The organism is Trichococcus ilyis, from assembly GCF_900109135.1.
Lineage (GTDB): Bacteria > Bacillota > Bacilli > Lactobacillales > Aerococcaceae > Trichococcus > Trichococcus ilyis.
Genome location: NZ_FNYT01000001.1, coordinates 1 through 57671, shown reverse-complemented (window position 1 = coordinate 57671; position 57671 = coordinate 1). Strand labels below are relative to the sequence as shown.

General features: G+C 49.1%; 53 protein-coding genes (1 of these 53 running past the window's edge). 8 read left to right on the top strand and 45 right to left on the bottom strand.

The genetic code is table 11. The annotated features are described in order from the left end of the window. From BMX58_RS00260 to dnaE, 4 genes are all read right to left on the bottom strand, one after another. Positions 1 to 304, bottom strand: partial view of a CvfB family protein gene (locus BMX58_RS00260; RefSeq protein ID WP_068620680.1) — the 5' portion only. It extends 563 nt beyond the left edge of the window; 304 of the gene's 867 nt are visible here — the first part of the coding sequence; it begins with the start codon at positions 302 to 304; its stop codon lies beyond the left edge, outside the window. Between the two features lie 210 nt (positions 305 to 514). After that, positions 515 to 2272, bottom strand: coding sequence for a pyruvate kinase (pyk, locus tag BMX58_RS00255; protein ID WP_068620682.1), 1758 nt, complete (start codon positions 2270 to 2272; stop codon positions 515 to 517). Positions 2273 to 2323: 51 nt separating this feature from the next. Then, on the bottom strand, positions 2324 to 3286 hold the full coding sequence (gene pfkA / locus BMX58_RS00250; RefSeq protein ID WP_068620684.1) for a 6-phosphofructokinase: 963 nt from the start codon (positions 3284 to 3286) through the stop codon (positions 2324 to 2326). Between the two features lie 322 nt (positions 3287 to 3608). Beyond that, positions 3609 to 6947 (bottom strand): DNA polymerase III subunit alpha, encoded by a 3339-nt coding sequence (dnaE, locus tag BMX58_RS00245; RefSeq protein ID WP_068620686.1) that lies wholly within the window; start codon positions 6945 to 6947, stop codon positions 3609 to 3611. Positions 6948 to 7089: 142 nt separating this feature from the next. Between dnaE and BMX58_RS00240 the strand changes: the two genes are divergently transcribed. Then, a complete protein-coding gene (locus tag BMX58_RS00240) occupies positions 7090 to 7269 on the top strand; it encodes a YjzD family protein (protein ID WP_068620688.1) in 180 nt (59 codons plus the stop codon). 151 nt (positions 7270 to 7420) lie between these two features. Here BMX58_RS00240 and queA read toward each other — a convergent pair whose 3' ends face one another. The 24 genes from queA to BMX58_RS00125 all read right to left on the bottom strand — a co-directional run bounded on the left by queA (position 7421) and on the right by BMX58_RS00125 (position 34948). Beyond that, positions 7421 to 8449 (bottom strand): tRNA preQ1(34) S-adenosylmethionine ribosyltransferase-isomerase QueA, encoded by a 1029-nt coding sequence (gene queA / locus BMX58_RS00235; protein WP_068620690.1) that lies wholly within the window; start codon positions 8447 to 8449, stop codon positions 7421 to 7423. A 20-nt stretch (positions 8450 to 8469) separates the two neighbouring features. Beyond that, complete coding sequence (ruvB, locus tag BMX58_RS00230; protein ID WP_068620692.1) at positions 8470 to 9480, bottom strand: Holliday junction branch migration DNA helicase RuvB; 1011 nt, start codon at positions 9478 to 9480, stop codon at positions 8470 to 8472. Between the two features lie 5 nt (positions 9481 to 9485). Then, entirely contained in the window at positions 9486 to 10097 is a 612-nt protein-coding gene (gene ruvA / locus BMX58_RS00225; RefSeq protein ID WP_068620694.1) for a Holliday junction branch migration protein RuvA, read from the bottom strand. Positions 10098 to 10264: 167 nt separating this feature from the next. Next, entirely contained in the window at positions 10265 to 10690 is a 426-nt protein-coding gene (gene msrB / locus BMX58_RS00220; protein WP_068620696.1) for a peptide-methionine (R)-S-oxide reductase MsrB, read from the bottom strand. A gap of 106 nt (positions 10691 to 10796) precedes the next feature. Continuing rightward, complete coding sequence (locus tag BMX58_RS00215) at positions 10797 to 11402, bottom strand: DUF937 domain-containing protein (RefSeq protein WP_162268591.1); 606 nt, start codon at positions 11400 to 11402, stop codon at positions 10797 to 10799. Positions 11403 to 11476: 74 nt separating this feature from the next. After that, complete coding sequence (gene mutL / locus BMX58_RS00210) at positions 11477 to 13507, bottom strand: DNA mismatch repair endonuclease MutL (RefSeq protein ID WP_068620700.1); 2031 nt, start codon at positions 13505 to 13507, stop codon at positions 11477 to 11479. A gap of 9 nt (positions 13508 to 13516) precedes the next feature. After that, the gene (gene mutS / locus BMX58_RS00205) at positions 13517 to 16108 is read right to left on the bottom strand and encodes a DNA mismatch repair protein MutS (protein ID WP_068620702.1); all 2592 of its coding nucleotides are present in this window, start codon (positions 16106 to 16108) and stop codon (positions 13517 to 13519) included. A 28-nt stretch (positions 16109 to 16136) separates the two neighbouring features. After that, a complete protein-coding gene (locus tag BMX58_RS00200) occupies positions 16137 to 16517 on the bottom strand; it encodes a YlbF family regulator (RefSeq protein ID WP_162268592.1) in 381 nt (126 codons plus the stop codon). Then, a complete protein-coding gene (locus BMX58_RS00195) occupies positions 16514 to 17320 on the bottom strand; it encodes a TIGR00282 family metallophosphoesterase (protein ID WP_068620704.1) in 807 nt (268 codons plus the stop codon). The genes BMX58_RS00200 and BMX58_RS00195 overlap by 4 nt, the downstream gene beginning before the upstream one ends. Then, positions 17298 to 17474: a hypothetical protein gene (locus BMX58_RS14615; protein WP_162268593.1), complete on the bottom strand. Its 177-nt coding sequence runs from the start codon at positions 17472 to 17474 to the stop codon at positions 17298 to 17300. The genes BMX58_RS00195 and BMX58_RS14615 overlap by 23 nt, the downstream gene beginning before the upstream one ends. After that, positions 17464 to 19023, bottom strand: a complete 1560-nt coding sequence (gene rny / locus BMX58_RS00190) for a ribonuclease Y (protein ID WP_068620706.1) — start codon at positions 19021 to 19023, stop codon at positions 17464 to 17466. The genes BMX58_RS14615 and rny overlap by 11 nt, the downstream gene beginning before the upstream one ends. A gap of 244 nt (positions 19024 to 19267) precedes the next feature. Continuing rightward, on the bottom strand, positions 19268 to 20338 hold the full coding sequence (gene recA / locus BMX58_RS00185; protein ID WP_239420492.1) for a recombinase RecA: 1071 nt from the start codon (positions 20336 to 20338) through the stop codon (positions 19268 to 19270). Between the two features lie 104 nt (positions 20339 to 20442). Then, positions 20443 to 21699, bottom strand: coding sequence for a competence/damage-inducible protein A (locus tag BMX58_RS00180; protein WP_068620708.1), 1257 nt, complete (start codon positions 21697 to 21699; stop codon positions 20443 to 20445). 147 nt (positions 21700 to 21846) lie between these two features. Continuing rightward, positions 21847 to 22425 carry a CDP-diacylglycerol--glycerol-3-phosphate 3-phosphatidyltransferase gene (gene pgsA / locus BMX58_RS00175; protein ID WP_068620710.1) on the bottom strand — a complete coding sequence of 193 codons (579 nt, stop codon included), beginning with the start codon at positions 22423 to 22425 and terminating at the stop codon, positions 21847 to 21849. A 30-nt stretch (positions 22426 to 22455) separates the two neighbouring features. Next, positions 22456 to 23331 carry a helix-turn-helix domain-containing protein gene (locus BMX58_RS00170; RefSeq protein ID WP_068620712.1) on the bottom strand — a complete coding sequence of 292 codons (876 nt, stop codon included), beginning with the start codon at positions 23329 to 23331 and terminating at the stop codon, positions 22456 to 22458. A gap of 86 nt (positions 23332 to 23417) precedes the next feature. After that, positions 23418 to 24143 (bottom strand): elongation factor P 5-aminopentanone reductase, encoded by a 726-nt coding sequence (gene ymfI, locus BMX58_RS00165; RefSeq protein WP_068620714.1) that lies wholly within the window; start codon positions 24141 to 24143, stop codon positions 23418 to 23420. After that, entirely contained in the window at positions 24140 to 25441 is a 1302-nt protein-coding gene (gene yfmH, locus BMX58_RS00160; RefSeq protein WP_068620716.1) for an EF-P 5-aminopentanol modification-associated protein YfmH, read from the bottom strand. Before yfmH ends, ymfI begins: the two co-directional genes overlap by 4 nt. Further along, positions 25434 to 26702, bottom strand: a complete 1269-nt coding sequence (gene yfmF / locus BMX58_RS00155; protein WP_068620718.1) for an EF-P 5-aminopentanol modification-associated protein YfmF — start codon at positions 26700 to 26702, stop codon at positions 25434 to 25436. The genes yfmH and yfmF overlap by 8 nt, the downstream gene beginning before the upstream one ends. Positions 26703 to 26867: 165 nt before the next feature. After that, positions 26868 to 27827 carry an ABC transporter permease gene (locus BMX58_RS00150; protein WP_068620720.1) on the bottom strand — a complete coding sequence of 320 codons (960 nt, stop codon included), beginning with the start codon at positions 27825 to 27827 and terminating at the stop codon, positions 26868 to 26870. 1 nt (position 27828) lies between these two features. Then, positions 27829 to 28902: an ABC transporter permease gene (locus tag BMX58_RS00145; protein WP_068620722.1), complete on the bottom strand. Its 1074-nt coding sequence runs from the start codon at positions 28900 to 28902 to the stop codon at positions 27829 to 27831. After that, positions 28895 to 30469 carry an ABC transporter ATP-binding protein gene (locus BMX58_RS00140; protein ID WP_068620724.1) on the bottom strand — a complete coding sequence of 525 codons (1575 nt, stop codon included), beginning with the start codon at positions 30467 to 30469 and terminating at the stop codon, positions 28895 to 28897. Before BMX58_RS00140 ends, BMX58_RS00145 begins: the two co-directional genes overlap by 8 nt. A gap of 273 nt (positions 30470 to 30742) precedes the next feature. After that, positions 30743 to 31831, bottom strand: coding sequence for a BMP family lipoprotein (locus tag BMX58_RS00135; RefSeq protein ID WP_068620788.1), 1089 nt, complete (start codon positions 31829 to 31831; stop codon positions 30743 to 30745). Between the two features lie 156 nt (positions 31832 to 31987). Continuing rightward, on the bottom strand, positions 31988 to 34435 hold the full coding sequence (locus BMX58_RS00130) for a DNA translocase FtsK (RefSeq protein ID WP_068620726.1): 2448 nt from the start codon (positions 34433 to 34435) through the stop codon (positions 31988 to 31990). A 216-nt stretch (positions 34436 to 34651) separates the two neighbouring features. Further along, positions 34652 to 34948 carry a DUF1033 family protein gene (locus BMX58_RS00125; protein ID WP_068620728.1) on the bottom strand — a complete coding sequence of 99 codons (297 nt, stop codon included), beginning with the start codon at positions 34946 to 34948 and terminating at the stop codon, positions 34652 to 34654. 148 nt (positions 34949 to 35096) lie between these two features. Here BMX58_RS00125 and BMX58_RS00120 point away from each other — a divergent pair, with 148 nt between their 5' ends. Further along, a complete protein-coding gene (locus BMX58_RS00120) occupies positions 35097 to 35372 on the top strand; it encodes an acylphosphatase (RefSeq protein WP_068620730.1) in 276 nt (91 codons plus the stop codon). Between the two features lie 59 nt (positions 35373 to 35431). Continuing rightward, positions 35432 to 36367 (top strand): membrane protein insertase YidC, encoded by a 936-nt coding sequence (gene yidC, locus BMX58_RS00115; protein ID WP_239420493.1) that lies wholly within the window; start codon positions 35432 to 35434, stop codon positions 36365 to 36367. Between the two features lie 46 nt (positions 36368 to 36413). Here yidC and BMX58_RS00110 read toward each other — a convergent pair whose 3' ends face one another. From BMX58_RS00110 to gndA, 3 genes are all read right to left on the bottom strand, one after another. After that, a complete protein-coding gene (locus BMX58_RS00110; RefSeq protein WP_162268594.1) occupies positions 36414 to 37895 on the bottom strand; it encodes a HAMP domain-containing sensor histidine kinase in 1482 nt (493 codons plus the stop codon). Between the two features lie 22 nt (positions 37896 to 37917). Next, positions 37918 to 38619: a response regulator transcription factor gene (locus BMX58_RS00105; RefSeq protein WP_068560548.1), complete on the bottom strand. Its 702-nt coding sequence runs from the start codon at positions 38617 to 38619 to the stop codon at positions 37918 to 37920. Between the two features lie 172 nt (positions 38620 to 38791). Further along, positions 38792 to 40228 (bottom strand): NADP-dependent phosphogluconate dehydrogenase, encoded by a 1437-nt coding sequence (gndA, locus tag BMX58_RS00100; protein WP_068620734.1) that lies wholly within the window; start codon positions 40226 to 40228, stop codon positions 38792 to 38794. Between the two features lie 184 nt (positions 40229 to 40412). Here gndA and BMX58_RS00095 point away from each other — a divergent pair, with 184 nt between their 5' ends. Continuing rightward, positions 40413 to 40547 (top strand): DUF4044 domain-containing protein, encoded by a 135-nt coding sequence (locus BMX58_RS00095; RefSeq protein ID WP_113649400.1) that lies wholly within the window; start codon positions 40413 to 40415, stop codon positions 40545 to 40547. Positions 40548 to 40612: 65 nt separating this feature from the next. Here BMX58_RS00095 and BMX58_RS00090 read toward each other — a convergent pair whose 3' ends face one another. The 6 genes from BMX58_RS00090 to rpmG form a co-directional block, all read right to left on the bottom strand. Further along, positions 40613 to 41047 (bottom strand): rhodanese-like domain-containing protein, encoded by a 435-nt coding sequence (locus BMX58_RS00090; RefSeq protein ID WP_068620736.1) that lies wholly within the window; start codon positions 41045 to 41047, stop codon positions 40613 to 40615. Positions 41048 to 41095: 48 nt separating this feature from the next. Next, complete coding sequence (locus tag BMX58_RS00085; protein WP_068620738.1) at positions 41096 to 42181, bottom strand: YqgU-like beta propeller domain-containing protein; 1086 nt, start codon at positions 42179 to 42181, stop codon at positions 41096 to 41098. A gap of 67 nt (positions 42182 to 42248) precedes the next feature. Further along, positions 42249 to 43217 carry an ROK family glucokinase gene (locus BMX58_RS00080; protein ID WP_068620740.1) on the bottom strand — a complete coding sequence of 323 codons (969 nt, stop codon included), beginning with the start codon at positions 43215 to 43217 and terminating at the stop codon, positions 42249 to 42251. A gap of 29 nt (positions 43218 to 43246) precedes the next feature. Further along, positions 43247 to 43945 (bottom strand): rhomboid family intramembrane serine protease, encoded by a 699-nt coding sequence (locus tag BMX58_RS00075; RefSeq protein ID WP_068620741.1) that lies wholly within the window; start codon positions 43943 to 43945, stop codon positions 43247 to 43249. A 36-nt stretch (positions 43946 to 43981) separates the two neighbouring features. Continuing rightward, on the bottom strand, positions 43982 to 44527 hold the full coding sequence (locus BMX58_RS00070) for a 5-formyltetrahydrofolate cyclo-ligase (protein ID WP_162268595.1): 546 nt from the start codon (positions 44525 to 44527) through the stop codon (positions 43982 to 43984). 116 nt (positions 44528 to 44643) lie between these two features. Beyond that, positions 44644 to 44793 carry a 50S ribosomal protein L33 gene (gene rpmG / locus BMX58_RS00065; RefSeq protein ID WP_068620794.1) on the bottom strand — a complete coding sequence of 50 codons (150 nt, stop codon included), beginning with the start codon at positions 44791 to 44793 and terminating at the stop codon, positions 44644 to 44646. Positions 44794 to 45014: 221 nt separating this feature from the next. On the opposite strand from rpmG, the gene BMX58_RS00060 reads away from it, so the two are divergent. Next, entirely contained in the window at positions 45015 to 45380 is a 366-nt protein-coding gene (locus BMX58_RS00060) for a DUF6115 domain-containing protein (protein ID WP_068620743.1), read from the top strand. Between the two features lie 13 nt (positions 45381 to 45393). Beyond that, positions 45394 to 45882, top strand: a complete 489-nt coding sequence (locus tag BMX58_RS00055; RefSeq protein ID WP_068620745.1) for an MltG/YceG/YrrL family protein — start codon at positions 45394 to 45396, stop codon at positions 45880 to 45882. Between the two features lie 121 nt (positions 45883 to 46003). Here BMX58_RS00055 and BMX58_RS00050 read toward each other — a convergent pair whose 3' ends face one another. Continuing rightward, complete coding sequence (locus BMX58_RS00050; RefSeq protein WP_068620747.1) at positions 46004 to 48052, bottom strand: peptidoglycan D,D-transpeptidase FtsI family protein; 2049 nt, start codon at positions 48050 to 48052, stop codon at positions 46004 to 46006. Positions 48053 to 48320: 268 nt separating this feature from the next. Here BMX58_RS00050 and BMX58_RS00045 point away from each other — a divergent pair, with 268 nt between their 5' ends. After that, on the top strand, positions 48321 to 50996 hold the full coding sequence (locus tag BMX58_RS00045) for a YfhO family protein (protein WP_084253735.1): 2676 nt from the start codon (positions 48321 to 48323) through the stop codon (positions 50994 to 50996). 31 nt (positions 50997 to 51027) lie between these two features. On the opposite strand, the gene BMX58_RS00040 is transcribed toward BMX58_RS00045, so the two are convergent. The 7 genes from BMX58_RS00040 to BMX58_RS00010 form a co-directional block, all read right to left on the bottom strand. Then, positions 51028 to 51795: a DUF1295 domain-containing protein gene (locus BMX58_RS00040; protein ID WP_068620749.1), complete on the bottom strand. Its 768-nt coding sequence runs from the start codon at positions 51793 to 51795 to the stop codon at positions 51028 to 51030. 1 nt (position 51796) lies between these two features. Further along, on the bottom strand, positions 51797 to 53590 hold the full coding sequence (locus BMX58_RS00035) for a DAK2 domain-containing protein (protein WP_068620751.1): 1794 nt from the start codon (positions 53588 to 53590) through the stop codon (positions 51797 to 51799). A gap of 39 nt (positions 53591 to 53629) precedes the next feature. Then, positions 53630 to 54052 carry a DUF2177 family protein gene (locus BMX58_RS00030; RefSeq protein ID WP_239420495.1) on the bottom strand — a complete coding sequence of 141 codons (423 nt, stop codon included), beginning with the start codon at positions 54050 to 54052 and terminating at the stop codon, positions 53630 to 53632. Between the two features lie 12 nt (positions 54053 to 54064). Further along, entirely contained in the window at positions 54065 to 54742 is a 678-nt protein-coding gene (locus BMX58_RS00025) for an ABC transporter ATP-binding protein (RefSeq protein WP_068620753.1), read from the bottom strand. A gap of 12 nt (positions 54743 to 54754) precedes the next feature. Then, positions 54755 to 55846, bottom strand: coding sequence for an ABC transporter permease (locus BMX58_RS00020; RefSeq protein WP_068620755.1), 1092 nt, complete (start codon positions 55844 to 55846; stop codon positions 54755 to 54757). Positions 55847 to 55934: 88 nt separating this feature from the next. Further along, positions 55935 to 56309 (bottom strand): MarR family winged helix-turn-helix transcriptional regulator, encoded by a 375-nt coding sequence (locus tag BMX58_RS00015; protein ID WP_420855193.1) that lies wholly within the window; start codon positions 56307 to 56309, stop codon positions 55935 to 55937. Positions 56310 to 56631: 322 nt separating this feature from the next. Continuing rightward, positions 56632 to 57240 (bottom strand): superoxide dismutase, encoded by a 609-nt coding sequence (locus BMX58_RS00010; RefSeq protein ID WP_068620759.1) that lies wholly within the window; start codon positions 57238 to 57240, stop codon positions 56632 to 56634. A gap of 264 nt (positions 57241 to 57504) precedes the next feature. Here BMX58_RS00010 and BMX58_RS00005 point away from each other — a divergent pair. After that, the coding region (locus tag BMX58_RS00005) for a helix-turn-helix domain-containing protein (RefSeq protein ID WP_131814011.1) at positions 57505 to 57671 on the top strand (167 nt) is incomplete at its 3' end.

Genomic DNA, 57671 nt, shown 5'->3' with positions numbered 1-57671 from the left:
ATGAAACCACGATTTCTTTATCCTTAAGGCCGATATCAACGAACACGCCCAGATCCTTGCGCACAGCCACTACTGTTCCCCAGCCATAGCGACCCACTTGACTGGCCGGCTCTTTTAAAGTCATGCGCAGTTGTTTGTTCATCCCTTCATACACAAAACCTTTGACTGTATCCCCAAGCTGCAATGGAGCTTCTGACTCTTCCTTATCCAATCGATATGTGATGCCGTCTTTTTGAACGAAGACGCTCTTCTCGTTCTCGTCCACGATCACACCTGTGATGATTGTACCTAATCGTTTACTCATATTTCTCCTCCAGACGGTCTTTCCGTCGCTGTATTTCTTTCATTTTACCATATACCAATTTGATTTCCAAAACGTCGGTGACTTATGCAAGCCGATATTCGGATTATTTGCCCTTGCCGTCTGCGGCGACTGCCCCATCCAGATCATCAGGAAAGCAAATGGGCCCGAGACTCTTGTCCCAGACCCATTTGCTCTCTAATTTATTTAAGCTTAGATGGTAGTTGTTGCGCCACGGTAAATGATGCCGCGGCGAGAATCGATCGTGATCAATTCGTTGTCTTGCACCAATGCAGTCGCATTTTCAGCCCCAACGATCACCGGAATGCCGCTTGCGATTCCGACGACAGCAGCATGACTTGTCAAGCCGCCAGCTTCAACGATTACAGCTGCAGCTTTTTCGAATGCAGGCGTGTAATCTTTATCGGAGTTCTTCAACACCAAAATGCAATCTTCCGTCGCTTTAGCGATTGCTTCTTCAGCCGAAAGCGCCACTACCGCTTTACCGATGACGGATTTGTCGCCGATACCTTGGCCTGAAGTCAATTTTGTTCCGATCAATTGGATCTTCATCAAGTTGGTAGTGCCGCGTTCGCCTACCGGTACGCCGGCAGTGATGATGATCAAGTCGCCTTCTTTAGCAAAGTTTTGTTCTTTGGCAACTTTTGCAGCCAATTCCATCATCTCATCAGTCGAATCCGGTTTTTCGGTTACGAAAGGATAGACGCCCCATGAAAGTGCCAATCCACGTCTTTGACGTTCCGAGAATGTGACCGCAACGATGTGTGATTTCGGACGGTATTTAGAGATCATGCGCGCTGTATGTCCAGACTCGGTAGCCGCAACGATTGTTTGGATGTTAAGATTGCGCGCTGTGTGTCCAACCGATTGACCGATTGCTTCAGCCATATCCGTGTTGCTGTATGCTTTCAAAGCAAATGCATCCTGACCGACAATCGCTTCTTCCGTACGGATGGCGATTGTTGCCATTGTCGTAACAGCTTCAACCGGGTAATCCCCAGCGGCCGTTTCTCCGGACAGCATGACTGCATCTGTTCCGTCAAAGATAGCGTTGGCTACGTCCCCTGCTTCAGCACGGGTAGGACGCGGGTTGCGTTGCATGGAATCCAACATTTGTGTTGCTGTGATGACTGGTTTGCCTAATGCGTTACATTTTTTGATCAACATTTTTTGTGCGATCGGAACTTCCTCAGTCGGGATTTCCACACCTAAGTCACCACGGGCAACCATCAAACCTTGAGAAACTTTCAGGATTTCGTCGATGTTGTCGAGACCTTCTTGGTTTTCGATTTTAGGGATGATTTGGATGTGGGTTGCATTGTGTTTTTCCAAAATTTCAGTGATCGCCAATACGTCACTTGCGCGACGCACGAAGCTGGCCGCGATGAAATCGACATCATTTTCGATACCGAAGATGATATCTTCAGTATCTTTTTGTGTGATGCCCGGGAAGTTAGTTTTGATTCCTGGAAGATTGACACCTTTTTTGTTTTTTAGGATGCCTGAGTTTTTGACCAAAGTAACAATTTCATTGTTCGCTTTGTCGATTTCAGTCACTTCCAAGTCGATCAAACCGTCATCCAATAGGATATGGTTTCCAACTACGACGTCATTGATCAGTTCAGGATAAGTGATGGAGAATTTATCTTTCGTGCCTTCAACTTCTGTCATGGAGATTCTGACTGTTTCGCCGGCGATCAAAGAAACGATGCCGTCCTTCATGTTGTTTGTACGGATTTCAGGCCCTTTTGTATCCAAAAGGATTGCACACATTTTGCCGGTGATTTTTGATGCTTCGCGAATGTTGACGATACGTGCGCCATGTTCTTCAAAGTCTCCGTGCGAGAAATTCAAGCGGGCGACATTCATACCGGCGTTTATCAATTTGACGAGTGTTTCCACTGATTCACTGGCAGGTCCGATCGTACATACAATTTTTGTCTTTTTCATAGAAAATAAGCACCTCATTTTATATTTTGTAAAACGTGAGTAAACTTTTCGTTAGAAAGAAATTTCCTTGTTGATCTGGTACAACGACAATAAAGGCATGTGTTTTTGGTTCTCGAGCGTGTCAATGATGTCATTGAAGACAACTTCATCGCCCTTGACGCCAACGCAGATACCGCCTTTGCCTTCTTCCAGCATTTTGACGGCGTTGTAGCCGAAGATGCTTCCCAACACGCGGTCTTTAGCTGATGGGGATCCGCCGCGTTGAACGTGGCCCAAAACGGTGACACGTGTATGGAATTCTTCAAATTCGGAAAGTTTCGCAGCAAACTCAGTCCCTGACATGACGCCTTCAGCCAACATGATGATCGTATGTTTTTTGCCGCGTGCTCTGCCTTCCTGAATTTCAGCAACTACTTCTTCCATAGTGAATTCTTTTTCGGGAATGACGATGGATTCCGCGCCGCTGCCGATGCCTGTCCATAGGGCGATGTCTCCGGCGTTTCTGCCCATAACTTCAACAACGAAAGTACGGATGTGGCTTGTTGCGGTGTCTCTGATTTTGTCCACCGATTCCAATACTGTATTGATCGCAGTATCAAATCCTAGCGTGTAATCTGTTCCTGGAATATCATTATCGATTGTTCCTGGGATACCGATGGTCGGGAAACCTAGTTTAGTAAGAGCGGCTCCTCCACGATAAGATCCGTCTCCCCCGATTACGATCAGGCCATCGATGCCGAATTTCTTCAATTGCTCGATCCCTTTACGTTGTCCTTCAATTTTGGCGAACTCAGGGTAGCGCGCAGAATATAAAATTGTGCCTCCGCGGCTGATTGTGTCACCGACGTCATCAATCGTCAGACGACGGAAATCTCCGGCTACCATGCCTGCATAGCCATAATTGATGCCATATACTTCCAAACCGTCATAAATCCCTTTGCGCACAACTGCGCGGATGGCCGCGTTCATTCCTGGCGCGTCTCCACCACTAGTCAAGACTGCAATACGTTTCATTCGACTTCACCTCATCAATAAAGTTAAAAAATCTCAATTTTCAAAAAAATTCATGCGTTAAATATTTTTTGAATTTGTCCTTCACTATCTTATCATCTTTTTATGAAAATGTCTTTTAATTTCACGTTTTTTTGATTGTTAAAAAGGAAACAATGAAAAATAATCGCTTCTTGTCCGGAATATCGCCACATTTTGGCAAATTGTTATTACTACCGCTCAGCTCAAGCAAATTTGTTGCCGACAGCCCGGTCAGAATTGTCCCGGCTTGTGTGTGCAGCTTTTGCTTTTATGAAAACAGTATCCGGATATCAACTTTTCGTTTTCATTTCACGGCAACATTTCCGCTCCCGAAAATTTCTTTCAGCGCATCCAGCAGGGCGGGCGAAATCGAAACCCAGCTTTCCGCCGCCAAGCGGATGGTTTGCTTGGTCGCCTCATTGTAAAGGATGACCGGGTGGGCACCCTTTTGCTTGTTCAGTATCTGATACATTTTTCCGAACAATTCCGGAGTGTTGTTTTCCGCCGTCAATCGGATGAAGACATTCTCTCTTTTTTGATCCAACAGTTCCTGATAGGCGCCGGCTTCCCAGATATGCGTAACCAAAAAATTGACTTTGTCGGATTGTTTCGAGCGTTCCAGCTTGCCCTCAACGACAAGCAGTTGGTTTGCCTTGAGCAATTTCATGAACCGGATATAGTACTCCGGGAAAATCGTGAGGCTGATTTCGCCTGTACTGTCGGTCAAGTTCGCGAAAGCCATCGGGTCGCCTTTTTTCGTCTGGATTCTCCGGATGTCTTTGATCAGCCCCATTGTGCGCATCTTTTTGTCGTGGGCCAGTTCAGAAGCGTACACGACTGAGCCGCTGCTGTATAATTTTCCGAATTGATCGATAGGGTGACCTTTCAGCGAATGGCCCAGTGCCGCTTCCTCCAAATCCAACAGTTCCAACAGGGGCAGTTCTTTCGTTTCGACATATTTCGGTTCCAGCACCGAAAACAGGTCGATGTTGTTTCCGCTGTAATCGATGCTGTTCAGCATTCCCGGCAACGATTGCAGCAGCGTAGCGCGGGAATGCCCAAAACTGTCGAACGCCCCACTGTAAATGAGCGGTGTGATATTTTCCTTTTTGAGCCATTTGGCGTGGATCCGCCGCAAAAATTGGACAAAATCCTGATACTGCCCGTGTGCTTGCCGTTCTTTGATGATTTCCTGGATGAAATCCCGCCGCAGCCCTTTGATCCCGCCCAAACCGAACTGGATCGCCTGCTGATGCAGCGTGAATTTCCAGTTGCTCGTGTTGATGTCCGGGTAGGAGACGCTGATGTTGCGCCTTTTCAGTTCGATGAAGTATTCCTTCATCTTATCCGAATGTTGGTTGACGGAATTCAGCAGCGCCGCGAAAAAGGCTTCCGGAAAGTGCGCCTTCATGTAGGCGAGTTGGTAGGCTATGAATGAGTAGGCAAACGAATGCGAACGGTTGAATCCGTAATTGGCGAACCGTTCGATGTAATCGTAAACCTGTTCGGCCGTCTGCTCGGAATAACCTTGCTGCAGCGAACCTTCGATGAAGTGCCTTCTTTCTTCGTCGATGGACGCTTTTTGCTTTTTGCCGATCGCTCTCCTGAGGATGTCCGCTTCCCCCAAGCTGAATCCTGCCATTTTGGATGCCACTTGCATGACCTGTTCCTGATAAACCATCACGCCATAAGTGACCTCAAGGATCGGCTGCAGATCCGGATGGGGATATTCGATTCTTGCCTGCCCTTTTTTGCGCGAAACGAAGAGATCGATTTGTTCCATCGGGCCTGGCCGATAGAGCGCATTGACAGCGGCGATATCCTCGATCGACTCGGGCCCGAGTTTGCGCAAGACATTTTTGATGCCGGGCGATTCGAACTGAAAGACCCCATTCGTATCCGCTCTTCGGAATATATCGAGCGTCCGCTCATCGTCCAGCGGTATCTCCCAAATATTGATGCTTGCTTTGTGCGCTTCGCTGGCCAGTTGCACCGCATCGTTCAGTATCGTCAGATTTTTCAGCCCGAGGAAGTCCATTTTCAGCAAGCCGATTTCTTCGATGTTGCCCATCGTGTACTGCGTCAGGTACAGCTCGCTGTTTTTCTTCTGCAAAGGCACAATGCCCCTTAACGGTTGGTCGCTGATGACGACCCCTGCCGCGTGCGTGGAAACATGCCGCGGAACGCCTTCGATTTTTTCGGCGGTTTCGTACAACAGGCGATTCACTGCAGTCGCACTGATCAGGCCCTGCAAGTCTTTCGATTTCTGCCTTGCCTCCGCCAGGGTGATGCCCAATTGATTCGGGATCGCATTCGACCATGCTTGGGACTCCGCGACTGTGAGTCCGAATACCCGGGCCGTATCGCGCAAGGACATTTTTGCGGCCAGCGTCCCGAATGTGGCGATTTGGGCGACATGGTCCGAACCGTATTTATCCCGGACGTAATGCAGGACATCATCCCTGCGGTTGTCCGGAAAATCCAAATCGATATCCGGCATGTTGTAGCGTTCTCTGTTCAAAAACCGCTCAAACAACAGGTTGTATTTGATAGGATCGACATGGGTGATCCGCAGAACATATGACACAAGCGAACCGGCCGCAGAGCCGCGTCCGGCCCCCGGCATGATCTTCGCCTTTCTCGCGTATGCCATCACGTCCCAAACAATCAGGAAGTAATCCTCGAAGCCCATTTCATGGATGACTTCCAATTCGTACGCCAAGCGTTTTTCGTACTCCGGCGCGGGCGCGGCAATCCGCTGGCGCAAGCCTTCCTCGCAGAGTCTCCGGAGGTAAGCCTGGGGAGTCGTCCCGGCAGGCACCGGATAGCGCGGCAGCAACGATTGATGCAGCGGCAGCTCGATTTGGATCTCGTTGGCAATTTTCTGGGTCATCTCAGCGGAATCCGCCAAATCGGCTTCCTGAAATTTCCGTTCGATTTCTTGGCAAGAAGGCAAATAATACATTCCATCCAGCGCTTCCGATTGCAGATCCACTTTTTCGTTCGCTTCGATCGCCTTCAGGACCCGGCAACTGAAATTGTCGCTCGGCTCCAGATATCTGACGTCATGCAGCGCTGTGATCGGGGTGTTCGTTTCCTGCGACAGACGCTTCAATCCTGGGATGATCGGTTTCATTTTTTCGTGGAGCTGAACTCCTAGATAAAAATTCCCGGAGTTGAAGATTCTTCCCCATGCCAAACAGGCAGCTTGGGCGTTCTGCGGATCGTTTCCCAGCAAAAAATTTTCGATTTCGCCCTTTTCTCCCGGCGTGATCGCGATGATGCGGCTTGGGTCATTCTCCAACAGAGCGAGCAATTCTTTATTTTCAGCATCCTGATTCCTCACGGTCGACAAAACCATCAGCTTTTGGTAGCCCGCGAAGTCCTTCGCCAGCAATACCAGCGGAAAGGTGCGCTCTTTATTGATGATTCCGGGCAGATCCAGTTGGATCCCCAGAATGGGTTGGATCTCATATTTTTTGCAAAGCTTGAAAAAATCGACTTGACCGTAAAGAACATTTTGGTCCGTCAACGCGATGGCCTGATAGCCTTTTGTCTTGGCGCTGCGCACCAGATCCTCTATCCGGGTAGTCGTCTGCAACAGAGAATAGGCACTGATGACCTGCAAATGCACAAAAGACACGTCTGAGCCCTCCTTTTTTAATCATTACTTTCATTATAGCGTACCCGCACTGATCCAAGAAGCGAAAAAGTCGTTTGCCAAGTAATGCTTGTCATCTCCAAAAAAAGTGATAAAATGAATTGCGAGAAGAGGTGTAAACGACATGAAATATATTGCAATCATTTTTTGGGGATTTATCTTAGGGCAAGTATCTGTTTATCTGGGCAGCGCCCTATCCGGCGGCAGCTATGACTTTATGATCGCAACCATGACAGGTATCTTTACCGCGCTGATCGTAGTGCTTGTTTCTGCGTTGATGCCGAAGACAGCACCCCATAAATAACCGACAGTTCGTTTTGAGGACGGCACCCAACAAAAAACCTTCAGGAAATGGTTCCTGAAGGTTTTTTTGTACTAAAAAGTGCATCACCATAGGCGATTCGCAAGTTTACAAAATATTCCGGGCACCCCAAAATGATGTCCAGCTTTTCTGTCTATTTGATGAACATGGCGTCGCCGAAGCTGAAGAAGCGGTACTTTTCTTTGACGGCGTGCTCATAAGCGGCCAAGACATTGTCCCTGCCGGCAAAAGCGCTGACCAGCATGACCAAGGTCGATTTCGGCAAATGAAAATTGGTGATGATTCCCTGCACAACCTTGAAGGAGTAGCCCGGTGAAATGAAAATTTTCGTCCAGCCGCTGTCGGCCTTGATTTCGCCGTCAAATTTCGTGCCGATCGTTTCCAGCGTCCGCACGGAAGTCGTGCCAACCGCCACTATTTTGCCTCCGTTGGAACGGACGTCATTCAGCGTTTGCGCTGCCTCATCCGTCAGCTGGTAGAATTCGGAATGCATTTCATGGCTGGCGATGTCATCGACCGATACCGGCCGGAAAGTCCCCAAGCCCACATGCAACGTCAGGTAGACGATTTTGACACCCTTATTGGCTACCTCCTGAAGCAGTTCGGCTGTGAAATGCAGCCCTGCTGTCGGGGCAGCTGCCGATCCGACTTCTTTGGCGTAAACCGTCTGGTAGCGTTCCTGATCATCCAGCGTCTCCTTGATGTAGGGCGGCAAAGGCATTTCGCCCAGCGATTCCAGTATCTCCAAAAATACGCCATCATATTTGAAATTCAAAATGCGGCCCCCGTGTTCCAATGACTGCGTCACTTCCGCAGTCAAGCGTCCATCCCCGAAAGAGATGACTGTCCCGACTTTGACGCGTTTTCCCGGTTTGACAAGCGTCTCCCACTCATCCCCTTGGATATTGTTCAGAAGCAGGACTTCGATATGCCCGCCGGTATCCGGTTTGACGCCATGCAGTCGCGCCGGCAACACGCGTGTATTGTTCAGCACCAGCGCATCGCCTTCCTGAAGTTCCGCCACTATGTCGGTGAAATGTTTGTCCATGATTTCTCCGGTTTTGGAGTCCAGGGCAAGAAGCCGGGATGATGACCGATCCAACAGTGGTGTCTGCGCAATCAGTTCTTCCGGCAAATTAAAATCAAAATCGCTTGTCCTCATTAGATAAAATACCTCGCTTATTATTCTGTATCATACTTGATTCCCAAATGGTCATAAGCCATCGGGGTTGCTACCCGGCCGCGCGGTGTGCGTTGCAGGAAACCCAGCTGGAGCAGATAGGGTTCATACATGTCCTCTATCGTTTCCATTTCTTCCCCGATATTGGCGGCGATTGTCGAAAGACCGACGGGGCCGCCATTATAGAATTGGATCATCGTCGTCAATATTTGTCGATCCAAGTCATCAAGCCCCCTGTTGTCCACGCTCAAAATGGCTAAGGCTTTGTCGGCGATTTCCTTTGTGATCAGGCCATCGCGGTAAACTTGAGCGAAATCGCGCACACGCCGGAGCAGCCGGTTGGCAACACGCGGGGTTCCCCTGGATCTCAAGGCGATTTCGACAGCTCCTGACTCGTCGATTTTCGTCGATAAAACATCCGCAGAACGGTGGACGATTTGCCTGAGATCCTCCAGGCTGTAATATTCCATCCGCGAAACGATTCCGAACCGGTCACGCAAGGGGGCCGACAGACTGCCGGCCTTTGTCGTTGCTCCGACCAGCGTGAACGGAGGCAGCGTAAAGTGGACCGGGTGGGCTGTGGGACCTTGTCCGATGATGATGTCCACATAGTAATCCTCCATGGCAGAGTACAGCACTTCCTCCACAATCCGCGGCAAGCGATGGATCTCATCGATGAAGAGGACATCCCCCGCTTCCAGTTCATTGAGCAACACCATCAGATCGCCCGGCCGTTCGATAGCAGGCCCGCTTGTGCTGTGGATCCGGACATCCAACTCGTTGGCGATGACCATCGCCAATGTCGTTTTCCCCAATCCTGGCGGCCCGTACAGCAATACGTGATCTAGGGCTTCGCTGCGCGCTTTTGCGGCTTGGATATACACTTTCAGTTCATTTTTGACTTTGTCTTGCCCGATGTACTGCGCCATCATTTGCGGCCGCAATGTTTTTTCGATCAGATCTTCGGTCATGTTTTCCGTATTTCCGGAAACGATTCTGTTTTCAGCTGTCATCTATATCACCCTTTTAAAAGTAGCTTGAACGCCGTACGAAGCACCTCTTCTGTGCTGGCATAGTTTTCTTTTTCTAATGTCGGCAGTATTTTCTTCACTTCACGTTCCGAATAGCCCAAACCAGCCAGAGCCTCCAGGGCTTCCGTCAACACAGCGGGTTGTCCGTCTGCTGTTTCATGGGCGGGATGTTCTTCCATCCAATACGTATCGGGCAGCAGTTCCCCGAGTTTGCCTTTCAAGTCCAAAATGATCTGCGAGGCAGTCTTCTTGCCTACACCAGGGAATTTCACCAAATAGCCCACATTATCTGTTTCGATCGCTTGGATCAGGCCCAGGTGGTCATCGCTTGCCAAAATCGACAGGCCGCTCTTCGGCCCGATCCCGGAGACGCTGATCAGTTTCAGGTACAGCTGCTTTTCCGTGTAATCCTTGAAGCCGAACAGTGTGATTGCATCCTCCCGGACTGCCTGATAGATGTAAAGCGTAAGCTCCTGGTTCAGGCTTCCGGAAAAGCGGAAAGGATTGGCAACCTGCAACTGGTAGCCGATGCCGCCGTTCTCCAGCACCACATATAACGGTCCCACATGGACTAATTTACCTTTTATGTATTCGTACATCATTTTGCTCCTACTCTTGTTTTCCTGATTGTCATTCGTTCTCTATCATAACATAAAACAGATCGGAAATGACAGCCACTCAGCCAGATATGCGGGAACAATCGTTTGGTCTGCAAAAGCAGCAAAAAAATCCCAAAGCCGATAGCCACGGGATTTATCTTTGCTCCTTATTCGAATAATTGTTTATATTCAGAGTAACCTTCCGCATCCAAGCGATCGTAAGGGACAAAGCGCAGAGCTGCCGAATTGATGCAATAGCGCAGTCCGCCCAACTCTGCCGGGCCGTCCTCAAAAACATGCCCTAGGTGGGAGTCGGCTTGGGAGCTCCGGACTTCCGTGCGTTTGCGCATCAGCTTGCGGTCTTCCAATTCTTTCAGAGTGGAAATCGGTTTAGCAAAAGAAGGCCAGCCACAGCCTGCATCGTACTTGTCGGCAGAACTGAACAACGGCTCCCCGCTCACGACATCCACATAGATGCCTTTTTCGTAAAAATCATCATATTCGCCGGAAAAAGGTCTTTCCGTCGCTTCGTTCTGTGTCACTTCATATTGTAAAGGCGTCAAGCGCTTCAAACGTTCCTCTTTATTGTCCATCCTGATATCGGACCCCTTTCTTTTCATTTTTTCAGTATAGCAAAGAATCCAAAAAAGCAGAACAAAAAAGGCTTGTTCTGCTTCGATCGCTCCTGGTCAGGATGATTCAGAATAGATTCCCCAAAATGCTCCCCAGGATGCCCCCCAAGCCGCCCGTTGCCGATGGGGTCGCCGTTCCGGATTGCTTAGGGAAAAGATCGGTGATGTCGAAATTGTTCGTGGCGGTTTCTTCCGCCTGTTTCGAGAAGATGTCGGTCTGTTTGGCCACACCGTCGGCATCCAAGCCATCAGCATCCTTTTTGTCCGCCAGCATGCCCAGGATCATCGGCGCCATGGAAGCCAAAACTTTGGTAACCTCCGCTTTGCTGATGCCGGTTTGGGCAGCGATCTGATCCACGACCTTGTCCTTGTCGCCGAAGGCATGATCCAATATTTTATCACCATCATCCGTATCGACTTTCTTGACCACGTCTTCGATCGAGGATACATCTTTGGTCTTGCCTTTGTGTTTTTCCAATGCATCTGATAAGGAATCTTTTCCTGCTTTCGACTCTGCGTTTTTGCTTAATGCCCGAAGGATCAAAGGGATTGCAACGACAGCCAATTTCGGCAAAATGCTTGCATCAACGCCCGTTTTGCTGCCCAAGGCCTGAATCGAACTTTCTTTGTTCAGTTCGCCCATCATTTCGGAAATATCATTGATTTGCACCATTTCTTCCACTCCCATCTGCTATTTAACTATCCTGATTTTACAATAAATAAGCAGAAATAAGAAATGATACGCTCTCAGTGTGGGTCCTGGATCCGCTTGAATAGCTTCTCCATATCCTGGTTGGAGAATTGGATCAGCACCGGTCTGCCGTGCGGACAATTGTAGGGATTATCCGTTGCTGCCAGATCGGCCAACAACTGGCGCGCTTCTTTCTCGCTCAGGAAATGATTCGCCTTGATCGATCGCTTGCAGCTCATCATGATGGCAGTGGCTTCCCGAAGTTTTTTGATGGAGATGTCCCCTTCCGTCAAAAACATCTCCACCAGTTCCTTCAGGATCTCTTCCTCCTCACCCGGCGTGAACCAAGCGGGATGCTTTTCGACGATGAAACTGTTCTGGCCGAATGGCTCCAGGAAGAGCCCCATCGCTTCCAGCACCTCACGGTTCTCCTGGATCAGATGAAATTCATTCGCGGGGTAATCCAGCATGATCGGTATCAGCAACCCTTGGAGGTCGGCGGAAACCTTGCCGATCTCCTCACGATAATATTCATATTTGATGCGTTCCTGCGCAGCATGCTGATCGATGATGTACAGACCCTTTTCATTTTGAGCGAATAGGTAAGTACCGTGCATCTGGCCGAAATAATGCAAATCGGGAAACGGCCGGATGCCGGCCGCCCCCGCTTGGGTTTCCGCCTCAACCTTCTGGACGGTTCTCATGATCGGTTCTTCATGAGCCATCGGATTTTTTTGTTCGTCGGACAGGCAAACAGCGTTTGAGTCATTGCGGCCCTGTGCAGACTGGTCAGCAGGCCGAACAACGTCCGCTTCTTCCTCCATTTCCGAAGGAGAAAATTCTTCCGAAGGCGCGGGTCCCACAGAATCGGTAAGCTCCGGCAGGTTTTCTGCATCTTCATGGCGGTCCGGCCCGTTGTTCCGTGATGTTTCCAAGGATCGGAAATCCTCGTCATCGCTCGCCGCTGGCAGGTCCACTGGCGCTTCTTGCACAATTTCTTGATCGAACTGCTGGAAAGAGACGCTCAATTGCTCGGTTCGGACCGGCCCAACGGAGTTTTGTCGCTTGAACTTCAGATTTTCGATGCCGCTCGGGATGCGCTCTTCGGTCCGCAGAACAGCCGCGACTGCGCGTTGGATCAGCTCCCCGAGTTCCTTTTCTTTGCTGATCCTGACTTCTTTTTTCGAAGGATGCACATTCACATCCAAAAGCAATGAATCCGCCTCGATCACAATGACCGCGAGCGGGTAGCGCCCGACCATCAGTTTGGATCCATAACCATCGATGAGCGCTTTGTTCAAAGCATAATTTTTGATGAACCGGCCATTCAATATCAGCGTGATGTAGTTGCGGCTTGCGCGCGTCGTGTCCGGCAGGCTGATGTAGCCGCTGACTTTGAAGTCCAGGTTCTCATTCTCGATCAGTTTCATCTTCTTGGCCGTCATCGTTCCGTACACGCCGGCGATGGTCTGGCGCAGGTCGCCATTGCCGGCCGTCCGCAAAAGCTGGTTCCCCTCATGAAGCAACCGGAAAGCGATCTCCGGATGGCTCAGGGCAATCCGGTTCATGATGTCGGTGATGTTGGACAATTCGGTCTGCAGGGAGCGGATGTATTTCAGCCGGGCGGGCGTGTTGTAGAAAAGGTTTTCGACGATGATCGTAGTGCCCTTTCGGGATTTGTTCGGCCTTTCCTCGCCGATGACGCCGCCTTGTATGGTCAAGTAGGTGCCGCTCTGATCAGCGACGGCCGTTTCGATCGTAACTTTGGCGACCGAGGCGATACTGGGCAAAGCTTCCCCTCGGAATCCGAGCGAGTGGATGCGGAAAAGATCATCCTGCGTATAGATTTTGCTGGTCGCATGCCGCGTAAAAGCAAGTTTCACTTCGTCCGCCGCGATGCCGTCGCCATTGTCCGTGACCTGCACCTTCCTCAGGCCCGCCTCTTCGATGAAGACATCAATTTGCGTACTGTTCGCATCGATCGCATTTTCCACCAATTCCTTAACGACCGATGCCGGGCGTTCGATTACTTCTCCTGCAGCGATCTGGTTCGTCAATATTTGCGAAAGCTCCCTGATTTTGGCCATCTTTTCCACCTACTTTTTTTGTGATTTCAGCAACTTTTTCCAACCGTCCAGCAGCAGCATGGCTTGCATCGGCGTGCAATCCTCCAACGCCAGATCCGACAACTCGTCCAGAATGTGTTTTTCGTTCGGATGCATCGTGTTTTCCTGGAACAGCGCCAATTGTTCGACTGTATCCTCCAAAGCCGGCACGCTCAAGCCGGAATGCAGCTCGTGCTGTTCATTCAGTGAATTGAGGATGACTTGCGCTTCGGAAATCAGTTCATCCGGCATCCCGGCCAATTTGGCCACATGCAAGCCATAGCTTTTGTCTGCCGGTCCCGTCATCAGCTTGTGCAGGAACACCAATTCGCCGTCTTTTTCGATTGCCCCGACATGGACATTCTTCGTCCCCGCCAATTCGGCTTCGAGTTGGGTCAATTCGTGGTAATGCGTCGAAAACAGCGTCTTGCCTTTGATCGTGCGATCGATGTAGCGCAAGATCGCTTCGGCCAAGGCCATGCCGTCATAGGTGGCTGTCCCCCTGCCGATTTCGTCGAATAAAATCAAACTCTTGTCGGTGGCGAAGCGCAGCGCTTGGTTCGTTTCGACCATTTCGACCATGAAAGTGCTCTGCCCGGAATAGAGGTCGTCCGCTGCACCGATCCGGGTGAAGATTTGATCAAAAATCGGCAGACGGGCTTTCTCGGCCGGCACAAAGCAACCCATCTGGGCCAGGATGACAATCAGGGCTACCTGGCGCATGTAGGTGCTCTTTCCGGACATATTCGGCCCGGTGATCAGCAGGATATGATTGTCCTCATCCATGGAGATACTGTTGGGCACGAATTTGTCTTTGCCGATGACACGTTCCACAACCGGATGACGCCCTTCCTTGACGGTCAGATTCCGGTCGCTGTTGCTTAATTCCGGCTTGGTGAAATGGTAGGCTTCGCTGACGTGCGCGAACGCCTGCAGGACATCAATCTCCGCCACCAGTTTGGCCAATGCTTGGAGCTGGCGGCTGTATCCTTTGATTTCTTCCCGCAGGGCGATGAACAGCTCATGCTCCAACTGGACCGACTTCTCCTCCGCCTCCAAAATAAGCGTCTCTTTCTCTTTCAATGCAGGTGTGACGAAGCGTTCGGCGTTGGCGAGCGTTTGCTTGCGCTCGTATGTCCCTTCCGGAAGCGCGGCCAAGTTCGCTTTCGTCACTTCGATGTAATAGCCAAAAATGCGGTTGTAGCCGATTTTCAGCGTTTTGATTCCGGTCTTTTCTCTTTCCTCTTTTTGCAGCATCGCTATCCAAAGCTTCCCGTTGTTCATCGCATCGCGGTAGCGATCCAACTGCTCATCATAACCGTCGCGGATAAGGTTGCCTTCCGTAATTTGGATGGGCGGATTATCCGTGATCGCTCGCTCGATCAGTTCAGTGACATCGGGGTAAGCTTCCAATTTATCGATGACATCCTGCCAAATATCCGGTTCGTCGATTGCGGCGATTGCTTGAACCAATCCTGGAATCTGCCTCAAAGAGGTTTTCAGCTGAATCAGATCGCGGCCATTGACATTTCCGAGCGCCACTCTGGCGACCAAGCGCTCCAGATCGTATACCGATGTCAAAGCGTCATTGATATCCATCCGTTCAAAGTAATGGTTGACCAAAGACTCCACTTTCCGTTGCCTTGCGAGTATGTCACTCAGATTGATCAGCGGCTTTTCCAGCCATTGTTTCAGCATGCGCCCGCCCATGGCTGTTTTGGTCTCATCCAGCGTCCACAACAGGCTGCCTTTCTTTTGCTGCGTCCGGATCGATGTTGCCAACTCAAGGTTGCGCCGCGCATAGGTATCCATCTTCAGGAAGGCATCCGTTTGATAGGCGGCAGCTTTCTGAAGATGGGACAGGCTGCGTTTTTGGGTATCCGAAAGATAGCTCAGCAACAGAATAAGCACATCTTTTTCGGCCTGTTGCGGCAAATCCGCAACCAGATCGCGGAAGCTTGTTTCCTGAACCAGTTCTGTTTGGATGGAAACCAGAATGCCGAACTGTTTTTGCAATTTTTCCGTCAATCCATCAGCCGTTTTTGTATCCAAAACGATTTCCTTGAACGGCAAAGTTTGAAGCTCGTTGAAAACAGCGTCTTCGTTGGCCAGAAGGGTGACTTTCAGCTCTCCCGTTCCGATATCGACATATCCCAAGGCAAAACCGTCCGCTTCGATCCGGATGACGCTGGCCAAGTAATTATTTGTCTTGCTCTCGCTGCTGTTCTCGTTCAGGAATGTCCCAGGCGTGATGACCTGGACGACTTCCCTGCGTACCATTCCTTTTGTTTGCTTGGCATCCTCCATCTGTTCGCAGACGGCGACCTTGTGCCCCATCTCAACAAGCCTGCGGATGTAATCAGCGGCGGCGTGGAAAGGAACTCCACACATTGGAATTGGTTCATCGGCATTTTTGTTCCGGCTCGTCAGCGTGATTTCCAATAATTTCGCGGCCTTCATGGCATCATCATGGAACAATTCGTAGAAATCACCCAAACGGTAGAACAAAAACGCATCGGGATACTGTGCTTTTATGGCTAAATATTGCTCCATCATAGGCGTATGTTTCGTCTTCTGTGGCATTGTTTCACCTCAATCTATGTATCTATGTCTATCTCTGCGGCTCATCTTTTTCGATAGCGGCATCAACGCCTTGCTGGATGATGCCAATGATAGTTTCCAGCAAGGCGTTGGCATCCCATAAAGCTTCCCGATACTGCTGGACCGCTATACTCTCTTTTAACTGCCTATTGAGCTGCGCCAATTCGGCGGCTGTTTTTTCGGCGGCTGCCGGTTTGGCGTAATGCTCGAAGGCTGCAGCTTCTTTTTGCTTGCTTTTGATGGCTTCGACCAATTGTTCCAGCGAATGATTGTTTTTTACGTTTTTTTCGATTTCCTGGTAACGGGCGATCACTATGTTTTTTTTCAACAATTCGATCAGAGTTTCCAATTCTGCCTCTGCCGAATCTTTCAAAGGCTGTGCTTCGCTCAATAGAATTCCCCTCCAAATGGGCGGTCTTCATTGATCAGGATATTCTCGATTTTGACGCACTTCCCGGTCTGGTCATTGATTTCGATAAAGCAGCCGGAGAGCAACTTTCTGCCTTTTTCGGGCACTTCATGCCGAACCGGCATTTGCGTCAAAAATTTCTGGATGATGATCTCCTTCTCAACGCCCAAAATGCTGTCATAAGCGCCGGTCATTCCGGCATCCGTGAGATAGCCTGTCCCGGCAGGCAGGATGCGGGCATCATTTGTCTGCACATGAGTATGCGTTCCGACCACAGCGGAAACGCGTCCATCCAAATACCAGCCCATTGCCTGTTTTTCGCTGGTCGTTTCAGCATGGAAATCGACAAAGATGCAATTGGTTTCTTTCCGGACTTCCTCCAGGATGGCATCGGCCTTGCGGAACGGATCATCAAGGCTGTTCATGAAGACACGGCCATGCAGATTCAGCACAGCCAATTTAAGCTGGTTCACTTTTATGATCGTCCACCCGATGCCGGGAGTCCCTTCCGGGAAATTGGCCGGACGGATCATCTTGTTGGCGGTCCCGATGAATTCGAATATTTCGCGATTATCCCAGGTATGGTTTCCCATCGTGAGGACATCCACACCTGTCTGCAAAAATTCTTTGTAGATTTTTTCCGTGATCCCTCTGCCCCCTGCAGCATTCTCGCCATTCACAATGGTTACTTGCGGACGGTAATGCTTCTTTAACTGCGGGAGTGTATCCTGCAGCATCTGCCTGCCGATCGAACCTACAACATCACCAATAAACAATACTTTCATTTTCAGCCTCTTCTCTAAACTCTAGTCTTCTCATATTACCATATTTTGTCTGTTTCGATAAGCCGTTGCCCCGCTCCGGTCGGACCGAATGTCCTGAAACAGCAAAAAAACGGGACAATAGGCTGTCCCGTTCGGTTTTTTCATTATTTGGCATATTCAATTACTCTTGTTTCGCGTATAACCGTAACTTTGATGTGTCCCGGATAATCCAGTTCTTCTTCGATTTTCTTTCTAATCTCACGAGCTACACGAATAGCTTGAGAATCGTCAAGTTGGTCTGGTTTGACCATCACGCGGATTTCTCTCCCGGCTTGGATAGCAAAACTGCTTGCCACACCCTCAAAACTGTTTGCGATTCCTTCCAGTTTCTCCAAACGGCGGATGTAGTTTTCAAGCGATTCGCTTCTTGCTCCAGGACGAGCGGCGGATAAAGCATCAGCAGATGCGACCAATACGGATATGATTGAGTTTGCTTCAACATCACCGTGATGGGATGCAATCGCATTGATGACAACCGGATTTTCTTTGTATTTTTGGGCGACTTCTGCGCCGATTTCAACGTGTGAACCCTCAATTTCATGATCGAGAGCTTTTCCGATGTCATGCAGCAGACCTGCTCGTTTGGCCAAATTGATGTCTTCGCCAAGTTCACCAGCCATGACGCCGCAAAGTTTCGCGACTTCGATGCTGTGATTCAGGACATTTTGTCCGTAACTTGTGCGGAAATGCAGGCGTCCCAAAATTTTGATCAAATCAGGATGCAAAGAATGGATGCCAACTTCAAAAGTTGCTTGTTCACCGATTTCTCTTATGCGTTCATCCATATCTTTACGGGCTTTCTCAACTGCTTCCTCAATTCTCGCAGGATGGATGCGTCCATCTTGAATTAATTTCTCCAAAGCCATTTTCGCGATTTCTCTTCGGATAGGATCAAATCCGCTCAATACGACAGCTTCAGGCGTATCATCGATGATCAGATCAATACCTGTCAATGTCTCCAATGTCCGAATGTTTCTTCCTTCGCGGCCGATGATCCGGCCTTTCATATCGTCGTTAGGCAACGTGACAACCGATACCGTCGCTTCCGAAACCAAATCGGCGGCGCTTCTTTGAATCGCCTGCAGGATAATGTTTTTCGCATTACGATCTGCTTCATCTTTCGCTTTTTGGTCGGATTCTCTGATCATGACCGCAATTTCGTGCGAAAGCTGGTTTTCCGTTTCGTCCATGATGATGTTTCTTGCTTCATCGCGGGATAAGGTAGCGATTCTTTCCAGTTCGTGTTGTTGCTCTTCCACCAATGTTTGAATGCGATTTTCTTCAGAAACTAAAGCGTTCTGTCTTTTGACAAGATTATCCTCTTTTGATTCGATAGATTGCTCACGTTTTGATAGGCTGGCATCTTTCCTATCCAAATTTTCTTCTCTTTGGATTAAGCGATTTTCTTGTTTTTGAACCTCACTGCGTCGCTCGCGCAATTCTTCTTCTATTTCCGAGCGGTATTTGTGGTTCTCATCCTTCGCCTCTAACATAGCTTCTTTTTTCAGGGTTTCTGCTTCTTTGCGAGCATCATCAAGAATTTGGGAAGCGGTATTTTTGGCACCAGCTATTTCTTTTTCGTGATTCGATTTTCGATAGGAATATCCGATAACGACACCAACAATTAAAGCTATGATAGCGAAGGCTAAAGTCCATATATCCATAGTTTCACCTCCGTATCTATTTAATTTTGTTGTCAAAAAAAATGAATAAAAATTAGTTTTACAATGTGCAGAATGAAGCGATGCACATAATTTCATTCTAAACGTAGAATGCTGACATGTCAACGATAAAACGGTAACATAACCAAAATACATTTTTTCCTGTTTCGATATTGCCTTCTGTGCCGATGCTGAAAATAACGAAAGAGGCCGGATTTTTATTCCTGGCCCCTTTGGATGCTCGCTTTTATTCGTCCAGCAGATCGATCGGTTCGATCTGCTCGTCTTTTTCATCCGCCTTTATTTCGGCGGCATTTTCGTCGCCTATCCCGTATTCGTTCCGGACAAGCTTCTCGATCTCGGCTCTCATTTCCGGATGCTCGATCAGGAATTTTTTGGCATTTTCACGCCCCTGACCGATGCGTTCCCCTTTGTAGGAATACCATGCACCACTCTTGTTGACGATATCCTTTTCTGAAGCCATATCGATGATTTCGCCGACTTGGGAAATGCCTTCGCCGTACATAATGTCCACTTCAGCTGTCCTGAACGGCGGAGCGACTTTGTTTTTGACTACCTTGATTTTGGTGCGGTTACCCATGATATCGGTTCCGCTTTTGATTTGTTCCGCTCTTCTGACTTCCAGTCGGATAGTGGCGTAAAATTTAAGCGCTCTTCCCCCTGGCGTCGTTTCCGGATTTCCGAACATGATGCCGATTTTCTCGCGCACTTGGTTAATGAAGATTGCGATCGTTTTTGTTTTGTTGATGGATCCGGATAGTTTCCGCAACGCTTGGGACATCAGGCGCGCTTGCAGACCCATGTGTGAGTCTCCCATCTCGCCTTCGATTTCAGCGCGAGGGACCAATGCGGCTACAGAGTCGACCACCACGATATCGATTGCTCCGGAAGACACCAAAGCATCAGCGATTTCCAGCGCTTGTTCGCCTGTATCGGGCTGCGAAAGCAACAACTCATCGATGTTGACGCCCAACGCAGCGGCATATTTGGGATCCAAAGCATGCTCGGCATCGATAAATGCGGCAACTCCGCCTTGCTTTTGCACTTCTGCAATCGCATGCAGCGCAACCGTCGTCTTACCTGATGATTCAGGACCGTACACTTCAATGATGCGGCCACGCGGATAACCGCCCACTCCCAAGGCGACATCCAGAGCCAGCGACCCGCTGGGTACAGTGGATATTTTAGTGTCCACTTTTTCGCCAAGCTTCATGACAGACCCTTTGCCGAAATTTCTTTCTATCTTCTTCAGAGCCTCATCCAAGGCTTTTTGTCTGTTCTCATTCAAATTAGCCATCTATTGTTTCCTCCAAGCTTTCATTTGCATACATTAACGCCACAACGTAATACTATCCTTTTCTGGATAAAAAAGCAAGAATAAAGTGAACAGATGTTCGTTTTTTATTCCGCGGATCCAGAATCCTGTAAATTCCGCCTGATCATGTCAAATCCCTGCATCACCGCCTGCTCCCTGTTCCCGAGGCGGTCTCTTAAAAAAAGGAATCCTTGAACTGCCGTTGGGCCGTTTTTTCGGCTCAATGCGATCCACACCGTTCCGGCCGGCTTGCCCTCCAGGCGGTCGGGTCCTGCAACACCCGTGAAAGCAATGCCCAAATCAGTGTCGAAAAGTTCCCGTGCCCGTTCCGCCATCGCAACCGCACATTCCGGGCTGACCATTCCGTACGCCTCGAGAATGTGCTCCGGAACGCCCAGGACATGCTGTTTGGCGCCTTCCTGATAAGAAACTATGCCTCCCGCGAAGACTTCGCTTATCCCCGGAACCTTGACCAGCTCCGCTTGAAAAAGCCCGCCGGTCAGACTTTCCGCTGCACTGATGGAGCATTTTTGAGCCAACAGTCTGTTGCCCACCACCTCGGCAAGACTGGACTCGGCCCCATCGCCATAATGATAGTCGCCGACAATCGCCAAAATCTCCGCTTTTTTCTCCTCCAAAAGCTCCCTGCAGATCGCTTCTGTTGCAGCATTTGCAGTGAGTCTCAAGGTCACTTCGTATTTTCCGGCGTACGGAGCTATCGTCGGGTTGGTCTGGTTGCGGATCAGATCGTCAAGCATGGTTGTCAGTGCGGATTCGCCGATTCCGAAAAAGCGGAGTGTCGTTGACGAGATCACTTGCTGATCTTCGTACTTTCCCGAAAGGAACGGCTTCACAAACTGCAGGAACATCTGCTCAAGTTCCCGCGGCGGGCCCGGCAACAACAAATAGCCGATCCCGTTCTTTTCGATGTAGCTACCCAACGCTTGACCGACGGGATTCGCAAAGGCGATTCCGTTCTTGAACACTAAGGCTTGAAGCTCATTATTTTTCGTCATATCCCTTCCCGAGCGTTCGAACCAGCGGCGGATTCGCGCCAAGCCTGCCTCATCCATGACGAGCGCTTCCTCGAGGTGATCCGCCACAGTCTGTTTGGTCAGGTCGTCATGGGTAGGTCCGAGGCCTCCTGTGAAAATCAGCAGATCGCTTCGCGATTCAGCTATTTTGATCACTTCTGTTATTTTCCCCGGATTATCGCCGACAACCGTCTGAAAATAGGAATCGATGCCCAAACCGGTCAACTCCTTGGCAATGAATGCCGCATCCGAATTCACTATTTGTCCCATCAGCAATTCCGTTCCGACTGAAATGATTTCTGCGTTCATCGTTAATCCCTCACATCCATAGTATTCGCTTAAATTTGACAATACCTTCTTCTCGAAAAAAAAAAGAAAAAGAAGGGTACAAAAGAATCACTTTCCTTTTGTTCGGGTTGCATCCTGATGCAACCCAGCCCTCCTTATTTATGAAAACTACATGGATCCCACAAAGACATGTTTATTCTTGACGAAATAATCCGCACCTGAGTAGATGGTGAAAATCAGGCAGAGATACAGCATGATGTCCGCAACCGGGATGCCGGTCGCCTGAAAAGGATAATTGTCCAAGAACAACAGAATGATGGCGACCATTTGCGTAGCCGTTTTGATTTTTCCCGGCCATGCCGCTGCCATGACTTCGCCTTCCTTCACAAGCAGCAGGCGCAATCCGGTAACCGCCAACTCGCGGCTGATGATGATGCTGACGACCCATGATGGAGCCAATCCTTGACCGACAAGCACAATCATGGCTGTGGCGACAAGCATCTTGTCCGCCAATGGATCAGCAAACTTGCCAAAGTTCGTCACCAACGCGTCCCTTCTGGCAATGTATCCATCCAGCCAATCCGTAAAGCTGGCGATGCCAAAAATGACGGCCCCGACCAACTGGTTGACGGCAATCTGTGATTCGGCGATCGCAAGGGTCCCCCAATCGAATGGGACCAAGGTAATGATCATGAACAGCGGAATCATAACGATCCGCAGAACGGTCAATTTATTAGGTAAATTCAACTTTTGCAACTCCTTTGATGTGGCCTCGCCTTATTCGACACTTTTAACGGTAAAGGATAAGGTTTGGGTCTGAATCTCTTGATAGTCGGCTGGCATGGCAACGACTGTGCCGTCCAGCTCGATGGTCGTTGCCGGCATCACGCCGACAATCACTTCAATCTCGCTTGTGTTCAACGGCAGCGCGACCGTCAGCGGATTTTCGCTGGTTACGGTTCCGGAAGGCTCTTGGACGATTCCGTTTACGCTTACGCTGATCCAAGAGCTGCCTCCTGCGACTGCGGATACTTTCAATTCTGATGGCAGCGACAAGCTTGTGACGTCATATTCGGCATAACCGCCGGCAGCCGAAAGCAAAGTGACCTGCGCTGATTGTTCCGTGACAATCGCAGTCCCTGTCTGTTCCACGCTGCTCGAGACCGTTTCTTTTGATGACAACGTTGTCTGACTGATGTTCGAAGCCACTTCGATCTGGACTGCCCCATCATCACCGCTCAAGGTAGCCTTCCATACCGCCAACACGATGGCGACTACCGCAACAGCCAACAGCACAGTCGGCAATTGGCTCTGGACGGACCCGCCATAATTAAAATTCGTCTTTTTTGAAGCTTTTTTTGTTTCGGAGCGACTGGGAGAAAAAGATCCGGACTCCTCCGTCAAGCTGCTCCCATGGATCTCCGGAATCACACTTGCGTGATCCCCCAACAGCCGATCGCCATCCAAACCCACTGTATCCGCGTACTGCTTGATGAAGGCGCGCACATAGAAATTGCCAGGCATAATCTCGAAGTCGCCTTCTTCGATTGCGATCAAGTACCGCTTCTGTATTTTCGTCATTTGCTGCAGATCATCCAAAGTGTACCCTTTGGAAAGTCTAGCACTTTTTAGGATTTCTCCGATTTGAACCATTTCTTCACCTGCCTTCACTTACCGGTCCCGATGTTACCAAAAGCATTATAACATAAAATCCCTGCCCACGAAGTTCCGTAATTGTTTTACCTGAGCCATCCGCCCGAGACGCAGATGGACTGCCCGGTCATGTAGCGGCTGTTTTCTTTCAGCAACTGGACTGCCCAGAAACTGATTTCGTCCGGTTCGCCCATCCTGCCCAGCGGGATTTCCTCAAGAAGCGCCTCTTTTTCGTCGTTATCGAGATGCGCATTCATTTGCGTATCGATTGCGCCGGGACAAACGGCATTGACCGTGATCCCCAGTGAAGCAACTTCCTTGCTGTAGGCTTTCACGAAAGCGATCTGCGCCCCTTTGACGGTACTGTAGAGAACTTCCAGTCCGCTTCCGGCTTCTCCGTAGATGGAACTGATGAAGACGATCCGGCCGTTGCGGGAACGGGCGATTTTATCCTGGAGCGCTTGGATGATCAGGATAGGCATTTTGACGTGCATTTTCCACAAATCGTCCATTTGCCGGGAGGTCATATCCTGAAGCAAACCATATTCCGTTTTGCCGTGCGCAAAGACGATCGCTTGGAGCGAAAATATGCTTTCGGCCAATGCCGAAACGCCCGCTTCGTCGGAAAGATCCAGCCGAAGTGGATAAAATTCCTGTTCAGGATAAGCCGATTGCAGTTCCGACAGCAGCAGCCGGATCTTTTCTTGATTGGAGTGGTAATGCAGATAAAGCGACCATCCTGATCGGGCAAGGCCTCTTGCGATGGAGGCGCCGATGTCACCGGAGGCTCCTGTCACCAAAGCGGCCTTCATTGCCGCTTTGCCCCTTTCTGAAGGATTACGTAGGTGCTCATACTTTGCGCTTTAAGGTATCCCTCGGCGAATTTGCGGATGTCTTCCAGACTCGTTTCTTCGATCAGCCCAACAACTTCAAAAAGTTCGGCTCCGGAAAACAGCAATGCGCTGTAATGGTTTGCGATGTATTCCAGTGAATTGAAGGCCTGCAGTTGCTCCCCAATCATGCTTTTTTTCAGCAGAACGAATTTTTCTTCCGTCAGATTATCATCCGTTTCCCAGTCCAGCAAAATCCGTTTCAGCTTTTCTTCCAAGCTTCTCGGCTCTTCCGTATCCGATTCGATCGCCATAAAGTTGAAAGAGCGATCCAAATTGAAGGAGTAGCCAAAACTGTCATCGATCAGGCCGCTGTCATAGAGTTCGATAAAATGCGTGGAACTCCGGCCGAACAACATTTCCAGCAACAACGAGCCGCAGATCTTGTATTTTTCGGCTTGGTTTCCGGTCACCTCCGTCTCCAGTCCTTTCACACCGAGCATCACTTTCGGCCGTTGCACGTCCATTTCGGTTTCCTTGTAGGGAATGATGTCCTGTACCGGGATCGGCGGCAAAGTGCGTTTGATCGGTTTCACAGGCAGGAACGTCTTTCCGGCCTGATTCCGCTTGATGATGTCCATCATTTCATCAGGAACGAAGTTGCCGATCATCAGCAAGTTCATGTTGGACGGGTGATAGAAGGTGTCATAACAGATTTGGAGCAATTCCGGCGAAATTTCCTGGATGCTGTCCACCGTTCCGGCTATGTCCACCGAAAGCGGATGGTCCGGATAGAGATTACGCAGCAGTCCGTAAAAAAGTTGCCAGCCTGGATTGTCTTCATACATGCGGATTTCCTGGGCGATGATGCCTTTTTCCTTCTCTGTGCCCTCTGGGGTAAAATGCGGATCTTGAACGAAATCAAGCAGACTCTCTGTATTTTCCTTGATATGGTCCGTGGCTGAAAAGAGGTAGCTTGTCCGGGTGAAGGACGTGAAAGCATTCGCTGAGGCGCCGAACTTCGCGAAGTCCTCAAAAGCATCATGCTCTTCCCCTTCAAACAGCTTATGCTCAAGGAAATGCGCAATGCCGTCGGGAATTTTGATTTCCTTATCGTCGTTTATCGGTACGAACTGGTTATCGATCGACCCGAAATTGGTCGTAAAGATGCCGTATGTCTTGGAGTATTTGTTTTTCGGGATCAGCACTACCTGCAAGCCGTTTTCCAATATTTCCGTATAGACTGTCTCGTTAAGTGTTTCATAATGTACTTTATTCATCTGCAGCCTCGCCTTTCAAGAAAAATATCGCCTGTAAACTCATTTTTTCCGCAACGGCAATGATCTGTTCCCTCGTCACCGCATTCAAACCGGCGATCCACTGCTCTTGCGAAAGAGGTTTTTCAATGATCAGGATATCCTGGTATTGCTTCGCCAAACTTCTGCCCTGATAATCATCATTTTGCTTGTAATGGTTGATCAGCATGTTTTTTGTTTGAGCAATCAATTCATCCGGGAAATCCCCCGCTTGCATATCCCGCAGTTGAGCCAAAACGATTTTTTCGACTTGGTCGCGTTTCTCGAATTCGATGCCGGTTCCGACAGTCATGACGCCGCGCAGAAAGTCCAAACCGCTGGAGGCTGTATAGGCCAGGCTCTCTTTCTCGCGGACATTCTGGAACAGTTTCGAATGCGGGAAGCCCCCGAACAAGCCATCGAAAACCAGCCCGGCAAAATAATGCTCATTCATGTAGTAAACAGGTGAAGAGAAACCGAAAAACAACTTGCCCTGATTGATGTCCTGGGATTCGCCTGCGTTGACCGGTTCTGCAGTCTTTTCGCGGAAATAGAACACCTCTTTCGCAGTTTCCCTTCTGCCCGGAAGATCCTGGGCGTCCAAGATCTTCAAAATCCGTTCCGGCGCTACATCGCCCGAAACAAGGATATCCAGCTGGTCCGATCCGATCATCTCTTCATAACATTCATAAAGACTGCCTGCAGAGATTTCCTTCAAGAATCCGGCATCACCTATGCCTTGAAAAGCCTGATCCGTCCCCTCAAAAAGCACGTGGTTCAGCCGCGTGCGCGCATATGCGGATTTGTCTTCGATCAGAGACTCGAAATAGTTGTTCAGATTTTCCTTTTCCCTCTGAAACGTCTTCTCATGGAACTTGCCATCCGCAGCGTTAGGTCTGAAAATGATCTCTTCCAAAAAAGCGAATGCTTCTTCCAGAAGGGTATCGTCCCCCCCGATGAACTTGTCGTTGACGACAGACAGACTCAATGTCACAACATGCTGTTTCCCGAATCGTTGCGACTGCGTATGCAACGTGGCTCCATACAGGCTGGCCATCTTCAGGTCCATCTCATTTTGGCTCGGGTATCGCTTGCTGTTTGTTTCGAGCATATTTTTCACTAATGAACGTTCCGTTGCGGTTTTTCCGCTGAAGTTCGTCCTGAATTTGTACTGGATCAATACGGTTTTGTATTTGTCGGAAGGTTCGATATAGGCTGTGACGCCCTCTTTTAATGTATATTCCATCCATTTCACGTCCTGTAAGCTATTTTGTTTGTCGATAGGGAAAACTATACTCTAGTTCGGGTCATTTTTCAATTAAGCCCTTCCCGAACGACTGTACGGTTCCGTAAAACCCGGCAAAAAGAAAAGGCTGACTCTTATTGAGCCAACCCTTCCCGCTGTCGAAGATTACTTTGATTTGATGTAAGTCGTACCATTGGCGGCCGGACCTCTGGATTTTCCGATGAACCCTACCAATACGATGATAGTGATCACATAAGGCGCAATTTGAAGGTAAACGGAAGGGATATTCTGGATGACCGGGATATAGCTTCCGATGACACCCAAGCTCTGCGCAAAGCCGAAGAAAATTGCAGCGCCCATGACCCCGATCGGATTCCATTTGCCGAAAATCATCGCAGCCATGGCAATGAAACCCTGACCGGCAATGGTTGAACCGGAAAAGTTCAAACTGATCGACTGGGATACGATGGCTCCGCCCACACCGCCCAAAAATCCGGAAATCAGCACGCCGGCATAGCGCATCATGTAGACATTGATCCCCAAAGTGTCAGCGGCTTGAGGGTGCTCCCCGACTGAGCGCAAACGCAACCCAAAAGTCGTCTTGAAGATGATGAAGTAGCAGACAAGTGCCGTTGCGATCGCTGCATAAGCAGGAGCCGAGGTGTTCGTGAAGAAGATTTCACCGATGACCGGGATATCCTTCAATATCGGGAAACTGGTCTTCCCGAAATTCTGCACGATGAAGGCGGTTTGTCCTTTTCCTTCATAGAGGACTTTCGTCAAAAATACCGCCAGCGCCGGGGCAAGCATGTTGATGACCGTTCCGGAGACGATATGGTTCGCCCTTAAATTGATGGTGGCAACCGCATGGAGGATCGAAAAGACGATGCCCACAGCCCCCGCAACCACTAGTGCAAGCCAAGGTGTCAGCTTGCCCCAATTTTCGGCGTAGCTCAGATTGAAGACGATGGCAGTAAATGCGCCCATGACCATTGTGCCTTCCAGCCCAACGTTGACGATACCGCTGCGTTCGGAGAAAGTTCCGCCCAAACCGGTAAAAATGAGTGGTGCCGAATAGATCAGGGCAGAAGATACGATTATCGAAAGAATAGCCAACAGATCCATCTTACGCCACCTCCTTTTTATTGACTTTGGCCAGCTTTTTCACCAACAAGCGGATGATATAGCTCGCGCCGACGAAGAAGATGATGGAGGCGATCACAATATCCACGATTTCCACCGGGACACCGGACATAAGCGGCATGCTTGTTCCCCCGATTTTCAGGGTACTGAACAGAAGTGCAGCAAACAGGATGCCGATCGGGCTGCCGATGCCCAATAAGGCTACCGCCATGCCGTCAAATCCGACGGCGGGCATCGCACCTTGAACAAACATGTTCTGGAAATTACCCAAGCCTTCCATCGCACCGCCCAATCCTGCCAGACCGCCACTGATCAGCATGGCCGAAATGATGTTTTTCTTGGCATTCATCCCTGCATAATCGGCAGCATCCGGATTCAGTCCCACTGAACGGAATTCAAAACCATACGTTGTTTTCTTCATCAGGACCCAAACCACCGCAATCATGATCAGCGCAATGAAGATACCGGCATGCAGCGTTGAATTGCGCGTCAATTCAGACAGAAGCGGCACCCTCAAGCTGGCGTTTGCCGTGATTCTGGGCGTGGAATCCCCTGATTCCGTCAAAACATTCCTTACGATGTGATTATTGATGTATAGGGCTGTGTGGTTCAGCATGATGGTGACGATTACTTCGCTGGTGTTGAAATAAGCCCGCAAGACCCCAGCAATACCCGCCCACAGAGCGCCGGCCGCTATTCCCGCCAAAATGCATAAAGGCAATAACAGCATTTTCGGCAGTTCAGGCAGCATCTGCGCAACGCTTACGGAAGCAAGCCACCCGAATAGGGTTTGACCCGCCACACCGATGTTGAAGAACCCCGCCGTATTGGCTACCGCAAAACCTAACGCGACCAGAATCAGCGGGGTAGCTTCCCGCAGCAATTCACCCACGTAAAACGGAGAGCCGAATGCTCCCCTCAGCATTGCCGAATAACCCGCGAAAGCATCATAACCGAACGACCACATGACGACCGCACCGATCAACAACCCCAAAATGACTGAAAGCAAAGGGACGACGATCCCTTGGATGCGAGTGGTTCCTTGTTGATTACCCATGAATGCCCGCCTCCTCCTCTTTGTTTTTTTCCAATTCCTCCCTGGCCTTTTCCAAAGAAGAGCCGGCCATCAGTAATCCCAGTTCCTGCTCGGAGGTTTCATCCGGCTTGACATAAGCCACTATTTCACCCTCGAACATCACGGCGATGATATCGGACAGATTGAGGATCTCATCCAATTCGAAACTCATCAAAAGGACCGCTTTATCTTTGTCCCTCTGCTCGATCAAGCGTTTATGGATGAATTCGATCGCGCCTACATCCAGCCCTCGGGTTGGTTGGGCAGCAATCAACAAGGAAGGATTCCGATCGACTTCCCTGGCAATGATCGCTTTCTGTTGATTCCCCCCGGATAACGAACCCGCTGTCGACTTCTCGCTTTGTGTCCGAACGTCAAACTCTCTGATCAGTTCGATCGCGTGGTTCTCGATTGCTTTATCGTTCAGGAAGCTGTTTTTGCTGTAGGGTTCCTGATAATAAGTCTGCAAAGCGATATTCTCGTCCAAACGCATCGGAAGGATCAGGCCAAACTTTTGCCGGTCCTCAGGGATATGCCCCAAGCCTGCCTCGGTGATTTTGCGCGGAGCCAAGTTTGTGATGGCTTCTCCGTTCAGCCTGATGGTTCCGCTCTCGGCCTTGCGCAAGCCAGTGATGGCCTGGATCAATTCGCTCTGACCGTTCCCATCGATCCCGGCGATGCCGACGATTTCGCCTGCCCGCACAGTAAGATTCAGGTTACGCACCGCTTCCAGACCGCGGCTTTCCTTGACCGTCAAGCCTTCAATCTCCAAAACAGCCTGCTTCGGCTGCGAAGGTTTTTTGACTGTCCGGAACAGAACGGAGCGCCCCACCATCATATCAGCCAGTTCTTGCTGGGATGTCCGCTTCACGTCGACGGTCCCGATGCTTTTGCCCTTGCGGATAACGGTGCAACGGTCAGCCACGGCTTTGATTTCATCCAATTTATGCGTGATCAGGATGATGGATTTTCCTTCTTTCGTCAATTCCTTCATGATGGACATCAATTCATCGATTTCCTGCGGTGTCAATACCGCTGTCGGTTCGTCAAAAATGAGGATGTCCGCACCGCGGTACAGAGTTTTCAGGATTTCGACCCTTTGCTGCATTCCGACGGTAATGTCTTCGATTTTGGCGGAGGGATTTACCGCCAAACGATATTTATTGGATAGATCCGCAATCACACCAGCGGCCGCTTTTTTGTTCAGGACGCCGAATTTGCTTGGTTCACTGCCCAAGACGATATTTTCTGTAACGGTGAAGTCTTTGACCAGCATAAAATGTTGGTGCACCATCCCGATTCCCAATTTGTCGGCGATACCCGGAGAACTGATTTTGACTTCCTGCCCTTTCACTTTGATCGTCCCGCTGGTCGGTTCCAAAAGACCGGACAGAATGTTCATCAAAGTCGACTTGCCCGCGCCATTTTCCCCCAACAAAGCGTGAATTTCACCCTTTTTCAAATTGAGAAAAATGTCATCATTCGCTTTATAATTGCCGAAAGCTTTTGTCACGCCGAGCATCTCGATGACATAGTTTTCTTCTGTCATGCTGATTCCACCCCTTACTAAAATTGAAAGCATGAATTCCCTCATGCAGCAGTGAGACACGCCTATAAAAAAATAGAATACCGTAAAACACCATTTCACTACCATTATAAAGTATTTCAAAAATCCTAGCCACTTTTGTTTGTCACCCCAACCAAACTTTTGTTTGAACATTTATCCGGAACCAACCCTTCCGGATAAGCCTTGCGGAAAAAGAAAAGCAACTCAATACCCTAATCGGAATCAAGTTGCTTCGCTTTAAAATTTAAATGATGATCAGTTTTCTGGGGATTCAGGAACCGTCAACGTTCCTTCCAAAATTTGTGTCTTCGCTTCCTCGACAGCAGCCAATGCATCAGCGCTCAATTGGCCGTCAGTCAAATCGACGCCTTTTTCAGCCAGCCCGAACGTCAACACTTCTCCTCCCGGGAATTCACCGTTCATTGCCAAGGTTGCGATATCCTTAGCCGCAGTGCCCACACCCTTCAAAGTCGAAGTCAAGGTCAGGTTTCTTTCAGTGCCGTCTTCAAGAGTCAACAAGCCTTCCTCAGTTTGGTCACGGTCAACACCGATGACCCAAATTTCTTTTGAAGGATCCGCTTTTACGATATCTTTCGCTTCGGAGAAGACGCCATTCCCTGAATCTCCAGCAGCTTGGTAGATGACATCGATGCCGCTCGCATACATCGCTGCAGCTTTTGATTTTCCGCCGGCAGCATCGCCGAATGAGCCGACATACTCGACTTTGACATCAACGTCAGGATTGACTGATTGTGCACCAGCTATGAAGCCGGCTTCAAAGCGATCGATGACGACGCTCTCTTGCCCGCCGATGAATCCTAATTGGTTGGTTTTAGTGGTTTTGGCAGCAGCGACACCCGCCAAGAATGCAGCTTCATTGTCCTTGAACGAGACGGAAACCGTATTTTCGCCTTCGATCACGTCATCGATGATGGCGAACATTGTATCCGGGTTCTGGGCTGCCACATCCTGCATCGCGGATTTCAATTTATATCCGATACCAAATACAAGGTCAAAATTACTGTTTACGGCAGTGTTCAAGTTTGTCACAAATTCCGAGTCGGCATTGGATTGGATATAGTCGTATCCATCGATCCCTTTTGCTTTGCCGTTCTCTTCTCCCCATGCGACAAGGCCTTCCCAAGCGCTTTGGTTGAATGATTTGTCATCCACGCCGCCGACGTCGGTAACCATCGCAATAGTGAAGTTATCGTCTGTTCCCTCTGCTGTGCTCGACCCTGTCGCGCTGCTGTCAGCCGTGTCGCCGCTTCCGCCGCATGCCGCCAGGATGGTGCTGACACCTAAACCCAATGCCAATAAACTAACATATTTTTGCTTCTTCACCATGACCCCTCCAATAAACTTCAATTTTATGAACTTGTAAGTACAAGCTTCTTACAAAAAATATCATATCATGTATTCTCTAAAAAATAAATCATATTGATTTTTTTGTAATCGTTTTTTCATTTAATATCCATATATTTGTCGGCAGGCTTTGGGCTATATCTCAGAATCAAAAGGAATATCCGCATTATTTTCATAAATATCCTCATTAATGTTCACTTTCCTTGGCTTGCTTCCGTCAGCCGGCCCCACAATCCCTCTCGCTTCCATCTCGTCGATCAGACGCGCTGCCCGGTTGTAGCCGATCCGGAATCTCCGCTGCAGTTTGGAGATGCTTGCTGTCTCATCCGTTCTGATGAATTCCACAGCTTCGCCAAAGAGTTCGTCCTCCGGTTCTTCGCCAGTATCTGCCACGGTTTCGGTCGGCATCATTTCCTCGACATAGTTCGCTTCTTGCTGATTTTTGACGAAGGTGACAATGTGCTCCACTTCTGCGTCGGAAATGAATGCCCCTTGCACGCGGATCGGTTTGTTTTCACCCATGGGGCGGAAGAGCATGTCGCCTCTGCCCAGCAGCTTCTCCGCTCCTGCGCCGTCGATTATCGTTCTGGAATCGATCGAGCTGGATACGGCAAACGCGATCCGGGAAGGCACATTCGCTTTGATGATGCCCGTGATGACATCCACGCTTGGCCGTTGGGTGGCCAGAATCATGTGGATCCCGGCAGCCCGCGCCATCTGTGCCAGTCTGGTGATCGCGTCTTCGACCTCGTTGCTGGCGACCATCATCAGGTCGGCCAACTCATCCACGATGACCACGATGTACGGCAAAGTAGGATTATTTTCACCGTTCTCCAGGTTGTACTCGACTATCAGGTTGTTGTAGCCGTCGATATTGCGCATGCCGGTTCCGGCAAACAATTCATACCTTCTTTCCATCTCGGCCACGACCTTGTGGAGCGCCTGCGCCGCTTTGCGGGGATTGGTGACAACTGGCGTCAGCAGATGCGGAATGCCGTTATAGACGTTCAGTTCCACCATTTTCGGATCGATCATCATCATCTTCACTTCGTTCGGCTTGGCTTTCATCAGGATGCTTGTGATGATGCCGTTGATGCAGACGGATTTCCCGCTCCCGGTTGCGCCGGCGATCAGCAGATGCGGCATCTTCGTCAGATTTGCGCTTTGGACAACTCCGGAAATGTCCCGGCCCAACGGAACTTCCAGCAGTTTGTCCGTATGCTTCTGTCCCTCCATGACATCCCGGAACGATACGACACTGATGTCGCTGTTCGGCACTTCTATGCCGATGAAGGATTTTCCGGGAATCGGCGCCTCGATCCGGATATCTTTTGCCGCCAAGGCTAAGGCCAAGTCATCATTCAGATTGACGATTTTGCTGACTTTGACTCCGACAGCGGGCTGAACTTCATACTTTGTCACAGCCGGTCCGAGGTTTGCTTTCGTCACCTTGGCCTCCACGCCAAAACTGGCGAACGTTTCTTCCAGCTTCTTGACATTTTTTTCGATCGTCGCATATTCATTCGATTGATCGATTGGTTTGATTTCGTTCAGCAAGGTGACCGGCGGCAGGCGGTAATCCCGGTTCTCCTGCTCAGCGGTGATTTCGAACTCCAGCTCGCCGTTAGTATCTTCGTCACCGGCGGCAGGTTCGGTTCTTGCCTGTTCCGGCACTTCCCCGTTCGTTCTCTTTTCGACGTCAGCAGCTTTGTGCTCGGCCGCCTTTTCCAGTTGCTTCTGGAAACTGTCGATTTTCAGCTGCACGGGTTCCCGTTCTTTTTCGCTGGAAATCTTATTTGTTGAAGCCTTCACAGCCTCTGCCTCTTCCTTCATCAATTTATCCGCTGCCGATTCGCTCCGGATCTGATTTTTGGCTTTCTCGACCAGAGAGGGTTTCTTGTCGGCCGGCAGGCGATCGGATTTGGTGGGTTTCTTCACTGTTTTCGACTCAATGATCGAACTCGCCACCTTGTCTTTCGTGAAAAGCACTGCGCGTTTGCTGTTGTGTCCGAAAAGCAAAGCAGCTTTGCGCACGACTTCCATGACGTCATGCGTCGTAAACCCGAACAGTATCGCCAAGCCAAAAAACGCCAGCAGGCCGATCATGATGTAGGTTCCCCATTGTGAAACCAAAAAATGGGTCGCTGTGTAAAAGGCTGCCCCGATCAGACCCCCACCCATTTCTGAAGCTGTGTCCGCTTGCCTGACATCGACCAAAAAACGGGCCAGTGTGACGGAAATGACCGACGCGCCCTCAGTGAGGACGTCTTCGAATGCTTGCGCGTGAAGATAGAGCAATGCCGCCGAATACAACAGAAAACCGCTGATCAGCCAATTTTTTCTAACTTTGGGCTCCTTCCCTCTTAAGATCAGATACAGCCCGTAAGCACCAAACAGGGCCAGACTGAGCGGATAGGTTTCGCCGACGAAAAAACGGAAAAAATTCGCCAAAGCTGTGCCGGCAAAGCCAAGCTGTCCGATTCCCAGAGCGGAACTGAACAGAAACAGCACGCCGATCAGCTCATAGGATATCTTTTGTCCGGTCGCCTTCTTTTTCTTTCTTGCAGTTGTTCGTTTCGCCAAACAGGCCAGCTCCTTTTCCCTTCATTTATTCAAAACCATTACGCAATCTTGTGGCGGCAATGGTTGATCGATTATTGGATTCATTCCCCGTATCGGTTCATTATACTACAAAACGAAGTCTTTATGAGGCTAATTTTTCCCGATAGGATCCACGGACAAAAAAAGCTTCAGTCCCCCGCTTTTGCGTGATGCTGAAACTTTCTCGATATTGGGCGATCATTCCTGGCGGAGTTTTTTTCTGTCCTGCAGCAACATCAGGCCATGATACAGTTGGACATCATCATCGCAATTTTCACAAAAGCGGATTTCTCGATCTGACCAGTAAGCGGTCAGATAGGCTCCTTTCGTTTTTTGGAATGGATAAGCAGCCGATAAAAGTTCCGCAGCCCGCTCATAGGCAGCGACTGCCTCTTCGAAATCGGCGTAGTCTGTTGATTCCACGATGAAATCCGTCCAATCTTCAAAAAACCACCATGGCTCATATTCGCCGTCGGTCCGTATCACTTGGTACATTCCATCACCTCATTGTTGCAAAAAGTATAGCACAGCGCCGCAAAAATTTCCCGCACGAAGTATCGGGATTGACCCGAAATGAGGAAGGCTGTAAACTGGATGAAAAGGCTGCATTCCCATATCATCGAAGAAGCTGGAGGTAATCTAAATGAAGAAAATCAGGATGACAGTGAGCGGTCGGGTCCAGGGCGTGGGATTCCGTTATATGACAAAAATGGTGGCTGACCAAATAGGCATTGCCGGTATCGTAAGGAATGAAGATGACGGCAGTGTTTATATCGAAGCCGTCGGTCCCAGCGATAAAATCGACGCTTTTATTGCGGCAGTCAAGCGCAGTCCTTCTCCTAGCGGAAAAGTCGATGCCTGCAGACTCGAAGAGGACGCCGACATTGAGAATTACATAAGTTTTCGCGTAACCAATTGAATATATTTTTCCCTTCATGTATAGTAGTAATGTTATCGAAAAATTGTAAAGGAACGTGAATGATGAAACTCAAGAAGAAGTTATTGCTTTCCGCGGAAATGATGTCCTTGCTGTTCGTTCTGACAGGATGCATGCAATATGATGAGAATAAAAATCCAACTGGCTTCATATACGACTATTTGGTGGTACCTACAGGCAAGTTGATCGTTATGCTGGCAGAGATGCTCAGCGGAAATTACGGGCTGGCCATCATCGTCATCACAATCGTCGTCCGTTTGGCCATCATGCCCTTGAACTTTAGCCAAATCAAAAAAACGATGGTACAGCAAGAGAAAATGAAATACATCAAACCAGAACTGGAAGATATCCAATACCGTCAGAAAAATGCACAGACGCCTGAAGAAAAAGCGGCAGTTTCCCAAGAAATGATGGCTTTGTACAAAGAAAACAACATCAGCATGACAGGCGGCGTCGGCTGTTTGCCGATTCTGATCCAGATGCCGATTTTCACCGCGATGTATCAGGCCGTCAACCTGACTCCGCAAATCGCCCAGAGCACCTTCCTTGGGATCAACCTCGGGGAGAGCAGTCCTTTGTTGGCAATTCTAGCCGGTGTGGCTTATGTGATCCAAGGCTGGGTTTCCACAATCGGCATGCCGGAAGAAACCAAATCGCAGATGAAGTCGATGATGCTGATGAATCCGATCATGATCCTGATGTTCTCTTGGTCTTCGCCAGCCGGTTTGGCGCTGTACTGGTTGGCAGGCGGTATTTTCGCCGCAGCCCAGACAGCACTCCAAAACCACATGATCAAACCGAAGATTCAAAAGCAAGTTGAAGAAGAAATGAAGGATCGCCCGCTCAGGAAGAACGTAAAAATGGCGAAGCCGGCTTCCCCTTCGGCACCTGCTCAAGCAGCAAAAGCTTTGTCCGCCGCAAATCAGGCAACGGACAGGAAAAAAGGCCGCAATGCCGGCAAGCAACCAAAACATTAATCCAAAAAAGGAGACAACTCACATGTGATGAGCTGTCTCCTTTTTTCTACAATTCTTCATCAGGTGTATAGTTCTTCAGAATCGGCAGCTGGATGCGGAATACCGATCCATGCCCCAGTACGCTTTCTACGGTGATGTCGCCTTTATATCCTTCCAACAACTCTTTCGCGATCGACAGGCCCAATCCGTTTCCGCCTTTGTTCCGCGATCTGGCTTTATCGACGCGATAGAAGCGCGCAAAAATCTTCTGTTGGTCTTCCTGTGACATCCCCTCCCCAAAATCTTGGATGGCAATCTGGACATAGGACATGGATTCGGAAATCGACAAGTGAATTTCTTTCCTGTCGGTCGAATATTTGACGGCATTGTCCATCAATATCACAAGTATTTGTTCGAAATGGTTGCGGTAGATGTTAACGTAGATTTCGCGGTTCAGGTCGTCATCCAGATTGAATACGAAATCCGGATACAGCATCTTGAAGTTGTGGAATGTATGCAGAACGACATTCCGGATCGGGGTCACTTCATTTTTGTAGTGGATTTCGACCTGTTCTGCCCGGGATAGGTCCAGCATCTCCTGAACCAAAGTCTTCATTCTTTGGATTTCGGTCAAGGATGCCGCAAGCGATTCATCGAGTATCTGCGGATCTTCCTTGCCCCACCGGTTCAGCAACTTGAGATGCCCCTCCACGATCGCCGTCGGTGTCCGAAGCTCATGCGAGACATCCTCGACGAACTGTTTCTGTTGGGTGACATAAAGCGCCATCTTGTCCAGCAAGCCATTGATGTGTACGGACAAGTCGGTGAATTCGTCCTTGCTTTTCGAGATTTTGATCCGTGTTTCCGATAATGTGTCCTCTTCGATCGCGTCCATGGTGTCGACCATCTGTTTGATCGGCCTGAAGAAATAGACGGCGATGCCATAGCCGGCCGCCGCTGCCAGGAGCAGCACGACAGCCGTTACGTACCAGAAATATTGCGTCATCTGTGAGATGACTTTATGATAATCATTCAGGCGAAAAACAATCTGCACATACCCCAACAGATAGGAGTCCTCTTGGCTGAGGATCGGGCTGCCGGCTACAAACGCTTCGAGATCGTTCAGTTTTGTCTCGCGCAAATAAGTATCGGGATTTTTGATGAACGTCGTGTAACTCTTCTGTGTTTCATAGAGCAACTGGCCATCCGTATCGAAGACGCGGATGTTTGCGCCCCGGTTCTTGAGATCCTCCAAAAAAGGATAATTGCCGACAGACTGAAGGCCTTTCGTCACGGTGGAAACAGAAATCTTCTCGAACATGCTTTCGACACTGTTGACCGACAGTTTCGTATCGATTTCCGCCAGCGCAGATTGGACCGATTGCAGCAGGCTCTCGGCTTCTTCTTTTTGCTGAGCGTATTGATAGCTCTTGTAGACGTTCAGCATCAGCAAGGCGGACAGAAAGTACAGCAGAAAGAAAGCTATACTTAAAAGAAAACCCCATTTCCACCTGATGGACTTGGGATTTCCTCTTTTTTTGGTTGGCATATAATTGATCCTGCGCATAGTCTTATGAACGCATAACGTATCCGGTGCCACGGACCGTTTGGATATAGCTCTCTTGGCCGGCTACATCGATTTTATTGCGCAGATAACGGATGTATACGTCCACGACATTCGTTTCCACTTCCGTCTTATAGCCCCACACTTTATTCAGCAACACATCCCTCGACAGGACAACGTTGATGTTTTCCATCAGAATCAATAATAATTCATACTCGCGTTTGGTCAACTCGATGTGCTCGTCTCCACGGCGTACGACACGGTTCTCTTTTTCGATCGTCAAATCGCGGTAAGTCACTGTTGTTTGTTTTACTTTGCGTTGCTCTTCTTCGATATCGATACGGCGCAACAAAGCGCGCACCCTCGCCAACAGCTCTTCGATGGCGAATGGCTTCACGATATAATCGTCCGCTCCGTGGTCCAGGCCGGATACCCGGTCGATGACGGAATCGCGGGCGGTCATGATGATGATCGGCGTGTCTTTGACGGGGCGCAGGCGACGGCAAACTTCGATGCCGTTCAATTCCGGCAACATGAGATCCAGCAGGATAACATCCCAGTCCTGATTCATGGCGGCTTCCAGACCGGCTCTGCCGTTGTAGCAAATTTCGGTTTCATAGCCTTCATGCTTCAATTCCAACTCGATGAAGCGCGCCAGATTTTTTTCATCTTCGATAATCAATATTCTTTGTTTGTCTCTATTTTCCATAGAATTCTCCCCTAATGTCTCATTTGAATAATAACAACATGCCATTGCAATTTCATTTTATTTTAACATACTGCCGGGAAATTATCCTGATTAAATGATCATAATAGTAAAATATCATCCGAAGCAGAGCTTCGGATGACGTAAGTTTAGGCCGGAACGGCGCTGTATCCCTTTAGTCCTGCGGAACTTCCACTTCTTTGTCCCACTCGAAGTGATAAGAACCGGCTTTGTCGGTGCGTTCATATGTATGCGCTCCGAAATAGTCACGCTGCGCTTGAATGATGTTCGCAGGCAAGACCGCTGAGCGATAAGAGTCGAAATAAGCGACAGCTGAAGAGAATGTAGGTACAGGCACACCCGCAACAACGGCTGTGGCAACCACTTCACGTACAGCTCCTTGATAGTCATTCGTGATGTTCACGAAGTAGTCATCCAACAGCAAGTTCTGCAAGCCTGGATTCTTTTCATAAGCATCTGTGATGTTTTGCAGGAATTGCGCACGGATGATGCAGCCGGCGCGCCAAATTTTGGCGATTTCGCCGTAATTCAGATCCCAATCATTTTCTTCGCTGGCGACACGCATTTGGGCAAACCCTTGGGCATAGCTCATGATTTTGCTGAAGTAAAGCGCTTTGCGGATGCTTTCGACGAAGGCTTTTTTATCCAAACCGCTGATGTCTTTCGCTGCAGGTGCAGGCAGAATTTCGCTGGCTGCGACACGCTCAGTCTTCAAAGCGGAAATGTAACGCGCGAAAACGGATTCCGTGATCAGCGGCAACGGAACGCCCAAGTCCAAGGCGCTTTGGGAAGTCCATTTCCCGGTCCCTTTATTGCCGGCGCGGTCAAGGATGATCTCTACCATCGGTTTGCCTGTTTCAGGATCGTATTTGGTCAGGATGTCGGCAGTGATGTCAATCAGGAAGCTGTCCAACTCGCCTTTGTTCCATTCGATGAAGACCGCAGCGATCTCTTCCACTGACATGCCAAGATATTTGTGCATGATATCGTAGGCTTCCGCAATCAATTGCATGTCGCCGTATTCGATCCCGTTGTGGACCATCTTGACGTAATGACCGGCGCCATCCTTGCCGATGTAGGCTACGCATGGTTCGCCATCCGGAGCTTTGGCAGAAATCTGTTCCAAAATCGGCGCGACCAACTCATAGGCTTCCTTCTGGCCGCCCGGCATGATGGAAGGTCCTTTCAAGGCGCCTTCTTCCCCACCGGAAACACCAGTCCCGATGAAGTTGATGCCTGAGTTTTCCAACTCTTTGCTGCGGCGGATGGTGTCTTTGTAGAAAGTATTCCCGCCGTCGATCAGGATATCGCCTTCATCCAAATGAGGCAACAAGGATTGGATCGTCTTGTCGGTCGCTTCACCGGCTTTGACCATCATCATGATTCTTCTAGGTTTTTCCAAAGAATCAACAAACTCCTCGATTGTATAAGTCGGCACCAATTTTTTGTCCGGATTTTCGGCGATCACTTGCTCTGTCTTCGAGCCGGAACGGTTGAAGACGGATACAGAATAACCTCTGCTCTCAATGTTCAACGCTAAATTTTTGCCCATTACGGCCATCCCGACAACGCCAATTTGTTGTTTTGACATAAATAAATACTCCCTTCATGATTAACACATCATTTTATAATCTTAATCCTAACAAAAATTCGCCAAAATGGAAAGCAAACAATTAAAAATATTGACTTTCTTTTCTTTCCGCTGATTCATCAACATTTACATTTGTATTTTGTTGTTGTAAACTATGCCATGTAAAAAACAAAAGGTGGGAATAATGTTGGCAAAGAAAACTGGCGCTACCTCTTCAAAATTCACTAAATTCAGCAAATTCATCATTTGGATCATGCTTCTGGCCATGGTCGGCGGATCGATCGTCTCTGTCCTGTACTCTTTGTTCATTAATATGTAACAAGCAAAATTCAAAAAGGTTCCCGGAATCCATAAACTGATTCCGGGAACCTTTTTTTGCAAGGCTCAGATATTCTTCTTGACTTTGCCGTCCCAGCCGGCATAGCCGCCTTTGAGGATAAAAATATCTTTGTAGCCGTTCTTTTTCAGGATAGCTGCGCAACGTCCGCTCAACAAAGAATTTTGATCATACAAATAAATCGGCTGATCTTTGCGGATTTCTGGATAGCGTTGCTTGAAAGCCGAATAAGCGATATTTCTTGCCCCCAATATGTGGCCCGCATCGAACTCCGTTTTTTCGCGGACATCGATCAATTGCGCCTTGCGCAGATCTTTTCTGAATTCCTCTGCAGTCAGCGTGGTCGCTGCATTCTTTCGCTGGAAATAAAAATAAGCCTGATAAATGGCATATCCGATGATGAATATCCATAATGCGATATTAAAAATATCTAGTCCTGTCAAATTCAAATAAATCCATCCTTTCCATACTCTTGCTCTCATATTTTACACTTACAGCAACTGCATTGCTACAGTTTTGGGATCTTTTTTCTATTCCGCCAAGCGCACCCAGGCATCCTGTTCCGAATCGTAAAGCTGTTCGTATCGCTCTCCGTAGAGAACGTAGGCTCCATCCGGCGAAGCAGCAATAGGGGCCAACCGATCCACTTCAGCCAATACTTCAGACGCGTTGCCGGAAAAATCGACCCTTACTAGTTCATAGACGACTCCCGCAGCCAGGTTGTCGGCGTATCCCGGAATGACGGCAAACGTTTCATTCGAGTCCTTCGCTCGCGCAAATTCAGGAATGCTGCTGCCGTTTCCTTCTTCCGTGCGCGATACGACGATAAAGCCTTCGGAGATCAGCAGCGGGTAGTAAGAAATGATGAATAATTCATTCTCGTCGAAGTCAGAAGGAGTCACCACCAAAACGGTTTCGCCTTTGATGCTGAAAGCGAGGATCTCCTCCTCTACCACGGTATCTTTGCCGGGAAAACGAATATCGCTCAAGAGCAATGAGTCAATGCCATCGGTTCCGGTTTGCTGGTGAAGGTACATGTTTTCCGAATACCAACACGGCAGCGTTTCCGCGCCTACCATTTCCTTCCATTCCGCATTCACCAAATCCCAAAGGTAACTGACCTTATCCCCGCTGGTTTTTTGGACAGAAAGGAACAGCAGCCCTTCGTTTGTCCGATTCCAGGAAACTGCCTTCACCTCGCTGTCCGGAAGCATGCCCTCGGATAGCGGGTTCCCCAATCGATCGATGACCATTACCTTGTTTCCTTGCGGGCTTGCAGTCTGTACGATGATTCTGCGTCCATCCGGCGAGAGCGCAGCAAAAACCAGCCGCTCCGAAAAAATCCGGATCGGCTGCTCTTCACCCGTTTGCAGATTATGGCTGTATAGGCCGTACACCCCGTCCGACTTCAACGCGACCAACAGCGTCCCCTCATCCAACCAATCCACAGCGTACAGGAATTTTCCCTTGGAAAGCGGCACAATGGTTGTGCCGGCGGTTGTCTTCGGCTCGCTGCTTTGCGGTTGGGTCGGATAGGTCAGTCGTTGCGCACAGGCCATCAGCAGCAAAACACTCATCAGTGAGAAAATGAAGAATGAAACGCCTCTTTTGCGCATAGTCAGCCTCCGTCCTGTCGCAGCTCATTCCATAAAAAGATACTCAGGCAGAATTGCCTGAAGGGAATTATTTTCCGGTTTCAGTCAGCGCCAAGTAAGCGGCTCCCACTATCCCCGCGTCATTGCCAAGTGCAGCCAACTTGATGTGCGTTGTCTTCTTGACGTTCGGGAATGAAAAATCGGCGAAGTAAGTCCTTACTTGATCCAAGAGGTACTCTCCGGCAGCGGAAACGCCGCCGCCGATGACAATATAGGCCGGATTCAAGAGATTGCCGATATGGCTGCAGGCCAGACCCAAATAATAGGCAAACTTGTCTACCACAAGCACTGCCAACTCATCATCCTGTTTCGCTAAATCAAAAATCATTTTGGATGTGATTTCTTGGCCATCATCGATGATGAATTTGAGTTGGGAATTGCCGGCGTATTCTTCGGCATGTTTGCGGGCCAATTTGACGACGCCCGTCGCGCTTGCGACAGTCTCCAAGCAGCCTTTTTTGCCGCACGTGCACTCAAACCCGCCTGGATCAACGGTCATATGTCCGATTTCGCCGCCGGAACCGGCAGTCCCATGAATCAAGTTGCCTTCCGCGATAATCCCTCCTCCGACACCTGTGCCGAGTGTCACAAATACGACATCGCGGTCATCCGCTCCGGCACCTCGCCATTTTTCCCCGAGCGCGGCAACGTTTGCATCATTGTCGATATAAATAGGGACGCCGATTTCCCGTTCGATCGCTTCCCTCACAGGTTGGGCCGTTTTCCAATTCAGGTTGAAGGCGCCTTCCACCGTGCCTTCTTCGCGATTCACCGCACCAGGCGATCCCATTCCGATTCCTTGAAAGTCCCCGGAAGACATCTGATAGAGATCCAGATGATGTTTGATCGAAGCGATGATGTCCGGAACAATATGGCAGCCTTCATCGTTTATGTTCGTTGGGATGCTCCATTTCTGCTGGATGTCGCCTTCTGCTGTCAAGATAGCTAATTTCACTGAAGTGCCGCCTAGATCGATACCGATAAATTTTTTATACACGTCATTTCCTCCATTAGTTCAATTTGTATCTAGTATAACGCAAAACCAGTCCGCTTTAAACCCGAATAAGCAAAGAATATAGCGCTCACAATATAAAGCGCCAGAAAAAGGAGTCGCTGCCCTTTTTTGCTTTTCGCTATGCGCGGCATCGACACAAAGACAGCAGCCAACGCTCCTCCCAAAGCCCCTCCCAGGTGCCCGAAGTTATCGACGGAAACCGAAAAAAAGCCGAAAAAGAAATTCAGGACGATCAGCATCGTGAAATTCCGGGCCATCTGCTGGATCCCATAATTGTGCGGAAACTGGCGGCCCAGAACGATGGCTGCAGCAAACAACCCGAAAAGCGAAGTGCTGGCACCGGCAGAAATCGAATCGTTAAAAGCAAAACTCATCAAATTTCCCATCAGACCGCTCAAAATATAGATAAGCGCAAACCGCATGGAGCCGTAGATGTTTTCCATCTGAGTGCCCAAGTAATACAGGGTGATGCTGTTCACCAGAATATGCGTGAAGCCGATATGGATGAACATCGGCGTAAACAAACGCCACCACTCCCCTTGCGCGATGGCCGGGTTGAATTTCGCTCCGAAGAGAATCAGCGTGAAAACATTTGTACTCCCGCCGTTCAAGGTCATCAGCAGGAATATGACGATCTGAATGGCCAAGAACAGATGGGTTGCAGAGAATTCCGTCGGCAGATAGGATCTTTTGGTATTGTATGACCTCATCATGACACTCCCTTTCATATATTATTCCATTTTATACTAGAACGTTGCCGTCAACAACTTTTGGACCGGCACATCAAAAGCTTCGATTTCCCATTGTGGATCCTCGAATAATTGGAATGGGAACAGCACGGAAAGCGTACGCCCTTTGTAAGAGGCCAGATAGCGATCATAGTAGCCGCCGCCGAAGCCGATGCGGTAACCTATTTCCGAAAACGCCAATCCCGGAACCAGCAGCAGATCGATCGCTTCGGACGGGACCGGTTTGCTCTTATCGACAGGCTCCATGATCCCGAATTTGCTCCTCGCCATGGGAGTATCCGGCAAGTATTCATGAAAAGTCATCACCCGGTTTTTCCCGGAATAGGGAATGACCATGCGTTTGCCTTCTTCGAGTCCCTTCCGGATGATTCCCGCTGTTGCGATTTCCGGAAAATTTGACCAAGTCACACCGATCGTTTTCGCTGCTTTCCATTCGTCACTGGCACAGACCGCAGCCGTCAGTTGTTGCTCCATCCGGATCCTTTCCTCAGCAGGGACTTGCCTCAGTTTGCCCAACATTTCTTTTCTGATTTGTTCTTTCACTCGGAATCCCCTCCAATAAGCTGGCTTTTGCAAACCGTTCCTTCTATAGGATACTGTACAAAAAAACTGTATTTCGGAAAATAAAAAAACAACAGGCTTCCCTGTTGTCATTTTAATTATTTTGTTTCACGATGCAAAGTCACGCGTCTTTCACGTGGACAATATTTTTTCACTTCAAGACGGTCCGGATTGTTACGTTTGTTTTTCTTTGTCAAGTAATTACGTTCTTTACACTCCGTACATTCCAATGTAATATTTAACCGCATATTCTTCCCTCCAAACATAAAAAAATTGAAGATCGAATCATCTTCTGCGTTTTTCATTGTATCACTTATAAAAATAAAATTCCACTTTTTTTTGAACAAGTTATGCGCAAACTCACTTTTTTTAGGCATTCTCCTAAGAAAATCCCGGATAAGGTTGCAGAACCAAGCGAATTTCATTAGAATGTTATCAGGCGTCAAAAAGAAGAATTGAGGTGACAAAGATGGAACAATGGACCATCGTGATTGTCTTGCTGACAATCGCAATCATATTGCTGTTTGCATCATTTTTCGTCAAAGATAATGATCGCAAATTTGCTGATGAAATGAGTGAATACACACTGCAATTAACGGAGGAAATCCACGAATTGAAGCGACGGCTCGTCGCTGTAGAAGAGGAATTGGGAAAAGAAGTGCCCGTTTCCGAAGATTCCCAGTCCGTCAAAAAAGTACACAATTTGACTAAGCAGCACATCATCACTTTGTATACAAGCGGCCGAACATTCGATGAAATTGCAGAGCAACTGTCCGTCCCTATCACCACCGTGCAACTTGTTGTCGATAACTACATAGAGCAATCAATCGTATAGAGGAGAAAATAAAGTGAATAAACAAAAGCTTCGTTTTGTATCCATCGGCTTTTTGTTGTCTGCCGTACTGCTGGCCGGCTTCCAGCTCTTCTATCCGGAAGCACTCCCCGGCAGCACCTTGAACGGAGAAGCAAATGCCGATTCAACGGATTATCGCGAGAAATATGAAAGTACTTTGGCGGAACTGGAATTGCAGAAACAATTGGATGAAGCTGCAGCAAGCAGCTCTGTCGCTGCAGAATCAACCGTATCGTCCAGTGTCCCGGCCGAAAGCACTGCGCCCCCCGCCGCAAATGCACCCGTCACCTTCGTCATCACTTCCGGGCAACCGATGTCGGTCGTCATCGATAATCTGGTCAGTGCGGGGCTAATTACGGATCGGGCTGTTTTTGAACAATATCTGAATGACCGGAATCTCGTCACCAAGATCAACGTCGGGGAATATCAGCTGTCGCCGGACATGGGTTATGAAGTCATCGCTGATGTCATCACCTTGGAATAAACCCCGGCCGCAACAAAAAAGAAGGCGCCGAAGCAAGGATCATGCAATCCTTGCTTCGGCGCCTTCTTTCTGTCTGTTTCTTTGGGAATCGTCATCCCCTTGTCGCCTCTGAGCCGACCGATCACTCGGCAGTTTTTGCATAATCCCCTGTATTGAAATAGGCATCAAATACTTTCTTGGCGATCGGTGTGGCCCGGCCTGTCTCTGACCGGAGATACGGAACCACAACGGTTACGGTGATTTCCGGGTCATCGAACGGCGCATAACCGACAAAGGTCGAGTTGAAGACACTTTCTCCCTTCAGATTCTCGTTGTTCCCGTCATAGAAAGCCTCTGCCGTACCGGTCTTAGCGGCAACGTTGTTCGTATCTTTGCCGAAAGTCGAATAGGCAGTTCCGTTCGCGCTGTGGGTGACTTGGTAAAACCCTTGCTGGACACGGTCCATCGCTTCGGCGTCGACAGCGACTTGATTCATCACTTTCGTTTCGAGCGTTGTTTCCAAGGCGCCTAGCGATCCGCTCGCATCCGTGCTGCGGATTTCCGATACCAGTTTCGGGGCGTAACGCGTTCCACCGTTGGCGATGGTATTGATGTATTGCGACAATTGCAAAGTCGTATACAGATCATACTGTCCGAACGATTGGTCGACTACGTTTACAGCCCCTCCCGTCGATCCTGCCAAACCGCTGCCTTCATTCGGCAAATCTATGCCTGTTTTCACGCCCAAGCCGAACTGGGCAAAGTAGCTCCGCAGTTCGTCGATCAGATCAGCCGAAATATTCAGGGTGCCTCCCGCTTCATAAGTTGATTGCCCCCCCATCAGCATGGCCAATTTGATCATGTAAACGTTGGAGGAGCGGGCCAACGCTTCAATGTCATTGATGGCCACTTGACTGCCGACGTTTGGATTGAATACCGATTTCTTCAGATTGGATCCTTGGAATTGCAAGGGTTCATCCACCAGAACATTGTTGTCCATGCTGATGACGCCACTCATGTATCCGGTCAGCACCATCGCGCCTTTGACGGCGGAACCCATCCCGTAACTGGAATTGATGACGCCCAATGCATCATCCACAATCTCATTGGAGGTCGAGCGTTGCTTTCCGGTCATGCCCAGAATCTCTCCCGTGTTCGGATCGGATGCGACGATGTAGACGCGGTCATTGTAGGAGTCCACATTGCTGTTCAGAAAATCGGTCGCAATCTGTTCGATTTCCTTCTGAAAATCGATGTCGATGGTCAGGACAAGGTTATCGCCGGCTTTGCCTTCGTAGGATTCCTCCCGCGTCACTACTGCTCCCGATTGATCCGTAATGGTTTCCCATTGCGATTTTGTGCCTGAAAGAACCGATTCGTATTCCTGCTCCAAGTAGGAGTTTCCGACGCGGTCATTCCGCGCATAGCCTTTAGCCAAATAGGTGGATACTTGATCGCTCGGCAACCCGATTTTTTCGCTGGTCACTCCACCTAAAATACTTTTCAGAAGGTCAGATTCGGGGTAGATCCTGACCCAATCTGTCGCGACATCGACACCGGACAATCCGGCCAAGTTTTCGCTGACTCTCGCGAGCTCCTCATCCGATACGTCCTTATTTTTGATGCTTGTGGTGGACAAAGCGTAAGCGCTGTTCATCCGCTTGAATATGGCAGCGATCTCTTTCTCGTCATCGGTGTAGGCGATGTCTTCCGCCGTTATTTTATCGAGTTCCACATCATAAAGCTCGGAACCCGGCAACAGTTTTTCGTCATCCGTGAGGCGCTTCAGCATAACCTCGTTGTTCACAGCCATCCAATAATCCTTCAAGTCGCGCTCAGTCAGTTCCTCAATGTTCACGCTGATCAAAGCTGATAAGGCCGCGGCCACTTTCGCCATTTCCTCAGCCGTGGTGTTGGCTCCCCTGGTGTAGGTTATGGAATGCTGTGGCTCGTTGCCCACAAGGACGCTGCCGTCTCTGTCATATATCAAGCCGCGGGGCACCGATTCCGTCACAACCGTCGTTTCCGTGCGTTTCACGATGGCTTCGAATTCATCTCCGCGAACGATCTGCAGGTAGCCTAGTCGGAATATCACTGCGGAAAACAGCGAAAAGACGATGAAAAAAAGCAGATTCAAACGAAACGGGATATGCGATTTTCTCTTTCTTTTGCTTTGGGTATTATCTTCCAATTTTTCACCTTCCTAAAAGCATAGTTCAACAACCTATTATAGCAAAAAAAGCAGGCAATACAAACGAAGCAAAAAAATCTTAAGATGTATTGCCGCAGATCGTTCCTGGAAACATTCGCTTTCTTCATAAAAACAGCGGGATATGCTAAAATAGCAGAAGCGCTGGAGCCGTTTCGTTTTGCTTCAACCAGCACGGGTACGGCTTCGCAGTCCGCCGATCACGAAGCCGCGCCATCTATGTTTAGCTTTTAAAGGAGGAATGTGCAGCATGTTGCAGCGTTTCGCTCATCTGTCCCCGCATAAAAATATGCTTTTGCTTTCGTTCCTGTTGCCTTTGTTTGTCATGGCCGTCATATATGCCACGATGGGGGTTTATCCCTTCGGCAACAGCACGCTGCTGACCGTGGATCTCGGTCAGCAATATGTGGATTTTTTCAGTTATTACCGCACAACCCTATTGTCCGATCCTTCTGCGATCTTCTTTTCTTTCACGAAATCATTCGGGGGTGAAATGTTGGGGTTGTGGGCTTATTACCTGATGAGTCCGTTCAACCTCATCTTACTGTTCTTTCCGCAGTCACAGTTGTCTATGGCGGTGACGATCCTGATTCTGCTGAAAATTTCCGCATCAGGTCTGACTTTTGCCTATCTGCTGATTTCCCGCTTTGAAGGCAAAGGTTTGTTGGTCCCATCCTTCGCGCTGAGTTATGCTTTGATGGGTTATGTCATCGTAAATCAGCTGAATGTCATGTGGCTCGACGGCCTCGTTTTCCTGCCCTTGATCGTCCTCGGCCTGGAAAAGCTGCTGTCGGGCGAGAACGGCTTGTTCTACAGCCTGTTCCTTGGAGTGATGTTGCTCTCCAACTATTACATCGGATTCATGATTTGTCTGTTCCTGATCTTCTATTTTGTTTTCGCAATTTCCCGCCAACAAAATTCCGGGAGCCAGGGCCGGAAGGCGCAACTGAAACGCTTGTGGGCGCAAACGGCCCGTTTCGTCGGCTACTCCATCCTGGGGGCCGGATTCAGTTCTGTCTTGCTGGTCCCGACTTTTTACTCTCTGCTGGGCAGCAAAGCCAGTTACGCCAACAGCCTCATCGACTGGAGCTTCGCTTACGATCCTGCCGAAGTCGTTTCAAAGTTTTATATCGGCGCCTTCAATTTCGATCAGATGCCAAGCGGTCATCCTAATCTTTTTATCGGCACAGTCGCGCTGACAGCCTATATCTATTACTTCTTCCATCCTGCCTTCGCGAGGAAGGAGAGGCTCACCACGTTGGCGCTGACCGTCCTGTTCTTCTTGGCGATGAACGTCCAGTTTCTGAACAAAATCTGGCACGCCGGACAATACCCGATCTGGTACCCTTACCGTTTCTCTTTCACGGTCTGCTTCTTTTTCCTGTTGAACGGTTTTAGGGCCTTGCGCGCGTATCGCACTTTCCCGCTGACATTGGCTTGCTGTCTGCTGGTTGCAAACGCGGTCAGTGCCATATATGTCCTAAGGAAGGATTTTGATTTTTTGGAGCCGGTTCAGGTACTGATCACCGCTGTCCTCGCTGTCATCGTGTTGGTTTTGCTGATGTTGAGGGATCAGCCCAGAAAATGGCTTGCCTATGCGCTCCTTTTTGTGGTTACCGCAGAGATGACGGCAAACGCAGCCATCGATCTGTTCCGGTTGGGCTACGTCAAACAGGATGAATTCGTGGATTACCAAACGAATCTGAATATGATGCTGGCTGATATCCGGCCGGCCGAAAATGAATTCTATCGGATCGAAAAAACATTCCAACGCTCCAAAAACGACAGTTTTCAGGCCGCGTATGCCGGCATCAATCATTTCAGCTCCACTTTCGAAAAAGAGATTCCCGCTTTGTTCGGATCGCTCGGATTTCCGGACGGGAACGGCTTTATCGTCTATTCCACCGGCACCTTATTCACGGATGCGCTGTTCGGCGTGAAGTATTTCATCCAAGACAAGCAGTTGCCGGAATCATTTTATGACCTCAATGACGGGGTTTACCGATTGAACCGCAACTCGACCCGGCCGGATCTGACCCAGTACAGCCCCTATTCAGAAACGGACCGGACCATAACTTATGAAAATCCTTATGCCTTACCTTTGGCTTTCGGGGTTTCCGCAAGCGTGCTGGAGTTGCAAACAATCGAGGATCAACCGTTGCTGATGCAGGAACAGGTTTTGGATGCCTTCAATAATCAGGAAAGCATCGAACCCTTTTTTTCCTTGCGCCCGTTCGATTCCAACGTTTTCCAGAACGTCTCATCCACTGCTGCTGATGCGCAAAACACAACCTACTATCGATCTGTGGACGGAGCGATTTCCAGGATTGAGTTCCAGTTCACGCCTGCCAGCGATAATCCGTACTATCTGATTCTGGATGCTGGCATCGATGACGAAAACGCAACCCTATACCTGAACAACGTGAAACTGGATTATTATACGACCTACCGCAACGATCAGGTCATCAATGTCGCGAGCAATCAAAAAGGCGAGAACATCACTTTCACGATCGAGCTGCTCGAAGACTCGATTCGCGTCCAGGACCTCAAGCTTTACGAATTGAACAAGGGCTTGTTTGAGGATGCCATTTCGGCTAGGCAAGCAGAGAGCTTGTCGATCTCCTCATTCAGCCAGACGCACATCACTGGATCTGTTGCGATTCAGAACGAGGATGAAGTGCTGTTGACGACGGTTCCGTACAGCGAAGGGTGGAACGTGACGATCGACGGAGAAGATGCGGAGACAACCTCTGCCTTGGATGGTTTGCTGGCGGTACCGATCACCCCAGGCAAACACACCGTCTCATTGACTTATCGTACCCCGTATCTGCATACCGGCCTGGCGATTAGCGGTTCCTCGATTGTTGGCGCGCTGTTGTTGAAAAAATGCAGCAGAAAGAAAAGAGGGCAGCGGCCGGGAGTGTAATAACTCCTGCCGCTGCCCTCTTTTTTGCCATTTATTTCGGAAACCACGGAAAAAATTTGTTTGTCCGTTTCGAGTAAGCCGCGAAATCTGCGCGATCCGCATACTTTTTCTCAAGCAAAGGCACGCCGGAAACGAACAGCAAAAGCAAGGTCATGACGATCGGACTGACGATCATGTAAAGGCTGCCCCAGCCATCGAAAGCAACGATAAAAATACCCCACCACATCGCGGCCTCCCCAAAGTAATTCGGATGCCGGGTGTACTGCCACAAGCCCTCGGTCATCAATTTCCCTTTGTTGTTTGGGTCGGCTTTGAACCGTTTGAGTTGCGCATCCCCGATCGTTTCGAAAAGGAAGCCGATGATCCAAAGGCCGATACCCGCAAAATGGATCGGCGCCATTTTCTGATTCGTCGAAGTGTTCGTAACGATGATCGGCAAGGAAACGACGAAAGCCAGCAACCCCTGCAACAGAAAAACATTTGCGTAGGCCTTCAGGCGCACAAACGAGGTCCCCCATCGCTTTCGCATATTGATGTAGCGATAATCTTCCGGTTTGTTCCAATTGCGGATCGTGATGTACAGGAAAAGCCGCAACGCCCAAACAGCAACCATCGTCAACAACACAACCGCCCTCAAACCGATGACGCCCGACTGCAGAAAGGTGACGATCGCGACCAACAGGAAGGCCGGGCCCCAGAAACTGTCAACGATCGAATTATTATTCAGATATTGGGCGACGAAAAACAGGACCGTAAAAAAAATCCAAAGCGCACGCGCACTCAACAAAAAACCATCCATCCTATGATTCCTCCTCGCACATATAGGCTACCGCCACCGTTCCGACTCCGGCACTCATTCCGACGATTGTAGAAATGTTCATGATGTATTCAGGTTCCTTGCCGAGCAAAGCCGTACAGCGCGCCCGATAGGTTTCAGCTTTTCCTGGATTGTTGGCATGGACGATCGCATATCTCGAGACTTTCTCCTGCGCATTCACTTTTTCCAGCAGCCGGAACAATTTCTTGCCATTGCCTTTTTCGCTGAACGCCTTCTCCGCTATCGAACCTTTTCCCGCCGCATCGATCGACACGACCGGCTTCAGATTGATCGTCATCGCCGCCAATCCCGAAACTTTCCCCAACCGTCCGGACCGCACCATGTATTTCAAGTTGTTGACGCTGACAAAGATGTTTGTCCGGTCCCTCAAACGTTCGATTGCTCCCACGATCGCATCGAACGGGGTTCCTGCTGCGATCATTTCTGCTGCTTTCATGACGAGCAGGCCTTCAGCACCGGAATTCCGTTTCGAGTCGATTACGGCAATCCGTTTCCCTTCGTGCTCTTTTTTGGCGGCGGCATTCTGAAAAACGCTGTTGGTTCCGCTTTGTTCTTTTGCCACAGTCACCACGATGATTTTGTCGTAGTGGGAGAGCACCGTTTCCAAGTATTTTTCCACGACAACCGGATTCGGCTGCGAACTTTTCGGGTAATCGACAGCCTCCTCCAGCATGGGATAGAACAGATCGGGTGTCATCGTCACCTTATCAAGATAGGAAGTGTTGTCGAAATTGAGGTTGAGCGGCATCATGTGCACTTGATAGCGATCGAGTATTTCTTGCGGTACGTCCGCAATCGAGTCCGTAATCAGCGCGATGTCGAACTTCCGATCAAAAGCGGACTCGTTCTGTCTGACCATATCATCTGCTTTTTGCTGCAGAATGATGCCTTTTTTCCGCAAAACCTGAAACACCTGTTCCGGCGCATTGGCATGAATATGGATTCTGGCTTTGCGGTCGTTGCCTGCCACAATCAAAGAGTCTCCGTAAAGCTCCAATTCTTCCCGTAAGGCCGCCAGATCGATGCCCGTTCCCGACAAAAGCGCTTCTGTGCAGTAGCGGTGGCGGATTTCGCTCTGCCCATGGATCAATTCCTCATTGAAAGAGAGTTCATCCGGTTCTTTGGAGATTGCCTGGTCAACCGTTCCGGTGCGCAAAAATTTGGCGAATCCTTGCAGAAAATAGACAAAACCCTTCGCTCCGGAGTCGACGACTTTGGAATCCTGAAGCACTTTCAAACGCGAAGTTGTGGCTTCCAGGGATTTGTTGGCCGCAACCAGCGATTTCGAGAACAATTCAGCAAAGTTGTCGGAAAAATCCTTATGGCTGTAGACCGCCTCCGCCCATTCACGGATGACGGTGATGATGGTTCCTTCCACCGGATCGGCAATCGCCTGATAAGCATACGGCACCGCATTTTTGACTGTTTCCGCAAATGAAGGGACGGTTATCGCCTCTTCGTCCACCAAACTGAGAAAAATACCATTGATGTATTGGGCAATGATGATGCCGGAATTTCCCCTAGCCCCGGTCAGGGCAGCGTCTGCTATACTGCTCATCGTTTCTTTGACGGTTCCGGAAATTTTCGCATCCAAAATGATGGCATGCATGGTTGAGGAAAGGTTGCTGCCGGTATCACCGTCAGCGACCGGAAATACATTGATTTCATTCAAGCTGTTTTTGTTTTGTATGACTTCTTGTGCACCTGACACAAACGAATTGTAGAGCCTTTCGCTGTCCAATGTCGAAATGTTCATCGTTCTTCCTCCATCTGCTTCTGAGTCTTTTGCTGTTCATCAGAGAAACCTTTGGGCGACAACATAAGTGATTCCGGCTGTCGCGGCGTTCAGGAACGTTCCCCAGGCCAAGTCGATCGCCGTGATCAGGAACGGCCAATCTTTCAGCGTAGCCAAATTGGTCAAATCATAAGTCCCGTATGCGACCAAACCGAAGAACCCGCCAGCCAAAATGGCATACAGCAAGCTTTCCTTCTGGATAGCCGGATGGATGACAAAAAACACCAGGCCCGCGATAAACAACAAATAGAAAATGATGGCTGCGGCCCAATTGACATTCGGCGTCATCAAATGCCCCAAATACTTGCTGTAAAGATTTTTGGATATTGCACCCAACCAGACGATATCCACCAAAAAGAAAACAAAAAACGTCAGAAAATATAATTTGATGCAGTCCATGATTTCTTCCTCCATTTCTGTCATCCGTTATCGTTTTCAGCCGCCGACCCTTTCGGACAATATGCCATCCTTCATCACGTAGACTTTATCGCAATAATCGATCAGACGCTCATCATGCGTCACCATGATGGTCGCCTTTTTCTTCAGTTTCGTTTCGCGGGCAAGGATTTCAACCACTTCAAACGCCTTCTGCGTGTCCAGGCTGGCGGTCGGTTCGTCCGCAAGAATGACGGAAGGGTCATGATACAAAGCTCTTGCTATAGCAACCCTTTGCCTTTGACCTCCTGAAAGGTCACTCGGAAACTTATCCTTCAATTCGAAGATGCCCAATTCCTTCAATAGTTCATCGCGTTTTTGTTTGTCCACTTTGCTCCGTTCAACTTTATTGGCCAAATGCAATTGATCCTGGACCGACAGAAAGGGGACCAAATTGGATGCTTGGAGAATGAAGCCGATCTCTTCGAATCTGAGTTTCGCGCGTTTTTTTTCGGTTACCTCGCTGAATGGTTTGCCGTTGATCAGGACCTTGCCGGAAGAAGGGGTCTGCAGGCCGCCTGTTATGGTCAAGAAAGTACTCTTGCCCGATCCGCTGGGTCCGATAATGGCCACGAACTCGCCAGCCGCTATGGCTATATTGGTTTTCTTCAAAGCGTCGATCTTCAGTTCGCCTTCACCGAATGACCGGGAAACATCTATCATTTCAATTAAATTCATGCGTTATCTCTCCTATCCGATTGCTTTCAATGGGTCTATTTTGACGACCGCCCTAACTGAGAACACCCCGCCGATCATGGCCATAACGACCAATAAACCAGCAATGCCAACAAGAAAATACAAATTTGTCCGGTAAGGGACGGCAGGAGGCAAAACCATGGCTGTCGCTGCGGTCAAGAGCAATCCGATGCCCACTCCGATTGCCGCCAACAGGAACGTTTGGATGACGACCGATTTTGCGATGTACCCGCTTGAAATTCCTTGCGCCTTCATGACGCCGAACATGCTGGTTTTCTGCATCGTCAAAACGTAGATGAAAATTCCGATCACGACAGCCGCAATGACGACCAAAAATCCGATCATCAAACCGAATGTGAGTACTTGTGCAGTATATCCAGGAATCTCATTGATGTATTCCGCTATCGGGTAGATAATCAGGTCTTCGTTTCCGGTGTCCACTCCTTCAATCGTCCCGTCGGCCCCTTTCACCACTATCGCGCTGATGCGCCCCTCATCGGATTCGTCGATCTGCTCAAAACGGACATCCTGGTAGGAGGAAACGGTCGTATACAAAACCGGCGCGACACTGAACTTGGCATCTTCGGTGAATCCGACTACCCGGACTTCCTTGTCGGATCCCGCCAACTGCAGAACATCGCCAAGCGCAATTCCCTCCTCTTCCTTCAGACTGATGTCCGCGATGACTTCATCATCATTTCGGAAAACTTCCCCTTCGATAACTTCCGGCATCAGGAACTGATCCGGTTCGATACCAAAAAAGGTCGTGTTTATTTTTGCATCATCCCCCGAGGTTCCCTTTTTCCTGATGACATTAGGCGCTATCCCGATAACAGCCGCTTCGTCGGCCTCCACCGCATCGATGGCTCCTTTCGGCATCATCGACATGTTGATGTTCGTATTCGATTCGTCCGTCAGGATGATGCCGTCCGCCCCCCACTTATCGATACTGGTCCGGTTATCCTGTGCCAAGCCATAGGCCAGCCCAACCAAAAAAAAAACAAGATAGGAAACCAGCACCATGACGCCGATGATCAGTGAGAACCTTGTTTTTGCATGCTTAATCTCTTTCCAAGCTAAGAACATATTTTTCTTCCCCTCTATTTTTTATTTCTGCACATACTGCCTTTGATGAAAAATGGGATGATCCTTCAGATATGACGCCGGATCTCCTTCAGCCCTCGGCGATATCCGTCTGGTTCATCGCGTTGTTCAGAATTTTCAACTGTTTCATCAAAAATAATCCCTCAATCCCCTCAAGATTACAGCTATTCACTTCGGACAAAATTGCCGAATGGATCGCTTGCTTCGAAGTGATCGCTTTTTCGTTTAACGAAACGAGCATGGCGCGCTTATCCAGCGGAGAAGGTTCCTTGCTGAGCCATCCCTGTTTTTCGAGCCGGTTCAGTATCGGATTCAACGTTCCGATCCCCATCCCCAACCGCTCGCCGATCTGTTTGATCAAAATACCGTCGCCGTCCCATAGAGCCAACAGCACCAAGTATTGAGAAAAGGTCAACCGAAATTCTTTTAAAGCGCGATTATACATTCTGGCAAATCCGTTCGCGGCGCGATACACTTCTAAACAAAGTTGGTCCTCAAGGGGCCTTTCAAAAATTGATTCCTCCACCCGAATCGACTCCTTTACAATTATCCTTATCCCAAATATACATCTTACAAGATATATATTAAGCGATAGCCTCTTCAAAGTAAAAGGATTGCACTCGGAAATGACGGACAGACGGGCTGAGTCACAGGGACACTGCACTCGGATCACCGCAACCCGGTTTAATCAATATTTTTACAGTGAGAAAAAAGGATCCAGAGCGGGTGCCCTGAATCCTTTAAGTGGATTGCAATAACTTTGGTGCTTACTTCGCAGCCGCCAAACGGCTGTTGACTTCATCCCAGTTCACAAGGTTCCAGAACGCTTTGATGTAGTCGGGACGAACGTTCTTGTAGTTCAGGTAATAAGCATGTTCCCATACATCCAAGCCCAAAATCGGCGTTTTGCCTTCGCTGATCGGAGAGTCTTGGTTTGCAGTGGAAGTGATTTCCAGCTTGCCGTCCGAAACGACCAGCCAGGCCCAACCCGAACCGAAGCGACCGATGGCTGCCGCCGTGAATTTTTCCTTCATGGCGTCAAAGCTGCCGAAAGCCTCTTCGATTGCCTCTTTGACAGCTCCAGTAGGCTCTCCGCCCGCATTCGGTGCCAAAATTGTCCAGAACAAGCTGTGGTTTGCATGTCCACCGCCATTGTTGCGGACGGCCGTACGGATATCTTCCGGGACATTGTTTAAGTCAGCCAATAATTCCTCGATGGTTTTTTCAGCCAATTCAGGATGTTTTTCCAATGCCGCATTCACATTCGTGATGTAGGCATTGTGGTGTTTCTCGTGATGCAGGTGCATCGTTTCCTCATCGATATATGGTGTCAAAGCGTCGTACGCATAAGGTAATGCCGGTAATGTAAAAGCCATGTTGAATTCCTCCTAAAGAATAGTTTAGTGATTTCTGACTGATTTCACTGTATCATCAATTGCTGACTTTATCAAAAATAATGCCTCGAAACCGTAGCAATTAATGATTGTGTTATTTGAAAAACTAAATTCCAGTTGACTGGTTCAAAATACGGAATTAACTTCTGCAAAGCTGGGAGTGGAATTCACTCCTGCAAACAGCCTATAATTCAAGGTGGATAATGTTTTGCTTCCTCACTTACAAAAAGAAGGAAGTGTTCACCTATGACAACACAGAAACATTTAACCCTTGAAGATCGTTACGCCATTCAACACTCACTTGAAAAACGCCACTCCTTCCGCACCATAGCCCGCTCCCTGGACAAAGACCCGACCTCCATTTCAAAAGAAGTCAGACGGCACCGCCAGAGTAGATATTACGTGGGCCAGGG

Bases quoted from the DNA above. Each gene is read 5' to 3' on its own strand.
- pyk (WP_068620682.1), bottom strand. From the start codon at position 2,272: ATGAAAAAGACAAAAATTGTATGTACGATCGGACCTGCCAGTGAATCA.
- BMX58_RS00045 (WP_084253735.1), top strand. From the start codon at position 48,321: ATGTTGCAGCGTTTCGCTCATCTGTCCCCGCATAAAAATATGCTTTTG.
- BMX58_RS00090 (WP_068620736.1), bottom strand. From the start codon at position 41,047: ATGAGAGCAAGAGTATGGAAAGGATGGATTTATTTGAATTTGACAGGA.
- BMX58_RS00035 (WP_068620751.1), bottom strand. From the start codon at position 53,590: ATGAACATTTCGACATTGGACAGCGAAAGGCTCTACAATTCGTTTGTG.
- BMX58_RS00150 (WP_068620720.1), bottom strand. From the start codon at position 27,827: ATGGATCTGTTGGCTATTCTTTCGATAATCGTATCTTCTGCCCTGATC.
- BMX58_RS00180 (WP_068620708.1), bottom strand. From the start codon at position 21,699: ATGAACGCAGAAATCATTTCAGTCGGAACGGAATTGCTGATGGGACAA.
- mutL (WP_068620700.1), bottom strand. From the start codon at position 13,507: ATGGCCAAAATCAGGGAGCTTTCGCAAATATTGACGAACCAGATCGCT.
- BMX58_RS00215 (WP_162268591.1), bottom strand. From the start codon at position 11,402: ATGGTGCAAATCAATGATATTTCCGAAATGATGGGCGAACTGAACAAA.
- msrB (WP_068620696.1), bottom strand. From the start codon at position 10,690: ATGGACAATAAAGAGGAACGTTTGAAGCGCTTGACGCCTTTACAATAT.
- BMX58_RS00110 (WP_162268594.1), bottom strand. From the start codon at position 37,895: ATGCCAACCAAAAAAAGAGGAAATCCCAAGTCCATCAGGTGGAAATGG.
- ruvB (WP_068620692.1), bottom strand. From the start codon at position 9,480: ATGACAGCTGAAAACAGAATCGTTTCCGGAAATACGGAAAACATGACC.
- ruvA (WP_068620694.1), bottom strand. From the start codon at position 10,097: ATGTACGAATACATAAAAGGTAAATTAGTCCATGTGGGACCGTTATAT.
- BMX58_RS00010 (WP_068620759.1), bottom strand. From the start codon at position 57,240: ATGGCTTTTACATTACCGGCATTACCTTATGCGTACGACGCTTTGACA.
- yidC (WP_239420493.1), top strand. From the start codon at position 35,432: ATGATGAAACTCAAGAAGAAGTTATTGCTTTCCGCGGAAATGATGTCC.
- BMX58_RS00095 (WP_113649400.1), top strand. From the start codon at position 40,413: ATGTTGGCAAAGAAAACTGGCGCTACCTCTTCAAAATTCACTAAATTC.
- gndA (WP_068620734.1), bottom strand. From the start codon at position 40,228: ATGTCAAAACAACAAATTGGCGTTGTCGGGATGGCCGTAATGGGCAAA.
- BMX58_RS00195 (WP_068620704.1), bottom strand. From the start codon at position 17,320: ATGAAAGTATTGTTTATTGGTGATGTTGTAGGTTCGATCGGCAGGCAG.
- queA (WP_068620690.1), bottom strand. From the start codon at position 8,449: ATGAGGACAAGCGATTTTGATTTTAATTTGCCGGAAGAACTGATTGCG.
- BMX58_RS00060 (WP_068620743.1), top strand. From the start codon at position 45,015: ATGGAACAATGGACCATCGTGATTGTCTTGCTGACAATCGCAATCATA.
- BMX58_RS00040 (WP_068620749.1), bottom strand. From the start codon at position 51,795: ATGGATGGTTTTTTGTTGAGTGCGCGTGCGCTTTGGATTTTTTTTACG.
- BMX58_RS00120 (WP_068620730.1), top strand. From the start codon at position 35,097: ATGAAGAAAATCAGGATGACAGTGAGCGGTCGGGTCCAGGGCGTGGGA.
- yfmF (WP_068620718.1), bottom strand. From the start codon at position 26,702: ATGGAATATACATTAAAAGAGGGCGTCACAGCCTATATCGAACCTTCC.
- BMX58_RS00105 (WP_068560548.1), bottom strand. From the start codon at position 38,619: ATGGAAAATAGAGACAAACAAAGAATATTGATTATCGAAGATGAAAAA.
- ymfI (WP_068620714.1), bottom strand. From the start codon at position 24,143: ATGAAGGCCGCTTTGGTGACAGGAGCCTCCGGTGACATCGGCGCCTCC.
- BMX58_RS00015 (WP_420855193.1), bottom strand. From the start codon at position 56,309: ATGTATAATCGCGCTTTAAAAGAATTTCGGTTGACCTTTTCTCAATAC.
- BMX58_RS00030 (WP_239420495.1), bottom strand. From the start codon at position 54,052: ATGACAGAAATGGAGGAAGAAATCATGGACTGCATCAAATTATATTTT.
- yfmH (WP_068620716.1), bottom strand. From the start codon at position 25,441: ATGAATAAAGTACATTATGAAACACTTAACGAGACAGTCTATACGGAA.
- BMX58_RS00145 (WP_068620722.1), bottom strand. From the start codon at position 28,902: ATGGGTAATCAACAAGGAACCACTCGCATCCAAGGGATCGTCGTCCCT.
- BMX58_RS00085 (WP_068620738.1), bottom strand. From the start codon at position 42,181: ATGCGCAAAAGAGGCGTTTCATTCTTCATTTTCTCACTGATGAGTGTT.
- recA (WP_239420492.1), bottom strand. From the start codon at position 20,338: ATGGCTAATTTGAATGAGAACAGACAAAAAGCCTTGGATGAGGCTCTG.
- BMX58_RS00125 (WP_068620728.1), bottom strand. From the start codon at position 34,948: ATGTACCAAGTGATACGGACCGACGGCGAATATGAGCCATGGTGGTTT.
- BMX58_RS00170 (WP_068620712.1), bottom strand. From the start codon at position 23,331: ATGGTTCAAATCGGAGAAATCCTAAAAAGTGCTAGACTTTCCAAAGGG.
- rpmG (WP_068620794.1), bottom strand. From the start codon at position 44,793: ATGCGGTTAAATATTACATTGGAATGTACGGAGTGTAAAGAACGTAAT.
- mutS (WP_068620702.1), bottom strand. From the start codon at position 16,108: ATGCCACAGAAGACGAAACATACGCCTATGATGGAGCAATATTTAGCC.
- rny (WP_068620706.1), bottom strand. From the start codon at position 19,023: ATGGATATATGGACTTTAGCCTTCGCTATCATAGCTTTAATTGTTGGT.
- BMX58_RS00025 (WP_068620753.1), bottom strand. From the start codon at position 54,742: ATGAATTTAATTGAAATGATAGATGTTTCCCGGTCATTCGGTGAAGGC.
- BMX58_RS14615 (WP_162268593.1), bottom strand. From the start codon at position 17,474: ATGCCAAATAATGAAAAAACCGAACGGGACAGCCTATTGTCCCGTTTT.
- BMX58_RS00075 (WP_068620741.1), bottom strand. From the start codon at position 43,945: ATGAGGTCATACAATACCAAAAGATCCTATCTGCCGACGGAATTCTCT.
- BMX58_RS00140 (WP_068620724.1), bottom strand. From the start codon at position 30,469: ATGACAGAAGAAAACTATGTCATCGAGATGCTCGGCGTGACAAAAGCT.
- pfkA (WP_068620684.1), bottom strand. From the start codon at position 3,286: ATGAAACGTATTGCAGTCTTGACTAGTGGTGGAGACGCGCCAGGAATG.
- BMX58_RS00020 (WP_068620755.1), bottom strand. From the start codon at position 55,846: ATGTTCTTAGCTTGGAAAGAGATTAAGCATGCAAAAACAAGGTTCTCA.
- BMX58_RS00240 (WP_068620688.1), top strand. From the start codon at position 7,090: ATGAAATATATTGCAATCATTTTTTGGGGATTTATCTTAGGGCAAGTA.